The organism is Bradyrhizobium sp. R2.2-H (assembly GCF_004346455.1).
GTDB lineage: Bacteria > Pseudomonadota > Alphaproteobacteria > Rhizobiales > Xanthobacteraceae > Bradyrhizobium > Bradyrhizobium diversitatis.
Genome location: NZ_SMBR01000024.1, coordinates 1 through 57,017, shown reverse-complemented (window position 1 = coordinate 57,017; position 57,017 = coordinate 1). Strand labels below are relative to the sequence as shown.

Genomic DNA, 57,017 nt, shown 5'->3' with positions numbered 1-57,017 from the left:
TCGCCGCGACGTTGTCATAAGGCGAGTAGGACAGGATGGTGCGAAAATCCGTCTCGCTCTCGATCGGGTTGCCCCATTCCGGCCATTCCGGCGGCGTCAGCGGCAGCGTGTCGTCGAGCATGGTGTTGAGCACGTCCACGAACGGCACCTCGGCGACGATGCCGGCGAACAAGTCGCCGGCGCGGTTGGCGACCGCGCCCATCAGCATGCCGCCGGCCGAGCCGCCATGGCCAATGATGCGCCTGGCGCTGGTGTATTTCGCATCGATCAGCGCCCGGGCGCTGGCGGCGAAATCGTCGAACGAGTTGGTCTTCTTCTCGCGCTTGCCGTCGAGATACCAGCCCCAGCCCTTGTCGGCGCCGCCGCGGATATGGGCGATGGCGTAGACGAAACCGCGATCGACCAGCGACAGGCGGTTGGCGCTGAACGAGGCCGGCATCGCCATGCCGTAGGAGCCGTAGCCGTAGAGCAGGAGCGGCGCCGAACCGTCCAGCTTCAGCCCGCGGCGATGCAGGATCGAGACCGGCACCTCGGCGCCGTCATGCGCCTTCGCCATGATGCGCGTGGTGACGTAGTCGCTCGCATCATGGCCGGATGGAATCTCCTGCCGCTTGCGCAAGACGCGCGTGCGCTTGACCATGTCGTAGTCGTAGACTTCCGACGGCGTCGTCATCGAGGAATAGGCAAAGCGCAGATTCGTCGTCTCGAACTCGTAGGAGCCCATCGTGTCCAGCGAGTAGGCCGCTTCGTCAAACGCGATCGCGTGTTCTTCCTTCGTCGAGAGATCGCGGATCACGATTGAAGGCAGCGCGTTGGCACGCTCGAGCCGCACCAGATGGCCGGCATAGAGATCGAGGTCGATGATGTAGACGCCGGGACGATAAGGGATCAGGTCGCGCCAGTTCTTGCGCTCGGGCTGGCCAAGCGGCGCCGTCACGATCTTGAAGTCGATGGCGTCGTCGGCATTGGTGAGGATGAACAGCTCGTCGCCGCGGTCGGCGAGGGAATATTGCACGCCGTCCTCGCGCGCCGCGACCAGGCGCGGCGGCGCCTCGGGATTGGCGAGATCGATCAGCCGCTGCTCGCTCGTCTCGTGGTCGCCGCCCGCGATCACGCAGAAGCGGCCGCTGGTGCTCTCGTGCAGATGGGTGAACCAGCCGGCATCCTGCTCTTCGTAGACCAGCGAGTCGTCGGCCTGCCTGGTGCCGAGCCTGTGGCGCCAGACCTGCATCGGCCGGTGATTGTCGTCGAGCTTGACGTAGAAGAAGCTCTTGCAGTCCGCGGCCCAGACCACGCCGCCGTCGGTCTCCTCGACGACATCGTCGAGGTCCTTGCCGCTCGCCCAGTCACGCACGCGGATCGCGAAATATTCCGAGCCCTTGGTGTCCGCGCTCCAGGCCTGCAGCCTGTGATCGTGGGAGTGGCGGCTGCCGCCGAACTTGAAATATTTGTGGTCCCTGGCGAGCGCGTCGCCGTCGAGCACGATATGGCCCTCGCCGCCATCGCGCGGCATGCGGCCGAACAGCTCGTGCTGCCCGCCCTCGCGAAACCGGCGGAAATACGCGAAGGGCCCGTCGGGCGAGGGCACGCTCGAATCGTCCTCCTTGATCCGCCCGCGCATCTCGCGCACCAGCGTCTTCTGCAGGCTGGCCGTGTGGCCGAGCAGGCTCTCGGTGTAGGCGTTCTCTTCGTCGAGATATTTGCGGATATCGGGATCGAGCACGCTGGGTTCGCGCAGCACCTCCTGCCACTTGTCGTCCTTCAGCCAGGCATAATCGTCGGTCACGGTGATGCCGTGCCGCGTGAAGGAATGCGGCCGGCGCGGGGCGACGGGAAGCTTCGAAGGCGTCTTGGTTGAAGGTGTCTTGGCTTGTGTCACTCGGTCCTCGTTCAACTACGTGTCGCGACGTCGCCTTCTTCACCTCTCCCCGCTTGCGGGGAGAGGTCGGAATTTGCGCGAGCAAATTCCGGGTGAGGGGGTACAGGTCTCTCGACAGATCTCGTCCGTCGAGAGAGGCCCCTCACCCCTTCTCCCTCTCCCCGTAAGAATCGGGAGAGGGAGAAGGGGGGCCGCCGCTTGTTCGCGCGTTCCCTTATATCGTCCCGATTCCGTGAATTGCCAGCGCAGCGAGCGAAGGACTGCGCCGGGCCGCCGGGTTGTTGACCGGCTCCTTGTATGCTTTAGGGACGATATTCCGCCGCCGGTCCAGCCAGATGCTGTTTAATTCCTATTCGTTCATCCTGCTGTTCCTGCCGGTTGTGCTGGCCGGCTACTTCCGGCTCGGCCAGCACAGCAATCTCGCCCCGGTGATCTGGCTGGCGCTGGCTTCGATCACCTTCTACGCCATCGGCAGCTGGCAGTTCGTCGCCCTGCTGCTGCTCTCGATCGCCTTCAACTACGGCGTCGGCCATCTTCTCATCGTGGCGGAGCTCACGCGCCCACAACGAAAGGCCGCGCTCGCTCTCGGCGTCGCCGGCGATCTCCTCGTGCTCGGCATCTTCAAATATGCCGGCTTCGTCGCCGAGAACATCAACGCGCTGCTCGGCACGCATGTTGCGGTCCACATCCTGCTGCCGGTCGGCATCTCCTTCTATACGTTCACCCAGATCGCGTTCCTGGTCGATGCCTATCGCGGCCAGGTCGCGGCCTATGCGCTGCCGCATTACACGCTTTTCGTGACCTATTTCCCGCATCTGATCGCGGGACCGATCCTCCACCACAAGGACATGATCCCGCAATTCGAGCAGGAGGAATCAAAGCATCCGGACGCGCATCTGATTCTGTGCGGAATTATCATCTTCGCCATCGGCCTGTTCAAGAAGACCTGCCTTGCCGACGGCATCCAGCCGCTGGTCGCGCTTGCCTTCGAGGCGCGCTCGCCGAGCTTCGACCAGGCCTGGCTTGGCGCGCTCGCCTACACCTTCCAGCTCTATTTCGACTTCTCCGGCTATTCCGACATGGCGATCGGCATTTCGCTGATGTTCGGCATCTTCCTGCCGGTCAATTTCAACTCGCCCTACAAGGCGACCAGCATCGTCGAGTTCTGGCGGCGCTGGCACATGACGCTGTCGCAATTCCTGCGCGACTATCTTTACATCCCGCTCGGCGGCAACCGCAGAGGTCGCGTGCTGCGCTATGCGAATCTGATGATCACGATGCTGCTCGGCGGGCTCTGGCACGGCGCGGCCTGGACGTTCGTAGCGTGGGGCACGCTGCACGGCGCCTATCTTTGTCTCAATCATGCCTTCAACGCGCTGCCGAATCTCCCGTCGTCGCTGGCGCGACCGGCCCGCATCGCCGGAGCGGTTCTAACGTTTCTTGCCGTCGTCGTCGCCTGGGTGTTCTTCCGCGCCGAGAGCGTCGCATGGGCGCTACGCATCCTCCGCGCCATGGCCGATCCCGCCGATATCGTCTTCGGCCGCGAGGAGATTGCGGCGCTGGTGCTGGTGTCGGTCTACGCGGCGCTGGTGTGGCTGACGCCGAACACGCAGGCGATCATGGGCTACGATCACGGCAACCGCAGCGTCGGCGGGGCCTTGCTGGCAGGGCGCATGCGGCCGCTGTTCCTCTATGGCGCGTCGCTGGTGCTCGCGTTCGGCATTTTGGGCATCCAGAGCCACAGCGAGTTCATTTATTTCCGGTTCTGATGCGCGCACCGTTCACCAATGTGAGACGTCTTCTCCTCGCGAGCATCGTGGGCGCGCTGGCTGCGGCTACGCTGACCTTCGTGGTCGATCCCCTGCAGCTGTTTCGCCCCTCGCGCCTCGCCGCGGCGTTCTACTCCGACGACACGCGCGTGCAGAATGCCGGGCTGATCCGCAGCCAGCCGTTCGACACCGCCTTCATGGGCACATCGCTCGCGATCCATTTCCGCCAGAGCGAGATCAATCGCGTGCTCGGCGTCCATTCGCTCAAGCTGGCGATGACCGGCTCCAATTCGCGCCAGCAGGCCTTCGTGCTGGCGCAGGCGATCGACCGCGGCGCGCGGCGCGTGATCTGGGAGATGGATGATTTCATCTTCGTCGATGCCGCCGACATCGAGGCCGATCCCTATCTCTCCGTCGACCTCTATCGCGGAACGGCCAAGAGCATCGCGTCCTATCTGTTCAGCGCGGCGATGGCGAAGGAATCCCTGTTCGCATTGCTGCGTTCGATCCCGCCGCTGCGGGAGCCGCTGACCCGGGCGGCGCCGTTTCTGCCGATCAAGTTCGCGCTGTCCGACGTCGATGACATCTACGCGCTGCCGCGGGATTTCGATGTCGCGCGCGGCTACAACGCGACGAGGACGCTCGCGGCCTTCGCCCACATTACCGATCCCGTTCGCCGCCGCTTCCTCGGCGAGGGCTATGGTTACGACGCGATGGCCGGGCATTTCGAGCGCGACGCCGTCGGCCTCATCACGCGTCACCCCGGCGTAACCTTCGACATCTACTTCCCGCCCTATTCGATCCTGCAATTCGTCGCCATGCGCGATGCCTCACCGGAGACGCTGAAGATCGTCACCGATCTGACGGCGCATGTCGCGCGGCGCCTGACGCAGCTTCCCAACGTGCGCCTGCACGATTTCCGCGCGATCAAGCCGGTGACGCACGATCTCGACAATTACAGCGACGTCATCCACCATTCGCCGGTGGTGGACGCCATGGTGCTGAAGTGGCTGGCGAGTGGGGAATATCGCGTGGATCCGAAGGCCCCGCTTGCGTCGTTGGACGAGCTGAGGGCGCAGGTGGAAGCGTATCGCATGCGGCAGCTGTAGCCAAACGCTCCGCTGTCGTCCCGGACAAGCGCGCCTCAAGCGCGCGCAGATCCGGGACCCATAACCCCAGGGACAGGTTGTCGCGCGAGCTGGTAACTCCGAGGCTTCGTCAAGCCACGTCCTGTGGCTGTGGGTCCCGGATCAGCGCTCCGCCCTGACAACGCTACGCGTTGAGCTGCGCTTGTCCGGGACGACAGCGGAGTTTGTGGCGGCGTCTACGCCGCCACCTCTTCCCCCAGATATGAAACCGCCGCCTCCAGCCCGCCCTTGCCGTGCGGGATCTTCAGCGCGTTCAGGCCGATCTCGATCACCCCGAGCGTGCCGAGCAGCATCGGCGCATTTACATGGCCCATATGGGCGATGCGGAAGGCTTGTCCCGAGAGGTCGCCGATGCCGGTGCCGAGCACGACGCCGCACTTCTCCTTGCAATAGCGTTGCAGCACGGCCGGGTCGTGGCCGTTGCTCATGGTCACCGTGGTCACGGTGTTGGAGCGCTCGCCGGCTTCCGCCACGTTGAAGCCGAGCACCTGGCCTTCCGACCATACGGCGACCGCGCGGCGCGCGGCTTCGGCGAGCAGGCTATGGCGGCGGAAGGCGTTCTCCAGGCCTTCCTCGTGCAACAGGTCGATCGCCCGGCGCAGCGCGAACAACAGATGCACCGGCGCGGTGCCGGCATACTTACGATAATTCTCGGTGCCTTCGCGCTCGGTCCAGCTCCAATAGGGCGTCGACATGTTGGCCTTCTTGTGCACCTCGAGCGCGCGCGCATTGGCGGCGACGAAGCCAAGGCCGGGCGGCGTCATCAGGCCCTTCTGCGAGCCGGACATCGCGACGTCGATGCCCCATTTGTCCATCTCGAACGGCATGCAGCCGAGCGAGGCGACGGTGTCGACCATGTACAGCGCGGGATGACCGCTCGCCTTGATCGCCTTGCCGATCGCCTCGATGTCGTTCTGCACGCCCGAGGCGGTGTCGACCTGGACCACGACGACCGCCTTGATCGTGTGCTCCTTGTCGCGGCGCAGGCGCTCCTCGACCTCGTGCGGCCGCACCGCGCGGCGCCAGTCGCCCTTGAGCACCTCGACCTCGGCGCCCATCAGCGCCGCCGCATTGCCCCAGCCGATCGCAAAGCGCCCGCTCTCCAGCACCAGCACCTTGTCGCCGCGCGACAGCACGTTGCTCAGCGCCGCTTCCCAGGCGCCGTGACCGTTGGCGATATAGATGTAGGACTTGCCCTTGGTCGCAAACAGCTTCGAGATGTCGCCGAGCAGGCTCTCGGTCAGATCGAGCATCTCCTTGGAGTAGATGTCGATCGCCGGACGATGCATCGCCCGCAGCACCTCGTCGGGCATCGTGGTGGGCCCGGGGATGGCCAGAAACTCCCGGCCCGCGCGAACGGTCATTGCTGTTGGTCCTTGTTGCTCGAGAACAGGCTGATAGGTCGCTGGTTCATGCTTTTACGCGCGGCCGGGTCTCGAGAAAAGCACGCAAAATGCAGGGCTGGGTTATCGCTTCGTCTCCCGGCACCCGGCCGCTTCGGCTTCCTCCACCGAGCAGAACCAGCGAGTGCCCTTGCTGATCTTCATCTTGATCTGGGTGTACCAGCGGCTGGTTGGCTGGTGAAAGATGCACTCGCCGGCGCTGTTCACGTTGCCCTTGATGGTGCAGTCCGGCGAGGGCGCGACCGGCCCCGAGGCCGAGGCGAGCAGCACCGCATGCGCGCCATCGGGCGGCTTGGTGGCGCCCAGGATGGTCGTCTTCTTGTTGCGCACGCGCCAGTCCCAGGGCGCGATGAAGGCGCCCTGCCACATCCCGGCCTTGGCCTCGCGCGCGGCCTTCTCATCCGCCTCATAGTCGTGGGACATGCGGGTGTAGGCCAGTGCCCAGCCGTTGCGCACCAGCCATCTCTGGATGTCCTCGCCGCCGACCTCGCAGCGCGCCACGGTGCGGCCGCGCCGGTCGATCGACCTCGTGCGGCAGGCCCACCTCTTGCCCTCGGCGTATTTGGCAAGCTCGTCGCGGGCGGCGACGCCGCAGGTCCAGCGCTCGGTCCTGGTGTTGAGGCAGAGCTGGTCGACCGCAGGCGCGTCGATGCCGCCAAGCCGGATCCGCGTGTTCCCGATCACGACGGCATCGCCGGCGCGCACTTTTGCGATGCCGGTGATGTCGGCGGCGTGCGCGAGCGACGGGGCGAGGAAAGCAAGCGCAATCAGGAATCTTCGCAACATGCCGGTCCGGGTGTGATGAACGTCTCGATAGAGCGCGTGATTGTGGTCGGCTTTTGGCCACCGGGCCAGCTTATGCCGAACAGATAGGCTTTCAACTTCCCGTCATCTTCCGACGGCCCTTCACTAGCCCTCCAGGGGAGGGTAAGAGACCTACCCCCGCGCCATCGCCCGCTTCGCTATTGCAAGGCCCATCAGCACGAAGGCTGACGTCACCTCCGGCCCGCCCACCAATATTCGCGTCGGCGTCTTCATCTTGTTCCATTCATAGGCACGGAACGGGCCGCGGCGGCCGCCTTCGCCGAGGCTCGCGATGATGACGTTCAAGGCCGGCGCAAAGGCGCGCGGGTCGGCGCCGAGATGGCCGAGCGCGATCAGCGCGAGCGCGGCGTCGAACACGTTCATCTCGGCCGCCATCAGCTCGCCCTTGACGTAGGACAGCACGCGGTGGCGGATGAAATCGAAATCGCCTTCGGGATCGATCGCGGCCTGGGCCGCCAGCGGCAGTGCGAGGAAGGCGGCATAGCAGCGGCCGAAATAGGCGCTGTAGAGCTCCGGCAGGTAATAGATGTGCGAGCGCGGATTGGCGAAGGCACCGCTGGCCGCCAGCCGCTTCTGGAAGCCGATGATCCGATGCACGGTGGCGAGCCGCGCCGGCGTCTCCAGAATCTTCCAGCGCACCAGATTGCGGAAGCTGACCTCGAGAATGTCGAGATTGAGCGTCGGATCGAGATCGTTGCCGTAAGGGCGCTCGCCGTCGAGATTGTCGATCCAGGTCGCAACCCCACCCTCATAGTCGATATTGTCGTTGAGCGGCACGGTCACGCGCGGCGCGTTGACGCCGGCGCGCACCTGATAGCCCGCGTAGAAATCCAGCAATGGCTGGTCGATGATGGGATCGGTGCAGCCGGCTTGCGTTGCCGCGGAGATCGAGCACGCCGTGGTGTCGCAATCCGGCACGTAGATGCCGAAGCCGAGATCCTGCTTGATCTGCGCGAAGAAGCGGGAAAAGCGTGGATGCGGCGCCGGCGCGAGTGCGGTGACGACGTTGAAGCGCGCGCCGTCGATGCCCTCGACCTTCTCGCGGCTGATGTTGACGCAGAAATCGACCATGTCGGCGATCGCGCGCTCCGCCGCGACCTTGTCGGCGACCGAGGCGAGCCCGGTCTCGACGTAGCTCAGCAGCGCCTCGATGAAGAACGCATCGTAATAGGCCGAGCGGTGACGGATCTGCACCGGCTCCCACATCGGTTCGGCAATGCCTTTCCAGGGCGGATTGACGACGGCGCGCGCCGGCGATCGCGCGATGAAGACGCGGGCGAGATTGAACAGCAGCGAGGAGTTCTTGTAGCCGCGCGCGTTGAGGCCCGTCAGGGCCATGATCAGCTCGCGTCCGCGGAAATCGGGATCGCCGATCAGGTTGAAGGCGGCATAGGTCGGCAGGAAGCCGTTGCGGCGGTACGAGCCGAGCAGATGCTGCGCGCAGTCGCGGATCGCGCCGTCGATCTGTGCGCCCTGCGGCATGGCGGCGATGAACGGCGCCGGCGGCGGCCTTGGGTGGTCGAGCGCGATGCTGTCGACGAGATCGGCGATCGGCCGCCCGACCGCCGCCCAGTCGGGCTCGACCTCGTCGCGGGCGTGGACGAGTGCCTCGCGCAGCCGGGTCAGCCTGGCTTCGTCGCGCAGCTCGGGCAGGCCGGCGCGGCGGAGCAGGATGCGGAGCGCGGGATTGCCGAGTGCGGTCTTGTAGAATTTGGCCAGATGCAGATCGCCGCCGGTCGTGTCAGACAATACGGGATCGCAGACGTCGTAAAGCGAGGGGCCGTCCTTCCGCGCCGTCAGCGCCCGGCAGGCTGCGCCGGCAAAATAATGAAAGCTCATGAAATACCTGGTCGCGGGGGGCTCGTCCGGGGCCGGCGAGCGCGCACCTGTCCGCACACCAACCCCCTGCAAGTCTTTGAAAAAGCTACCCGGATTCGCAGGAAAAACAAATGTGATTGACGTCACAGAAAAAGCCGGCACGAGGCCTGCATTAGCGGCCTCCGGAATGCTACGGGGGCGTCAAGAATGGAGCTATCCAGCTCGGGGAATTAACCAACATATTCAGAGGTTTATCTCAAATTTCGAGCAATCTATTGCCCGAGGGCCTATATGCCGTTAAGGGTTTGTTTGGTGCGGCGCCGCAAATTGCGCGCAATTCGGGGGCACTCCCCCGGCCAATCCCTCAAACCTAAAGACGCTATCGCGCTACTCAAACAGTGTGCGCGCGCGTGGCTGGTCTTTGGCACAGGAAACGAACCGAGATGAATGTAAAGCAGCTCGACCTTTCCAGACGCACGATCGCCTTCGCCGCAGCCCTCATCGGCACGGTGTCGCTGGCGATCGGCGCCCATGCTGCTCTCAACATGCGTGCGATCGACGCCGCCAAGGCCGTCTCGACCGACCAGATCACCGGTTCGATCGGCCAGACCTCGCGCCTGGCTCTGGTCATCGGCAACGGACACTATCCCGACGCCAGCGCGCCGCTGACGCAGTCGATCAACGACGCCCGTGCGCTGTCCACGTCGCTGCGCAAGAACGGCTTTGACGTCGACATGGTTGAAGACGCGACCAAGGACGACATGGTCCGCGCCGTGGGCCGCCTGAAGTCCCGGATCAAGCACGACAGCGTCGTCATGCTGTTCTTCGGCGGCTTCGGCGTGCAGGCCGGCCGCGAGAGCTACATGCTGCCGGTCGATGCCGTGATCTGGAAGGAAAGCGACGTCCGCCGCCATGGCGTCTCCATCGAGGGCGTGCTCGAGATGATGAAGGAGCAGGGCGCCAAGGCCAAGCTCGTCGTGGTCGATGCCTCCCGCCGCAATCCTTACGAGCGCCGCTTCCGCTCCTATAGCCACGGCCTCGCGCCGATCAGTGCGTCGGACAATGCGCTGATCCTCACCTCCACCTCGCCCGGCAAGGTCGTCGACGACGGCAAGGGTGAGCACAGCGTGCTGGTCAGCGAGTTCCTCAACAACCTCAGCAAGCAGAACAGCGCCGAGAGCGTCTTCAACAAGACCCGCCTCGCCATCTCCCGCGCCAGCGAAGGCGACCAGGTCCCGACCGTTTCCTCCTCGCTGCTCGAAGACGTCCAGTTCGGCGAAGCCGGCGGCTAGTTTTTCATAGGTCTAGCGACGTCTCGTGCCCCGGACGCGGCGCATCATGCAATGATGCGACGCTGAGCCGGGGCCCAGGTCTCTCAGGGCTGTCACTTCGTCAGGGCCGTCACTTCGCGATGAGATGGGTCCCGGCTCTGCGCAGCAGCGTTACCGGACGATGCAACGCATCGCCTAGGCTGCGGCGCGCCCGGGACACGGGCCAAATTTTCGAGGTCTACTTCGCAGCTTCCGCGCTCGCCATCACCGGGCGCACCGGATCGCCTTCGCGCAGCAATGCGCCGGCGCGGGCGACGACGACATCGCCTTCGTTGAGGCCGTCGCGGACCTCGATGTTGCCGCCCGACATCAAGCCGACCTCGACACGCTTGGTCTCGACGCGGTTGCGGCGGATCACCTGCACCACGGTGCCGGCGGATGAATACTGCACGGCGGTCAGCGGCACCGCGACGTTGCAGCTCTGTCCGGTCTTGATCAGCGCGCGCCCGCTCGCGTTCAGGAGCAGACGCTTCTGCGATGAGATGCCGATATAGACCATCCCCTGCTGGATGTTCGGCTCGACGGTCGCGCCGATGCGGCGCACCTTGCCGCCGATGTCGTCGGCGCCTGCGATCCACACGCTCGCCTGCTGATTGACCGCGAGCTTGCGCACATCGGTGGTGGCCACGAGGCCGACGAGATCGTATTCGCTGCGCGCAACGATCGTGAACAGCGCCTCGCCCTTGGGCGAGGCGAAGTTGCCGATCTGCGCAGTCGAGGTCGCGATCACGCCCGCCACCGGTGCGGTGACCTGAAGCGAGCCGCCTTCGGGCAGCGCCAGCCGGGCCAGCACCTGGCCGGCGGTGGTGGTGTCGCCCGCTTCCGCCAGCACCTCCGTGACCTTCAGGCCGGGACGCTCGGGCCGCACCGAGGTTTGCTCGCGCGCGACGATCGTGCCGGTCGCCTCGACGATATCGGAAAAGCAGGATTTCGCGACCTTCAGCACCGTGACCGCAGGCCCCTTGGGCGCCTCGTCATCGGCGGCTCCGGCCGGATGGGGGCTGAGGACGAGCAGGCCGGCGACGGCTGCGGGACACAGGCTTCGACCAACGGCACGGGGCAAATGACGCATCGGAAATTCCACAGGGGCTATGTCTCCAATCGATAGCAGATGGCCGCCGCCCGCACTATGGCCGCGTCGTCGAAAAGCAGGATGCCGCGCCGCAGGCGGTCGCGGCAAGTCTTTGATTAGTCGCGGGATTGGAGAACAGGTTCGCGCTTCTGGGGTGCCCTCTGCCGTGGCCGTCCGGGCCTCGGGTGCGGCTGATCACGGTCTTCTCATCTGCCGCCGCCACCTGTATGGGATTAGCATCAGAAACGATGCGGCGTTGCTGCCGTACAACTCGTGGTCGAGACGGATGCAGCAGTTCGTATGCGAGCAGAATATCGTCCATTTCGAGCGGCTGCTCAATGAGACGAGCGACCCGACGGTCCAGAGTACCGTGCGCGCGCTGCTGGCATCGGCGAAGCGCCAGTTGGCGTTGCTGAACTCGGCCGCGTCCGGCGCCGATTCGACGCCGCTCGACCAGCGCCGGCGGCAGCATATCGACGGCGCAACGATCCGGCGGCAATTCCAGCCGGAGTTCGATAGCTCGCCGCACCCCTACATGTTGCTGGATCCCGGCCCGGGGCTGTCCATTGTCGACATCAACGACGCCTATGCGGCGGCGACCTTCATCAGCCGGGCCGACGTGGTCGGCCGGTCCCTGTTCGAGATATTTCCCGACAATCCCGACGATCCGCTCGCCGATGGCGTCAGCAATCTCTACGGCAGCTTGCGGATCGTCGGCGAGACAGGGCAGGCCCATGCCATGGCGGTCCAGCGCTACGACATCCGGGATCCCGACGGCTCCTTCGTGGAGCGTCATTGGCAGCCGATCAACTCGCCGATCCACGACACGGCCGGCCATCTGGTCTTCCTGCTGCACCACGTCGAGGATGTCACGCCACAGGTCGCGGCGCCGCGTTAACCGTCAGCCGCGCCGATCGCCCAGCAGCTTGCCGGTCGAACGCTCGATCAGATGCAGCCTCGTGCAGGCCGGGCACGACACGGATACGTGCGTGCGATCGGCCGGCTCATCGGTAAGCCGATGCTGCACGTTCAAGCCAGTCTGAGGGCATTTGAAGACAATCTGTCGGTCCATGGCCGGAGATATGCCGCCAAGCCGGGCCTTGCGAAATTACGGATGTTTACGTAGGTCGGCGGCCTCTCACGACAGGTCCAATGCTGTAGTGAACCAATGCCGTGCGTACGCATTGAACCGGCATGCCCCGTGAAAACGATCTCGAAGGCAAGCCCGACATGGGCGGCAAGCATGGCGGTCAAGCCGGCCAGCCCAAGCTTCCGCCACGTCCGCGCGAGGGCGAGCGCGACGAGGACGTCGTGGCAAAGCGCCACACCGGCCAAACCGATCGCGCGTCGTCACCGACCAAACCAAAATAGCACCTCGTCCGCCCGCATGATGTTGGACGGTCGTCGCGCCGGGGAACGGCGGCATCGCCACGCCGTTAGTCTCGCGCGTCGGGCGTGAGAGATGGAAACGGAGGCTGGCTCGTGTTTTGGATCTATTGGAACACCGCCTGGTCGCTGATCATCAGCGGCATCATGGTCGCCACCATCGTCAGCCATCCCGACGCCGAATTCGCCGAAGTGCGGGCGGCCCGGCGATCGATGTGAGCTTCCCGCGGTCGCGGGTTTGCCCTTGTTCTGACGAGTCCTAAGCAGCAGCCCGTCGGGCCTTGCCGCCGTGATCCCTGTTGTCGTCAGCCGGCAGCCCGCCGCGGCCTGACCGACGTGCCGGAGGCCGCGGGCCGCGATCCCGTCACGTAGTCGGGAAGCTGAAACTTGCGCCGGTAATCCTTCGGTGACACGCCGGCCTGCTTTCGAAACAAGCGGCGGAACGACGCCACGTCCTCGTAGCCGACCTCGCGGCAGATGTCCTCGATGCCTGTTTCCGTCGTCTCGAGCAGTTGCTTGGCTTCCTCGATGCGCAGCGTCTGCACATAGGCGAGCGGCGAATAGCCGGTCGCTGCCCGGAAGCGGCGGTCGAAAGAGCGCTTCGGCAATCCGGAGTGGTGCACCAGCGCCGCAATGAGGTCCTGCCGCTGGTAGTTCTGCGCGATGTAGTCCTGGCACTTGCTGATCACGCCGTCGCCGTGATCCACGTTCTGCACCATCGAGGCGAACGGCAATTGTCCTTCGCGATGCCACTGGTAGAGAAAGAGTTTCGAGATGCGAATCGCCTCTTCCGTACCGCCGTATTTCGCGACGATCAGCAGCGCGAGATCCTGCCAGGATGATGCGCCGCCCCCGCAGACGAGATTGTGACCGGGCCCGTTCTGCACCAGGACGCGGTCCATGCGGAGCTTGACCTCCGGGAAATGCTTTCGAAACACCGGCTCGTAGATCCAGTGCGTGGTCGCCTCGTATCCGTCGAGCAGGCCGGCTTCGGCGAGCACGAGAGACCCGCCGCAGGATCCGTACATCTGCGCGCCTGCCTCGTGCATCTGCCTGATCCATGCGATGAGCCGGCGATCGAGCACGGCGGTGCCCGTCTCCGTGGTGACGATCACATTCGGCACGAACACGATGTCGGTCGATACGACGTGATCGGCGATGTCCTGCGGCATGATGCTGACGCCGGTGACCAACGTGATCAGGCCGGGCTCGGCGCCGACCAGCCGCGGCTCGAACAAGCCGTCCGGCGTGCCGCCTTTGACGCCGTCCCATATGCGCCCTGCGCCCCACAATGTGTCGAATACGCCGTAGATGATCGACGGATCGCATTCGGCGAACACGGGAATACTCACGCGTACACGTCCACGTGACATTCTGCAGCCTCTGGCTCGATTGGCTCGAACCTGACTATTCTGCCTCTCCATCCGCGAGTCCAGACACCCTATGTCGCACCTCAGCGGCGCATCTCCGCGCCCTGAGGAGCCAGACATGAACTTGGATGAGAGAAAGCTCGAGCAGCTGCTTGGACTCGTCGTCAACGAACTCGGCGCCGCCTCAAATGCGGCGCTTGTCGTCCTCGGCGATCGACTGGGATTATTCCGCGCGCTGGCCGACGGCCCGATGACGTCAGCCGACCTGGCCAGGCGAACGGGGACTCACGAACGCTACGTTCGCGAATGGCTGTCCTCACAGGCGGCTTCCGGATTCGTGAGCTTTGATGCGACGAAAGACACGTTCAGCATGACACCGGAGCAGAAGGCCGTATTCGCCGATGAGAACAGTCCGGTCGCGATGGTCGGCGGCTTCAGCCTGCTGCCGGCGGTCTATCATGACGAGCCGCGACTTGCCGAAGCGTTCAAAACCGGCAAGGGCCTGCGCTGGAGCGATCACTGCAATTGCATGTCGTGCGGCGTCGACCGCTTCTTCCGGCCCGGCTATCGCGCGCACCTGATCGCCGAATGGCTGCCTGCGCTGGGCGGCGTCGTCGAGAAGCTGGAGCGAGGTGCCAAGGTCGCAGACGTCGGTTGCGGCCATGGCTATTCGACAAGGCTCATGGCCGAAGCATTCCCCAACTCGGACTTCATCGGCATCGACTACGACGAGGCCTCGATCGACTGCGCACGGGCCGAGATCTCCGGCGTGCGCAATCTGCGATTCGAGGTCGCCAAGGCGCAGGATTTCACGGGATCCGGCTTCGATCTCGTGACGATGTTCGATGCGCTGCACGACATGGGCGATCCCGTCGGCGCCGCCCGTCACATTCGTGCTGCGCTGAAGCAGGACGGCACCCTGATGCTGGTCGAGCCGGCGGCGGGAGACAGCCTGGCCGACAATCTCAATCCGGTCGGGCGGGTCTACTACGCCGGCTCCACCCACATCTGCCTTCCGACGTCGCTGAGCCAGGACGTCGGTCTGGGCCTGGGAGCGCAGGCCGGCGAGAAGCGCATCGCGCAGGTGTTGCGGCAAGGCGGCTTCTCGCAGATCGGCAAGGCTGCCGCCTCGCCCTTCAACATGATCCTGGAGGCGCGGCCATGACGGCTGCGCACATCCTTGCGCGCATCGGCGCGATCGCGGTCGAACCGCACGCGAGGCGGCCGTGATTGACGTCGTCGTCCACCTCCTCCTCGCCCGCGCTTCGCTGGTGGCCGGCCTGTCCCGCCTGTCCTGGAGACGGCTGGCTGCGCTCGGCCGCCGCGGATGGCGCGCGTTCTGGACGGTAGCGGCGGGGGCGTGAATGACGCCGATGCCAGGCCGCCACCGCCTGCGCCGGGAGGCAAACCCGGGCATGGCGGCCTCGCGTCAACGATGAAGCCTCACCGCCTGATCTCCCATCGCAGCGCCTCCGCATTTGGTGGCGCGGTCGGGCGAGGTGAAGGCGAGATCGGTGTTGTCGGACAGGGTGAAGCCGGGCGGCGGGCGGGAGGCAGCGAGTGCGGGTGAAGCGGCCATCGTCAGGACCAGCGCCAGCCAACGGGCGGGGCGGCGAAATACGGCCACGGGAAAATTTCTGAAGAAATGCCGCGCTGCGGCCTCGCCGATTGGACGCCGGCGGGATCACGCCGGTTCATCCCGGGCGCTGGGATAGAGGCTTATCATCCCATCGACCGTCTTGCTGCCGCAGCCAAATCGGCGCACTTTGCCGCCTTCGGCTGATTTGCCATCCAAGGTCCTTTTCAGATGATTACCGCATCCAAGGCCCTCATTGCCGTCTGTCTGATCGCGCTGGCCGGCACCGCATTGGTGATCGGCCCGACCGGGCTGCGCCGCCTGTTGCCGTCCGGGACGGAGACCGCCGTCGCCGCCAAGCCGGAGGCCAAGCCCGAACCCAGAGCTTTGGCCAAGGTCGAACCCAAAGCGGAGGCCAAGGCCGAGCTCAAGCCGGAACAGCCAAAGCTCGCCGGCGGCTCGCCGCCGGTCCCGGCCGCCGGGCCGAAGGCGGGCGCGCTGGCCGAGACGCAGAACCAGGTCACGGCCGCGCTCGCCGATCTCGCGCCGGTCAAGCCGCCGCCGGCGGTTGCGGAGAGCGGCCCTCGTTTCGACGTCGCCCGCGTCGACGATCACGGCGAGGCGGCGGTGATCGCGGGCCGCGCCGCGCCGGGTGCAAGAGTCGAGCTGCTGCGCGACGGCAAGCCGCTCGATAGCGTCGTCGCGGACGCCTCGGGCCAGTTCGTCATGACCCCGCCGCAGCTTCCCTCCGGTTCCTATGAATTGACGCTCCGGGCCAAGGCGCCGGACGGCACGGTGACGGAGTCCGGCCGGACCATGCCGGTGACCATCGCCGCGGCGGCGCCGCCGCCCGCGCGGCCGGCACCGGCCGCGAAGCAAGATGCGGGACAGGAGCCGAAGCAGGCCGAGAAGCCCGACGACAAGCCGGACGTCGTGGCTACTCTGCCATCGGCCTCGCCGCGCCTGGCTTCGGCGCCTGACAGGCAGGCGGCCCGGCCGAGATTGACAGGCGCGCCGAAACCCAAGGTCCTCGCGCGTGCGTCGGCGGACACCACGGTCGCATCGGCCTCGCCGGCAGACGTGCTCACCACCGCACCGGCGCCGGCGGGCGGCAGCCGGGTCATTGCCCGTGGCGACAGTCTGTGGGCTCTGAGCCGGCTCGCCTATGGTGACGGCGCCCGTTACGCGGTGATCTTCAAGGCCAACCGCGACAAGATCAACAACCCCAATCTGATCTATCCCGGCCAGACTTTCGTGATGCCGCAAAAGGCGGAGTAAGGGCGCGGTCCGTCCTCTCCCCGCCCAGGCAGGCGTCTTGAAAGTCGCCGGTCCGCGGGAAGAGTGCGCGGTCGCCCGCGACGCTTTGCCCTGTGTCTCTCCGGAACAATCGGTTCCCACGCGCGTCATTGTGCTGCGACGCATTGCGCTTGGTGCTGGGAGGAGGCCGAGGTGGCCAGTTCGGCGATCATGTCGGGACGCATGGGACTGGCTCTGGCCGGCGCGACCCTCGTGATTGCGGCAGTGCTGCTGCCCAACAAGGCGGAGGCGCAGTTCGGATTGCGCGGCGGTCCGCTCGGCGTTGCACGCTTCGCGGTCGGCCACATGCTCGGCCTGTCGCGCCTGCGCCACTCCCGCATGGCCGTGCGCGGCAGCCGATACCGCTCCGCTGCGCTGCGGTCGCAAGATCTGCGCGAGCGCGGCCAGCTGTCCAATCCCTACGTCCTGCGTGCGGCCCTCACCGCGCAGGCGGCGCTATCGGGCTGGCATGGCGGCCGGCGCCCGCAGGGCTGGTGGCGCCATCCCGACGGCAGCTACGGCTGGGTCGGCCCGGTGTTCTGGCCGTTCGCGCATGACGATCTCACCACCGCGATCATGTTCGGCGACACCACCAGCCTCTCGTTCTACGGCTATGGCGACATCTATGCCGCGATCTTCTCGCCCTATGCGGCGACGGAGCTCGCCGCATACACCGCGCCGCAAAGCCGGCGTGGACGAAGGGTCCCGACGGCGGAGACGCTGTGCGAGGCCAGCGACACCGGCGGCCTGCCGGTCGACCGCATCGCCGCGGCCGTGACACCGAACGAGCTGCAGCGCACCGCGCTCGACGAGCTCGCATCCGCCTGGAATGCGTCGCGCGACGCCATTCACACCGCCTGCCCGGAGCAGGCGCCCGCGACTGCGTCGGAACGCCTCGGCCTGATGCGCGAGCGCCTCGAGGCCATGATCAAGGCGATTGACGCCATCGAAGCGCCGCTGGCGAAATTCACCGGTCTCCTCAATGACGACCAGAAGGCCAGGCTCAATGCCCTCGCCAGCGACCGTCGCGCGGCACTGGCGTCACATCAGCCAAAGGATTCGCAGAAGGATGCGGCCAGGGATGCGCAGGCCGCCGCCTGCCGGCCCGACTACGATCCGCGTTATGACGAAAAGGCGCAGCGCCAATACGAGCAGCTGGTCCAGCAGCAATGGCCCGCAAACGACATTGCCTCCACGCTCCACCTCGACGAGGTGGCCCGCGCCCGCCTCGAGGTGCTCCAGGACACCACCCTGCGCACCATGCAGACGCTCAGCGCCTGCCCGACCGAGCCCGCCGCGACACCGCAAGCCCGCCTCCCGGCCGTGAAGGCGCGGCTGCAGGCCATGCTGCAAGCCGTCGGCGACGTCACCGACGCGCTCGACGATTTCCAGGCGGATCTGAGCGACGAGCAGAAGGTGGGGTTCGAAGCGATCGGGCCGAAGCGGGGGGCGTGAGGCCGAAGTCGCAACGCCTCCCGTGAAGGTCGCTAAAGCATGATCCGGAAAAGTGCGCAGCGGTTTTCCGAAAAGGTCATGCTGAAACAACAACCTAAAGCGCGATGACGATTCATCCTCGCGCTTTAGCCGACCTCCCGCCGCACCTTCGCCGCTGCGTCGCACATGGCCTTCAGCTTCCCGAACGCAGTCGCGCGCGGCATGTATTTCATGCCGCAATCCGGCGCCGGGACGAGACGATCCGGCGAGACATATTTCAGCCCGTTGCGGATGCGCTCGGCGACGGTATCGACGCTCTCGATCGCGGGATCCGCGAGGTCGAGCACGCCGAGCATGATTTTCTTCGACGACAGGTCCTTGAGCACGCCGAGGTCGAGCTTCGGCTGCGCCGCCTCGATCGAAATCTGGTCGGCGGTGGTGTCGTCGAGCTCGGCCAGGAAGGAATAGCCGGCCGGCTTGTTCGAGCCCGGCACGACCGCGGCATAGCCAAAGCAGAGATGCACCACGGTGGGCACCGTGATCCCTTGCAGCGCGCGATTGATCGCCTTGACGGCATAGCGCTTGGCGAGCTCCGGATTGTTGCGCACCCAGGGCTCGTCGAGCTGGATCACGTCGGCGCCAGCCTTTTGCAGATCGAGCGCCTCGGCATTGACGGCCTCGGCGAGCGCCATCGCGAGCTCTTCCTCGTCCTTATAGTACTCGTTCTTGGCCTGCTGGCTCATCGTGAATGGGCCGGGAAGGGTGATCTTCGCCGCACGCTCCGTATTCTTGCGCAGGAACTGCATGTCGTGCAGCTCGACCGGGCCCTTGCGCCGCACGGGACCGACGACGCGCGGCACCGGCGTCTGCGTGTTGCCGGTGCGCGCCACGATCATCGCGGGATTGTCCCCGTCGATGCCGTCGAGCGCGGTAGCAAAGCGATTGGAGTAACTCTCGCGGCGGATTTCGCCGTCGGTCACGATATCGATGCCGGCGCGCTCCATGTCGCGGATCGCGACGATGGTGGCATCGTCCTGGGCTTCTTCCAGGTGTTCGGGCGGCAACCGCCACATGTCGTGCAGGCGCGTGCGCGGCACCACCTTCGACAGCATGGCGCGATTCACCAGCCATTCCGGCTGCGGATAGCTGCCGACCACGGTGGTCGGCAGGATGTGTGCTGGCATGGGCATGGGGCTCTCCTTCTTGTCGTTGTGGCATGTCGTTGTTGAGCGCGGCTGTTCAGGCCGCGCGCGTTGCCGCGACTGAACCTTCGTCCTTGACGGGATTGCTCAGGATGCCGATGCCGGAGATCTCGATCTCGACGACGTCGCCGCCCTTCATCCACAGCGGCGGCGTGCGATAGGCGCCGACGCCGCCGGTCGTGCCTGTCACGATCACGTCGCCCGGCACGAGCTCCGTGAAGGTCGAGCAATAGGCGAGCAGGGCCGGCACGTCGAAGACGAGATCGGAGATCGGAGCCTTCTGCACTTCGACGCCGTTGAGCCGGGTAATCAGCGTCTGCTTTGCGATATCGGTCAGCTCGTCGGTCGTGACCATCCAGGGCCCGAAGCCGCCGGTGCCGGTAAAATTCTTGCCCGGCGCGAATTGCGAGGTGTGGCGCTGCCAGTCGCGGATGCTGCCGTCATTGTAGCAAGCGTAGCCGGCGACATGGCTGAGCGCAGCTTCACGCGAGATGCGGCGGCCGGCCTTGCCGATGATGACGGCCATCTCACCTTCATAGTCAAAGCGTTCCGATTCCAGCGGACGGATCATCGGCTGGCCATGGCCGACCTGGCTGTTGGCGAAGCGGGTGAAGATCATCGGATGCGCCGGCGTCGGATGGCCGCTCTCCGCCAGATGGGTGGCATAGTTGACGCCGATGCAGAAGATCTTGTCGGGATCGGGAATGGTCGGCAGCAGCGCGACGTCCTGCAACGCGTAGTCGGGCTTCTCGCCGGCGAGTTGCTTCAATTCGTCGAGCGACCCCTTCGCGAGCAGCGCCTTCAAGGTCGGATATGCCTTCAGGCGCTTGCCGGCATCGATGACACCTTTGTCGGTGACGATGCCATAGCTCGCAGTACCTGATATCGTGAAGCTTGCAACTTTCATCGGTCAAACACTCTCTTCAATGCAGGAGACATAGTCGTTGATCGGAAGGACGATCTCGCCACAGCGGATCGGAACGCATTGCGGCGGGAAATCCTGGCGGAAGCGCGCGCCGGCGGCACCGGCGCGGTCGAGGAACAGCTCCAGATGATCCATCGCGCCGGTCGGAAGATCGTGCAGCACCATCAGCGTCCAGGGCTGTCCGTTGCACTGGTCGAGCGCGCGCTCGGTCCAGCCGTCGGGGTCGTCCCAGTCGCGCGGAATGGAATTCCAGAGCACGCAGCTGTGTTTTTTGCGCGCGAGATAGTCGACGATGGAGGGCTTCAGCAGCCGCTTGTCGAGATTGCCGCCGCCGCCGAACGGCCGGAACCAGCGCTGCGGATGTGCGAGATCGCCAATCGCGTCCTGCGTGCGTCCGATCTCGTTCTCTGCGGTATCTCGCCCCGATTGCTCACCGAGCGGAATGCTATGCGTAAAGGTGTGATTGCCGACCCAGTGCCCCTCGCGGTGCGCGCGCTCTGCAAGGCCGCGCCGCTCGGGATCGGCAAGCTTCTCGCCGATGACGAAGAAGGTGGTCTTGATCCCGCGCTCGCCGAGAATGTCGAGCACGCGCGGCGTCACCTCAGGGTCGGGACCGTTGTCGAATGTCAGGGTCAAGTCGTACACGCGCGTACCTCAGGTCGCCGGCTGCATCGCGCTGGAAGCGATGTCGTCGTTGGCCTGACCGGCGCGGGTGCCGGTCTGCCAGATCGCCGCCTTGCGCTCGATCCACCGGATCACGGCGTTGAAGCCGATCGCAAGAAACAGCACGAGCAGCACGCCCGCGAATACGTGCGGGCTGTCGAGGATCGTCCGGTAGCGCGAGATCAGGTAGCCGATGCCTGCCGAGGAGATCAGCATCTCCGAGACCACGACGCCGACGATGACCAGCGCACCACCGACGCGCAGACCCGACAGCACCGTCGGGATTGCCGCCGGGATGATGACGCGGACCAGCCGCTGGCTCAGCGTCGCGCCCATGCTGCGGGCGGCGAGCAAGAGTTGCGGATCGATGGTCTGGATGCCGGCGGCGGTGGCCAGCATCGTCGGCAGGAACCCGTAAATCGAGGCGAACGCGATCTTGGATTCGGAGCCGATGCCGAGCCAGACCGTGAAAACGGGATAGAGGATCACAAGCGGCACCGCATAGAGGCTCGACACCATCGGCATGATCAGCACGCGCGGGCGCGGCAGGCTGCCGACGATGGCGCCGAGCAGGATGCCGCCTCCGCAGGCGAACGCCATGGAGACCACGACCTCGTAGAGGGTGACGGCAAGCGCATGACCGTATTCGCCGGCGTCGGTCCATCCCGCCATCAACGTGGACGACAGCGACGGCAGGAACAGTTCCGGGATGAGCCCGGCGCGCGGCAACAGCTCCCACAGCGCGATCAGGCCGATCACGATCAGATGTCGCAGCGTCTTCGCACTGATCCTGGCACTCATCTCCGCCTCACGCCGATTTGCGGATGTGCCGCCAGATGCGGTCGCGCAGGCTCCCGAAGGCATCGCCGCTCAGCATCTCGTAGGTGCGCGGCCGTGGCAGCTGGACCTGGAGATGGTCGACGATGCGGCCGGGCCGGGCCGACATGACGATCACCTCGTCGGCGAGATAGACCGCTTCGGTCAGGCTGTGCGTGACGAACACGACGGTCTTGCCGGTGGCGGCCCAGATGCGCAGCAGCTCGTCGCCCATGGTCATGCGCGTCTGCTCGTCGAGCGCCGCGAACGGCTCGTCCATCAGCAGCACCGGCGGATCCTGCACCAGCCCGCGCGCGATCGAGACGCGCTGCTTCATGCCGCCCGAGAGCTCGTGCGGATGGCGCCTGCCGAAGCCGTCGAGCCCGACCAGCTTGAGCGCATCCTGCGCCTTGGCGCGCCGTTCAGCCTTGGGGACACCCCTTAACGCCAGCGGAAACTCGACATTGTCCTCCGCCGTCAGCCACGGAAACAGGCTCGCCTCTTGGAACACAACGCCGACCCTGTCGGGGTCGGGCTGCAGGATCGGCGCGCCGCTGATCGTGATGGTGCCCGCGGTCTGCTGACGCAGCCCCGCCATCATCATCAAAAGGGTCGACTTGCCGCAGCCGCTCGGGCCGACCAGCACGACGAAGCGGCCGGGCTTGATCTCAAGCGAGACGTCCTCCAGCGCGATGACGTCCTGCGACCGGGTCTTGAACACCTGGCCGACATTCTTCACCTCGATCGCGCCGGCGCGCGCGGCCGGTTTCAACGGGGTCACGTTCGCCAATGGCTGCATCGCGTTTCCACCCATCTGACAAGTTCGTTGAACGTCATGGCGATCGCGGCGACCATCACGACGCCGGCAAGGAGCTGCTTCATCTGGAAATTCTCGCCCCAGGTCGCGATCTGGTGGCCGATGCCGTCGCGTGAGGCGTACATCTCGGCGAGGATCACGCCGGTCAGGTTGAAGATCATGGAGATCCTGAGCGCCTCCAGCAGAACCGGCAGCATGCTCGGCAGGTAGACGCGGAACGCCGTCTGCATCGGCGTGGCGCCATAGGAGCGCGCCACCGTCAGATGCTCGATCTTGACGGACTCGACCGCCGTCGTGGTCGACATGATCACGATGAAGATGGTGGAGAAGAAGCCGAAGCCGACCTTCTGGGCAAAGCCGACGCCGAACACCAGGATGAACATCGGCAGGAAGATCGATTTCGGGATGCTGAAGGCGAAGAACAGCAGCGGCTTGGCGACATCGGCGAAGTAGCGGTTCTCCGCCACCAGGATGCCGATCACCGCGCCAAAGGGGACGGCCAGCGCGAACGCGGCCAGCACCTCGGTCGCGGTCACCATCAGGTCCTTCTGCACGGCCGCGCGTTGCAGGAGATCGCCGAGCGTCACGAACGTGTCGGACGCCGACGGCAGCAGGCGCGGATTGACGATGCCGGTGCGCGACAACACCTCCCACAGCGCAAGGATCGCGACGATGATCGCGATCCGCGCAAGGTTGATGGCAAGCGTGCTCTGCATCGCCAACTACTTGGTCGGGACGGGCTTGAACCTGGTCGAGATCACGTCCTCGACCGGCACGATGTCCTTGAGCCCGCCGAGCTTCGCAAGGTCGAGCGAGAGCTGCACCGCCGCGCTCACGTTGGCTGCGCCCATGTCGCCGCTGGTCTCGAGCTTCATGATCGTGTTGTCGTATTCGAGGCCGGCGATCTCCGGCGGCATCTCGTAGAGCTCGGCGATCAGCTTGATGGTGACGTCGCGATTGGCGCGCATGAACGCGACCGCGCCGTAGAGAGCGTTCACGGCCTTCTGCACCAGCTGAGGCTTGGCCTCGGCGAACTTGTCGAGCACGATCCAGCCCGCGGTGAGGTTCGGCGGAACCGCGGTCGCGTAGTCGAGGATGGACTTGGCTTCGCCGGACTTCGAGATCTGGAAGCTCAGCGGCGAATAGACCACGGCGGCTTCGACATTGCCGGCCAAAAGGTTCGGCACCAGGCCGCCGCCGCCGACGGGGACGCGCGTGAAGTCGATCTTCTTGTCCTGGATGGTCCACAGCGCAAGAAGGTCCGAGCCCGAGCCGGCCGCGGTGATCGCCACCTTCTTGCCGTTGAGGTCCTTGACGTCGAGCGTCGATTTGGCCGGCACCATCAGCTGCCAGCCGAAATTGCCCATCGCGGCGTTGGCGACGATGCGCGACATCACGCCCTTCTTGCGCCCGGCGGAGACAAGCGAGGGCGGATCGAGGATGATGTCGGCCGCGCCCGCAGCCATGCCTTCGAACGTCTCCGCACCGCTGCGATAGATGGTCAGCTCGGCCTTGATGCCTTCCTTCTCGAACAACTTTTGCCGCACGGCGGTCTCGGCGATCGTGGTCGGCCAGTATGTTTTCGTGGGCAGGCCGACGCGAATGGTGTCGGCGGCGCTCGCGGGGCCGGCGAAAATTGCGGCGGCAACGAGCGTCATGAACGCGTGACGGCGATTGATCTTCATTGTTTCCTCCCGGTCTCTCTTTTTTTGTGTCGAATTTCTAGGGATCGTCAGGTCGTGCGGCTCACCTCCGCAATGCGCGAGGCGGCGAGCTCGACGAACTCCTTGGTGATGCCGAAATGCTTTGACAAGGCGCGAACTGCCGCATCCGCATCGCGCTTCAGCACGGCAGCGACGATCGCCTCGTGTTCGCCCTCGACGTCGCGCGGCTTGCCACCGAGCTCGCGTCGGATCGAGAGACGGCGATATCTCTCACTCTGCTCGTGCAGTACGTCGCGGAAGCCGAGCAGCCATGGCGAGCCGCAGGCGTTGACGAGCGCACGGTGGAAAATGCGGTGACGGATCACCCATTCCTCGTAGTGCACGGTCGGATCATCGGGGTAGTGATAGGGGACGCCTTTCAGGTCCGCCCAGGTCGACTTCACCGACGCGAGCCAGACGTCATCGCCCCGCTCGATCGAACGGCGCAGCGCGAGGCCCTCGATGTCGATCCGGGTCTGGGTCACGTCGGCGAGATCGGCGAGCGACACCGGGCTCACGCGGAAGCCGCGCTGGTCCGACGCCTGCACGAGCCCGTCGGCGACGAGACGCGACAGAGCCTCGCGGACGGCGGCAAGGCCGACCGAAAACTGCTTGGCAAGGCCGGCGATGTGCAGCTTCTGGGCCGGCAGCAGCCGCGCCGCCAGGATATCGGCTCGCAGCCGCTCATGCAGCGCCGACGTCAGGCTGCGCGGACCATCGCCGGGGTTTCCGGACATGTCGAACTGAAGCGGACCCATTGCGGAATGATCGCAAGGCGCCATCACGCGGTCAACAGAAAATCGAAAATCGATTTTATCGACGCCACTGGCTATCCTGCTACTATTATGTCGGCGGCGTGCCCGGCCGCGATAATTTCCGCCTGCATGACTGCAGCAAGGATCCACGCCCACAACCATCTCGGCGGCACGACGCGGCCCTGCCAAGCCGTGCCCGAGATGAGCCCGCCTCTTGAAGGGAAAAGATATCCGAACTATGATATACAATGGATCCGTATATCATAGAGGGCTCCCATGCTTGTTTCCAAATGGGGGAATAGCTTGGCGGTTCGCCTGCCCAAGGCACTCGTCGACGCCCTGAACCTTTCGCCCGGCGACGAACTCAACGTGGTCGAAGCCTCGAAGGATCGGCTCGCAGTGGAGAAGATCGACAAGCGGGCGGAATTTCTCAGGCAAGCCGAGCAGTTCCACTTTCCCCTGCCTGACGACTACAAGTTCGACCGCGACGAGGCGAACGAGCGGTGAGGCCGTTCTTCGACAGCAATATCCTGATCTACGCCTATTCGACCGACATCCGCCGTCAGCGGGCACTGACCATGATTGCCGGCGGTGGCGTCATCAGTGCGCAGGTGCTGAACGAGTTCACCAATGTGTTGCGCAAGAAGCAGAAGCAGGATTGGCCGGTGATCGAGGCCGCCGTGCAGTCCCTGCGCTTTCGATTTCCCGATATCGTGCCGCTGACGTCGGACACGCACACGGCAGCGCTCGCATTGGCGCGCGATCACACCCTCGCCTTCTATGACGCCTTGATCGTCGCCGCGGCGATCGAGGCTGGCTGTGACACGCTCTACAGCGAAGATCTCCAGCATGGTCGCAGCTTCAGTGGGCTCACCATCGTCAATCCGTTTCCCGGGAGCACGCCGTGAACGCCCAAACACTCGTCGCAAAAGTTTGGAATTTCGCGCACGTGCTGCGTGACCAGGGCGTCTCCTATCAGGCCTATATCTCCTCTTCCTCAAGATGGACGAGGAGCGGGTCACGCAAATTTGGGAAGCCTCAAGGCTGCCCAAAGGTGCGCGCTGGGAGGACATCAAGGACCTCTCTGGTGAGGCGCTGAGTGAGACCTACGCCAAGTCGTTAGAGAAGCTCGTAAAGCAGGGCGGCATCATCTGCGCGATCCTCCTGAAGGCGCAGAGCGATATTCGGGACCCTGCCAAGCTCAAGGGGCTGGTCGGCTGATTGGCACCAGTGACGCGAATGCCAGAGACACCTCTGGGACAGGATGAGCCTTGGCCTAAAACCCGATGATGCCATCCTGCCAGTGTTTTGCCCGACGTGTCAAAATTTCCGTCCAACTCACGCCGTCGTCGCCGGTCGTCTCGGATGCCCGCGTAACCCATTGATCTTGCAGCCCCCGCCTACTGTGCATGGGGTTGTTTTCGCGCTTTTTGTCTCGACTACCCTCGCATCCGCACCGCCGCGGCATCCACGACGTTCTCCACCTCCTCGCGCCAGCTCAAAATCTCCATCGCCAGCACCGGGTGATTGAAGCCCTTGAGCTGGAGGTCGTCGAGGGCGCGGGCCTCGACCCAGGGCTCGACCATGCCGTAGACGCGGCGGCTGACCACGATCTGGTTGGGCTTGGCTTCGCCGCAGAGGCGGGAGGCGAGGTTGGTGACGCTGCCGATCGCGGCATATTCCAGCCGCTGCTCGAAGCCGACCTGGCCGAGCGTGGCATAGCCGAGCGCGATGCCGATGCCGAACCCCAGGCTATGCCCGCGGTTGCGCCAGCGCTCCGTCAGCGGGCCGATGGTGTCGCGCATCTCCACCGCCATCTTCACCGCGCGCCTGGTGTGGTCCTCGAACTGGATCGGCGCGTTGAACAGGATCATCACGCCGTCGCCGGCATATTTGTCGAGCGTGCCCTCGTACTTGAAGATCAGCTTGCCGAGCGCGGCGTGATATTCGCGCAGCACGTTCATCGCCTCTTCCGGCTCGGTCGCCTCCGTGAACGCGGTGAAGCCGCGCAGGTCGCAGAACACCACGGTCACCTCGCGGCGCTGGCTGGTGAGCAACCCCTCGGGGCTGTCGGATGAGGCGATCAGCTGCGCCACCTGCGGCGCCAGGAAGCGCTCGAGCTTGCGGATGCGCTCGATCTCGCCGAGCTGGGTCTTGACGCGCGCCTCCAGCGACTTGTTCCAGTCCTTGAGCTGCTCGGTCTGCTGCTTGAGCTTGTCCGCCTGGGCGCGCACGGTCGTGTTCGCCGCCTCCAGCGCGTGGCTCTTGTGGTCGACCTCGCTGAACAGCCGCGCATTGCGCATCGCCAGCACGGCCTGGTTGGCAAAGGTGCGCATCAGGCCGATGACGCTGCCGGCGAACTCGCCGCCGGCGCGGCGCAGAACCACCAGCGAGCCCAGCGTGCCCTGCTGGTCGATCAGCGGCACCACCAGCACCGAGTTGAAGCCGGCCGCGAGCGCTGCCTCGCGCAGCGGCTGCTCGGCGGCCTCGCCGAGCTCGGCAAGCGCGATCGGCTCGCCGCTGGCGGCGGCATCGCTCAGGATGTTCTCGCCCTGCTCGATGGTGACATGCGCGCCGTCGGCGGATTTGTCGATGCCGTTGGCCTCGACCAGGTTGAAGCGGCCCGCCTCGGCGTCGAAGCCGTAGATCAGCACCGCGTCGGCATGGGTGATCTCGATCGCGCGGGCGGCGATCGTCGCAAGCACGGCGTTGAGATCGAGCGAGGAGGCCACCGCGCGGCCGACCTCCTCCAGCACCTTGAGCTCGTGGATCGACTGCGCGAGGTCGCGGGTGCGCTCCTCGACCTTGGTCTCCAGGTTCGAATAGGTCTCCTGGATCTGGTCGGCCATGCGGTTGAACTGCCCGGCGAGGTCCTCCAGCTCGTCGGAGGTGTGCACGTCGATACGGTGGTTGAAATCGCCTTCGCCGAGCCTGTAGGCGCCGTCGCGCAGCGCCGTGATCGGGATGATCATGCGGCGTGCCAGCAGCGTGCCGGCGAGGATCGCGACCATCAGGCCCATGCCGATCAGCAGCGCGATGCGCACCAGCTGGTCGCGGATCGGCATCAGGGCCTGCGTGGCCGGCTGCTCGAACAGCACGCTCCAGCCGAGCTTCGGCACGATGCTCGCGGCGCTCATCACCGCATGGCCGTTGAAGTCGGTGCCTGACGTGTCCGGCTCGTGGCCGGGCGCGATCGCGGCTGCGACCTGCGGCAGCCTGGAGAGGTCCTTGCCGATCTCGGGCCCCTTCGAGGACGTCGCCAGCACGCGGCCGCGCGGGTCGACGACGTAAGCGAAGGCCGCCTTGCCGACTTGCGCGTCCGACAGGAAGTCGGAGAGGAAGCTGAGATCGATCTCGGCCACGGTGACGCCGGCGTTGAAGCCGGAATGCGCCACCGAGATCGACATCATCGGGGTGCGGTCGGCGAACCAGGCCGGTGCATAGCTGACGCCGCGGGCGACGGCGTCGGTGAAGCGCATGTCGCGGGAGAGGTCGGCATTGCCGCCGGTCGTGGTCGACTGCCGGGAGACGCGCAACACCTCGCGGCCGTCGCCATTGAGCTGGAACAGCTGGTTGACGTCGGAGACCTGGTGCAGCAGCGACGCATAGTCGGCGCGGCGCTTCTCCAGCGTGTCCTGGCTCGCCCGCGTCACCCAGCTGATCTGGCGGTCGAGCTCGGAGATCGACTGCTCGATCCGCCGGGCGGCTGCCTGCGCCTTGTCCTCCAACCCGTCGGTCAGCGACGTCCTTGTGGCGCGGTAGGAGATCCAGGTCTCCATCGCCCCGTTGACGGCGAGGACGAACACGACGAGGCCGACGAGGGAGACGACGTATTTGGCGAACAGGCCCCCGCGCAGAGATCGTGTCTTGTCGTTCGCTCCTGCCATCCCGATCCTCTCGCGCCGCCATCGACGTCGGCGCTGCGGGCCGTTCTACCACAATTTGGGCCATGGGGCCGTGGCCGGGCCGGCGGACCGGCCGGCGTGGTTACCCCCGGTGGAGTTCCGGGCCGGTGGAAGGGGCAAATTCCCGCGGCCTCATCCCGCTCTGAGAAAGCCGCAGGGGTCGAAGCCGATGCAGGGATTTGCCCGTGACATCCAGCACGACGGTCCTTCGGTCAGCGATTGAAGAGCTGTCGCAGCACGTCGTTCATTGGCTGACTGTCCTGCTGCGCCAGCGGCGGGTCCTCCAGCGCGGGGGCCGCAGGCGAGGCCTGCGGCGCCGGGGTGGAGGGCGTTGCCGGCACGCTGCGGTTGCGGACGGAGCCGGTGCCGGTCGCAGCGCCACTGGAAAGCCCCTGCTGGATCAGATTGCCGATCGCCTCCCCCAGCGGGCCGCCGAGCACATTGTTCTGCCCCGGCTGCTGGGCTTGCGGATTGGCATTGCCGCCGCCCGGCGCGTTGGCGCCACCCAGCCCGAGGCTGCCGAGGATGTTGCCGAGCCCGGCGCCGTCGGGGCCGAACAGGCCCTTGCCCATCTCGCGCAGCTTGGCATAGGCGGCGTCCGGATTGTCCAGCATGCCGGCCATATCAGGATAGATCCGCGGCTGCGACCAGCTGCCCTGGATCATCACGGGGATGCCGAAGCCGACCGGCTCGGAGGTGCGGCCCTGGCCTTCGGTCGTCATCACGAGCTTCGGCTCGACGCGAAAGCCCATCATCTTGGTGTCGAGCGCGATGGTGCCGGCGCCGGTGACGCGCACCAGCGGCCCGATCAGATTAAGATCGGTCGTCACCGCCTGGCCCTTGTCGATGCGGAAGGAGGCCGAGAGCTGCGACAGATCCGTGCTCTGTTCCTGACCGGGATCCTGACTGGCCTGCCAGCCGGACAGCGTGCCCGCCGTCAGCGAGCGGATCATCTGCGCGACGTTGATGCCGCGGATGGCGCCGTCCTGGAAATTGACGAAGGCCGTGCCCTGCATGTTCGCCATCAGCGCGCGCTGACTGTTGCCGGCGCTGCGCAGGGCGAGCTTGGCCTGCAGCTTGCCGTCGATGCGGTCGAATTCGGCAAGGCCCTGGAGCAGCGGCAGCGCGCGCACGCCGACGAGATCGGAATGCATGGCAAAGCTCGGCGCGCCGCTGGTCGCATCCAGGATCACCTCGCCCGAGACCTGGCCGCCATAGGCGCCGAGATTGGAGGTGCCGGCCTTCAGCACGCCGCCGGCGAGCTTGGCGTCGAGCGCCAGCGGCGCGATGCGCGCATCGCCGATCAAGGCTTCGTTCGCGGAGATCCGCAACTGCGCGTCGACATAATTGAGCCCGGACACGTTGATCGGCGCATCGCTCCAGGGCTGCCCCGCCGTGCCCTGCGGCGATTTCGCCATCGGCATCGCGAGCCGCTGGAAATCGAGGTCGACCTTGACCAGAGGCTTGCTCGCGATGTCGACCGAAGCCCAGCCGTTGAATGCACCGTCGCCGAGCCTGCCATTCACGCCGTTGATCATCACGACATCGCGGTTGAGCCGCATCTCGGCGTGTCCGGTGAGCTGGGACTTCAGCACGTCGGGCATGTCGATGGCGAAATCCACGGGAACGGTCGGCCGCTCGGCAGGCGATGCCGGCGCGGCCGCCTTGATGTCGAACTTGGTCGGATGATCGCCGACGCGCGCGGTGCCGGTGATATTGACCTTGCGGTCGTGGTCGACGGTCGCGTCGGCGTTGATGGCGCTGATGCGGCCCTCGACGCGATCGCGCAGGCGCGAGAATGCAACTTCGCCGTCGATCACCTTGATGCGGTCGATGGTGGCGCCATTGGTATCGAGCGCGAGCGGCTTCGACGGGGCGCCGGCACTCGGTAGGCGCTCCCGCAGCAGCGGCTGGTAGAGCACGGGATGGGTGACGACGAGCTCGCTGATCTCAGGGCGGCCGGACCATATGCTTGCGAGCGACATGTCGGCCTGCACGCTGTCGACCGTCAGGCGCGTGATGCCGCTGCGATCCCTGGGGTCGGCCAGCGTGAGGTCGTTCAGGGTGACGTTCAGCGTCGGCCACAGGCTGATCTTCGTGGTGCCGTCGATCGACAGGCGATAGCCGGTCGCGCTCTCGACGCGCGAGGCGATCGTGGAGGTCAGGAAGCCCGAGGGGATTCCCACCATCAGCAGGAGTGCGATCACGATGATGACGGCGGCCAAAGCTCCGCCGGCGAATTTCAATGCTCTCATGTCGACTTTCCAACGACGGATGATCGGCGTCGAACCCGGCAGATGACCCGTCCTTTGCGCCTTTAGTTTATCCCCGGACGGGAAGCGGCTCCAAGCGCGTAAAAATAGTCCGGGGGTGCTGCAAAGTTATGTGACTTATGACACACTTCTCCGGCGCGGTTTTACGCGATCCTGAAGTTTGATGGTTTCAAGCGATTTGACAGGAACAGTGACGTTCACAAGGACATTGAAATGAGCAAGCAGGCCGAATTTGCGGTCATCCTGAAGATGAACCCGATGTTCGCCGATCTCGGCGCAGACGAGCTCCAACGGCTGTCCAATCTCTGTCACACCCAGCATCTGGGGAACGGCGAGGTGCTGTTCCAGAAGGGCGATCCCGGGGACGCGCTGTTCGGCGTGCGCCGCGGCCAGGTCCGCATCGAGACCGGCGCCTCCGACGGCAGCCGGCTGACGCTGAATTTCATGGGCCCGGGCGACCTGTTCGGCGAGGTCGCGGTGCTGGACGGCCAGAGCCGTACGGCGGATGCCACCGCGGGCGAGGCGAGCGAATTGTTCGTGCTGCGGCGCGAAGATTTCCTCGGCTTCCTCGAGCGCGAGCCAAAGGTCGCGATCAAGATCATCGCACTGCTGTGCCAGCGCATCCGCTGGCAGAGCGAGCGGATGGAGGAATCCATGCTGCAGCCGCTGCCGGTTCGCCTGGCGCGGCGACTCTGCGCGCTCGCCGCCGATTTCGGCTCCGAGGTCCACATCTCGCAGGAGCAGCTCGGCGTCTTCGTCGGTGCCGCCCGCGAGAGCGTCAATCGCCAGCTTCAGGCCTGGCGCAAGGACGCCATCCTCGATCTGCAGCGCGGACGGATCCTGCTGCGGAACATGACCAAGCTGACCGCGATCGCGCGGAACGAGTAGGGGATGCGGCGGCTCGCGGCGTCCGATCTTCCTGCTCGCCGCGCACTCATCATCGCACCCAACCGGCGTCGTCCTCCGTTTGAGACGCGCGGTCCTACTCCGCCGCCGGGTGCACGAAGTTCTTCGGTGCGCGGGGCGCCTCCGCTGGTGCCGCTCCGTGATGATCGTCCGTCTCGGCATCCTCGCTGTGCACGATCAGCCGCTTGGCGAAGCGCCAGATCAGGGCGCCGAAATCGTCCATCACCATGAACATCGCGGGCACGAACACCAGCGACAGGATGGTCGAGAAGATCAGGCCGCCGATCACCGCGAGCGCCATCGGGGAGCGGAATTCGCCGCCGGCGCCGACCGCGAGCGCGCTCGGCATCATGCCCGCGGCCATCGCGATCGTGGTCATCACGATCGGGCGGGCCCGCTTCATGCCGGCGTCGATCATGGCTTCCTCGCGCGGCTTGCCGGCGCGAATGGCTTCGATCGCGAATTCCACCAGCATGATCGCGTTCTTGGTGACGATGCCCATCAGCATCAGGATGCCGATCCACACCGGCGTGGTGAGCTGCTTGCCGGTGACGAGCAGCGCGGCGATGGCGCCGCCGATCGAGAGCGGCAGCGAGAACAGGATGGTGATCGGCTGCAGGAAGGTGCCGAACAGCAGCACCAGCACGGCGTAGACCATCATCAGTCCCGCCGTGATCGCGGTCGCGAAGCCGTCGGACAGTTCGTTCAGGCTTTCCGCGTCGCCGGAGGGCGAGACCTTCACGCCCTTCGGCAGGGTCTTCATGACCGGCAGGTCGTAGATTTTCTTGGTGGCGTCGCCGAGCGCGGCGGAGCCGACGAGGTCGGCCGCGACGGTTGCCTGCCGCTCACGGTCGTAGCGGTTGATGCTGGTCGGACCCTGGTCGAGCTTGACGTCGGCGATGACCGAGAGCGGTACGCCGCCCTTCTCGCCGCGCTCGCCGAGCGGCACGCGGAGCTGCTCGAGCGTCTTCAGATTGCCGCGGGCGGCATCCTCGAGCTGCACCCGGATCGGCACCAGGCGGTCGCCGACGTCGAACTTGGCGAGCGCAGGGCCGACGTCGCCGATGGTGGCGACACGGATGGTCTGCGACAGGCTTTCGGTGGACACCCCGAGCCGTGCGGCGAGATCGGCGCGCGGTTCGATACGCAGCTCGGGACGCTCCAGCGAGGTCTCCGAGATGACGTTGGCGATGGTGGGAATGCGTTTCATCTGCGTCGCAAGCTCGCTCGCGACGTTGTTGACGATGTTGGGATCGACACCGGTCACCACCAGCGAGATCGCGCGCAGGCCGTTCTCGTCCAGGAACCAGAAGCGGATATCGGGAACGTTCTCCAGCTCCTGGCTGATCGAGAATTCAAGCTCGCGCTGGGTGATGTCGCGGCTGTTCTTGGGCGTGTAGTTGATGATCAGGGCGGCGCGCCGGACTTCCTGGGTTCCCGGCGGGACGCGCCCGCCGTCGACGAAGATGCTCTTGACCTCGGGCCGCTTGCGCAGGCGCGCGACGATGTCCTCGGTGACCTTTTCGGTGTAGGCGAGCTGGGTGCCCGGCGGCAGCTCGAGGGCAAGCAGCGAGCGGGCGCTGTCCTGCGCCGGCAGAAAGCCCTGCGGCAGCAGCGTGATGCTCCAGATCGAGGCGGCGAAGACGCCGAGGCCGATCAGCACCGTGATGAAATAGTGCTTCACCGACCAGGCCACGATCCGATGATAGGACCGCAAGATGCGGCCGGGCGGCGGTTCCACATGCGTATGGTGCTTGAGGAAGTAGGCGGCCAGAACCGGGGTGACGAAGCGGGCCGCGAGCAGCGAGAAGAACACCTGCACCGAGACGGTGATGCCGAACTGCTTGAAGAACTGTCCGGCAATGCCCGACATGAAGCTCGCGGGTGCGAAGATCGCGATGATGGTCAGCGAAATCGCGATGACGGCGAGGCCGATCTCGTCGGCGGCCTCCAACGCCGCACGGTAGGGCGATTTGCCCATGTTCATGTGCCGGACGATGTTCTCGATCTCGACGATGGCATCGTCGACGAGAATGCCGGTCGACAGCGTGATGGCGAGAAAGCTGACGAGGTTCAGCGAGAAGCCGAGCAGGTCCATCGCCCAGAACGCCGGGAAGATCGACAGCGGCAGCGAGATCGCGGCGATGATGGTGGCGCGCAGGTCGCGCAGGAACAGCAGGACGATGACGACGGCGAGGATGGCGCCTTCGAACAGGGTCGAGATCGCCGCGTGGTAATTGCCGTTGGTGTATTCGACCGAGGTGTCGATCACCTTCAGATCGACGTCGGGATAGGCCGCCTTGAGCGCGTCGATGCGCTTCTGCACGGCTTCGGCGACCTTCACGTCGCTGGCGCCCTTGGAACGCTTGATGCCGAGCGCGACCACCGGCTCGCCATTGAAGCGGGCGAAGGTGCGGCGGTCGGCGATGGTGTCGGTGACGGTGCCGAGATCGTCGAGCCGGACCTCGCCGCCGCCGAACAGCGGGATCATGGTGCCGGCGAGATCGCCCAGCGTCTTGGCGCCCGCGAGCGTGCGGATCGCCTGGTCGTTCTTGCCGATCTCGGCGCGGCCGCCGGCGACGTCGACATTGGTGCCGCGCAGGCTCTGGCTGACATTGACGGCCGTCAGGCCCATGGCCTGCAAGCGATCGGGATCGAGCGAGACCAGGATCTCGCGCTCGACACCGCCGATGCGCTCGACCTGCGCGACGCCGCGCACGCCCTGCAGCGCGCGCTTGACCACGTCGTCGACGAAATAGGAGAGCTGCTCCGGCGTCTTGCCGGGCGAAATCGCGGCATAGGTGACGATCGGCAGGCCGATGACGTCGACGCGCTGGATCAGCGGCTCGGTGACGTTCTGCGGCAGGTTGGAGCGCACGCGCGTCACCGCGTCCTTGACGTCGTTGAGCGCGCGGTCGGTGTTGGTCTCGAGCGCGAACTGGATCGTGGTGACCGACAGGCCGTCGGTGATCGAGGAGGTGATGTGCCTGACGCCCTCGACGCCGGAGACCGCGTCTTCAACCGTCTTGGTGACCTGGGATTCGAGCTCGGCTGGCGCCGCGCCGAACTGCGAGACCGCAACCGAGATCACGGGGATGTCGGCCGAGGGCAGCCGCGTCACCGCAAGCCTGGTGAAGGAGGTCCAGCCGAGAACCAGGAGGATGATCGAAAAGACGACAGACGGCAGCGGATGACGTATAGACCATGCCGAGATATTGAGAGCCATCAGCGTACCCGCGTGCGATCGAGTTCATCGGCGAACATGGTCTTGATCTGGTCGCCATCATGGAGCGAGGAGCCGGCGTCGGCCACGACGATTTCGCCGACCTCGAGGCCTTCCAGGATTTCCGTCGAGGTGTCGGACGACAGTCCGACCCGCACCTTGCGCGTCTCGACGACATTGCCTTTGACGACCTGCACCATCAGATGGTCGATCGCGGTCTTGGGGATCGAGACGCCGCAGCTGCGCTTGGCGTCGATCGAGGCGCGGGCGAACACGCCGACCTTGAGGGATGGATTGTTGGTGACGCTGATACGGACGCGCCCGAGCTGGGTCGTGCGGTCGATTTCGGGCGCGACCAGCCGGACGCGTCCGATCAGATCGGGCGCGTCGTCGCGGCTGATGCGCACGGTCGCGCCGGAACTGAGCTTGGACATGTGCACCGCCGGCACCTGGGCGTCGAGCTCGATCTCGTTGTTGACGGCGATGCGGAACATCGGACCCGCCTGCGGCGAGGCCGGCGCGCCAACGATGGTGCGGACCTCGGTGATGAGCCCCGGCGCAGGTGCTCTCAACGAGATCGGGCCTTGTGGGCCGGGTCGCTGCGGCTGCCCCGGAATCTGCGGCGGCGCAGTCAGGCGCGCCAGCTCCTGGTTGTCGGCGACAATGGCGCCTTCGGTGACCAGGAGGTCGGTGACTCTTGAGCCTTCCTGGTCGGCAACGACCACCGCCTCGCGGCGCGGCACGAAGAAGCCGGTCACCCGGACCAGGTCGGAGAAGCAGGCGTTGGTCGACTTCGTCACGATGACGAGCGCCTCGCCCGGCGTCTCCTTCGCTTCGGGGCGATGCCGATGCTCGAACAGATAATAGCCGACGCCGAGCACGGCGACGAACAGCACGGTTCCGGCCGGCTTGAGATATTGAGTCAGATTCATCGCCGGATCATCCTGGCCTGGCTCACGGCCGTCCGTGCGAGGCCCAGACAGAGCGTTTCCCTGAAATAAAGCGTCCCGCAAGGTTGCGGGACGCGCTTTGGAAGCGAGACCTTACACCACATCACGACTGTTCACTGTAAAGGATTACGTCGAGCTCACTTCGTCGATGAGCTCACTTCGACGCGGTAGTCTTGTTTTCCATGTTGACGACCTGCACGCGGCGGTTGACCTCTGCCAGCGGCTGGCTTGGATTCTTGAGCTTGCTCTTGCCATAGCCGACGGTGACGAGATCGGTCGCGGAGATGCTGTATTTCTCGACGAGGTAGCGCTTGATCGAATCGGCGCGACGCTCCGACAGGTCCTGGTTGTAGGCTTCGCCGCCGGCGGCATCGGTGTGGCCGGCGACCACGAAGGTCGAGCCCTTCAGGTCGGGACTGGTCAGCGCCCGGCCGAGCGCCTGCACCGACGGCATCGACTTGGCGCTGATATTGGCGGAGTTGTAGTCGAACGTGATTTCGAGATCGATGTTCGGCTTGTCCTTGACGACTGAAGCAATTTCCTCGCGCTCGGTCGACGACAGCGAGCGCGTCGAGCGGCCGCGCACGGACTGAATCAGCTTGATCTCCGCCGCGTTCGGCGCGGATTCGGTCTGCGGGCCGATCGAGAGGCCGCGGGTCAAGGGCTTCTTGGCTGGCGGCGCGAGCGCGCGAACGATCTCGTCCTCGGTGACATTCTTGCTGTTGCCGCCATCGCCTGCGTACGCGCGCGGCAATGACAGCGCGGCGCCGACGATGATGATGGACAGGATCGCGGTAAGTCCTTTTGCAGCCGATCTCATAGCCAGTCCCTCCTGCTCAGCCAGCTTGCGTGCTTCCAAATTCCGGCAACAAGCCTCGGAAAAGGCCTCTTGCGGCATCCGCCCATTAGTCTTTCTTGGCCCGTTCAAGGTTCGAGGCTTCGACGGCCTCAACTCGAAAAAATATCAACGCACTCCGTAGCTTGCGAATTCCTGAACGATGTTCGGATCCATCGCCTTGGCATTGGCGATGTCCAGCGCCCCTTCCTGGGCGGAGCCGTTGCGTTGCTTGGCAAGGCCCCGTCCGTAGAGCGAAGAGGTCAGGCGCGGGTTGATCTTCAGGGCCGCATCGAAATCGGCGATGGCGTTCTTCACCGCGCCCGACTTGAGGTTGACGAGTCCCCGGCTGTCCAGTGCATCGACGAAGTTCGGCCGAAGCCGCAGTGCCTCGTTGCAATCCTTCAGCGCGCCCTGGAGGTCACCGACCACGGTACGAGTCCAGCAGCGGTTGTTCAGCGCCTCGACGTCCTTCGAATTGATCCGGAGGGTGTCGTCGAAATCCTTGACCGCGAGGTTGTAGGCGCCCTTGCTGGCATAGACTTGGCCGCGCCGGTACAGCGCGTTCACGTCGTCCGGATTGGCGGCGATCTTGGCGGTCAGGCCCTTGATCGTGGGATCGTCAGCCAGCGCGGCGGCGCTGGGTCCGCTGTCGGTGCTCGGCGCGAGGCCGGGATCGATCGGTTTTACCGGCGGTGGCGGCGGAGGCAGGGCAGCCTCGATCTGTGGCTTCGGCGCGGGGGGCGGCGCGGGTGCGGGGGCGGGTGCAGCTGGCGCAGCAGGAGCGGGTGCCGCAGCAGTGTCGGCCGGCTTCGGCGGCGGAGGCGGTGCCGGCGGGGCGGGTGGTGCCGGTGGCGGGTTGTTGGCGACGACGGCCGGCGCAGCGGGAGGCGCAGGCGGCGGCGTCGTTGCGGGACGCGATCCGCCGGCGCCCGGAATGAACGAGAAATCTTCGGCCAATGACGAGGAAATCCACGGCACCTGCTCGCCGCGAGAGGCACGGGTGACGCCCATCTTGGTACGGTTCAGCGTCTCTTCGGCCATCAGGTCGGGAACGCGGATCTCCTTCAACAACTCCTGGACGAACAGGCTGTGGTCGCCACCGGCGTCCGAGACCACCGAGGCCAGCGCCGCCGAGTACATCACCAGCGTGCCGTTGGGCGCGATGACCGGGGTCAGGCCGGCCGAGAAGCTGCGGAACCGGCGCTCGAACGGATTGCGCCTGGACGCATCGATCAGCGCGATCTTGACGCCGGCGCCTCGGCTGTTGAGCTCGCCGAGCACGGTCTCGAGGCTGAAACCATCGCGGCGCACGTCGGACTCCGTCCAGATCTGCGCATCGACCGGCAGCAAGTAGCTCTGGCGCGCCGACTGGATGCCGAAACCGCTGAAGAACACCAGCGCCACCGATCCCGGCTTGATCTTGCCGTAAAGCTTGTCGAAGGCGCGGCGCATTCCGTCGCCGGTCAGGTTCTCGCCGATCTCGACCGAAAAGCCGTCCCGCTTGAGCTCATCGGCCACGTCGCGCGCATCGTTGATCGGTTCCTTCAGCGGAGCATCCGCGTCCGGATATTTGGCGTTGCCGATGACCAGCGCAAAACGGTCGCCGGCCGCAAGCGATGGGGCAGTCGGGACAAGCGAGACGAGCAAGGGCAGAAGGAAAAAGAAGCGAATTTTCATAATCAGCGCGGTCCAGCCAAAAGGGCGCCGTTCCAGCTTGCGCCGCTGCGACCTTAACTTACGCTTACCTCATTATCAAACCGGGGACGGGGGGGCGTCAACCGCTTGGAGATTCGGCATTATCGTAGCGATTGACCGCAACGTATGGGCGTGCCGCGAGGGGGATTAGACGGGCTGTCATGGCGGTACTCGGCGCGGCCTGGTTCGATCCTATCGGCAGCATGTAAGGGCAACCATGGCGATGAAAATGTGATTGGTCTCACATTGCGGGGCCGGCTCCCGACGCAATGCCCCGTTTGACCTTTCCTGCCGACGATGGCTTGGTGTGCTCGATCGTCCCAGAAGATCCAACTCAGAAAAGCAAGACCATGGGAAACGTCTACGAAATCTACGCCCTTCGCTACGCGACGATGTCGCCGCGCACCCCCAGCATGAACTTCCTGGCACCCGATCCACATGACAGTGCGGCGCAGGACCTCGACTATTTCGTCTGGCTGATCCGTGGCGGTGGCCGCGACATTCTGGTCGACACCGGTTTCAATGCCGAGGAGGCGAGCGCGCGGGCGCGCAAGCTGACGCTCAACCCGGTCGATGCGCTGGAGCGCTTCGGGGTTGCCGCATCTGCGATTCGCGAGGTCATCGTGACGCATCTGCACTACGACCATGCCGGCAATCTCGACCGCTTCCCGAATGCGCGCTTCCATCTCCAGGAGCGCGAGATGGCTTACGCGACGGGACGCTGCATGTGCAACGGACTGTTGCGACATCCGTTCTCGGTCGAGCACGTCACGCAGATGGTGCGCCATGTCTATCGCGAGCGCGTCAGCTTCTATTCGGGTGACGGCGAGGTCGCTCCGGGCGTCACCGTGCATCGTGTCGGCGGCCATTCCGACGGCTTGCAGGTGGTCAGAGTCGAAACCGCGCGCGGCCCGGTGGTGCTGGCCTCCGATGCCGCGCATTACTACGCGAATCTGCAGCGCAGGAGCCCGTTCCCGATCGTCTACAATGTCGGCGACATGGCGCAGGGGTGGGAGACGATCGAGCGCCTCGCCGGTCACCCCGATAGATACATTCCCGGTCATGATCCGATCGTGACGGAGATCTATCCGCGTGCCAGCGAGAAGGTCGACGCCTGGGCGCTGCATATGCCGCCGACGCGATCGTTTGCGAGATAGCCGCTGAGGCCTGCCCCACGCTCGTCGTCCCGGACAAGCGCGCCCAAAGCGCGCGTAGATCCGGGACCCATAACCCCCAGGGAGGAGTCGCCGCGCGAGCTGGCAACTCCGAGTCTTCGTCAAGCCCATCATGCCTCGCCACAGGCGGGGGGGGATTGATGGGTTTCGCTGACGATCTACCCATCCTGTGAGCTGACCTTTTCTTCGGACGCGTGCGGTCTCCGAGACGGGCGGCAGATATGGTGTCAACGAGCGCCGGCAGGATCCCCACAAGCAACGATATCGCGAGGAGATTTTCGAGCCGCTAGCTCCGGCGGAGAGAATACCGCCAGGTATCCTCTGTCCCCTGCGAGCCTATATGTGGCGACCTCGCGATAGCCGACGGCAGTCAATTCGCAGCGCAAGAGCGCAATTGGCGTGCCATGTTTCGGCGTCGGAAGCTCAAGATCGACAATTCCGACCCGCGCACCCTGCTTCAAGGAGGCCGCGAGATTGTAGAGGAAGGCATAGGGTTGCGCTATCTCGTGATACATATGCACAAGGATAGCGGCATCCAGCGAAGAAGCGGGCAGACGCGGGTCGTGTGGTTCGCCGAGCGCGAATTGCACGTTTGTCAACTTCAGAAGTTTTGTTCGCCTGGCGAGTTCGACGAGGTAATCCAGCGTGACGTCCTGGGCAACGACAGAGCCGGCGGGTCCGACGAGGTGCGAGAGCCTGACCGTGTGGTAGCCACCGCCTGCCCCAATGTCGCCGACTGTCATGCCTGGTTTCAGTTCAAGCAGACGTGCGATTTGACCGGCCTCATCGAGGGCATCGCGGTGCTCTTCAGCGGAGCGGCGGGGGCTGACGATTCTTGCAACAGGACGCTGTGGCGAGGGAAACTCGTTTGCAGCGACGCCAGGGGGAGCCAGATGACCTATGTCAGCGGCGTATGCGCGAGTTGCGACAAGCGCCACAAGGAGCATCGCTATATAAGCCAGTGCCGTCACGGGCCTACCAAGCTTCCTCAACAGGACCCTCAAACGCCGACGTCCGCGCCTCTATTAGTCCCTAATACGCCTGTTTTGCGTCGGCTTCGTCGCTGGTCTGGATCAGGTCGAGGCTCTGCTCGATCTTGCCGAGCAGGGCCGAGAGTTGCCTGCGCTCCTGCGCGGAGAGGCAGGCGAGGATCTCGTCCTCGCGCCGCAACAATTGCGGGAACAGCTCCTCGTAGAGCGCACGGCCCTTCCTGGTCAGTTGCAGCCGGAATTCGCGGCGGTCGGCCTCGTTCTCGACCCGTTCAATCAGATCGCTGTTGAGCAGCGTGGTCACCGCGCGGCTGATGGTGGATTTGTGCGTGCGGGTGCATTGCGCGATGAATTGTGCGCTGCAGGCGTCGTTGCGGAAGCCGAGGGTGGCGATCACGCGCCAGGCCGGAATGTCGAGGCCATGGCGTTCCTGATATTCGACCGAAAGCGCGGAACTGACCTCCGCTGCGAGCCGGTTGAGGCGGAACGGCACGAACTTGAACAGGTCGAGCCGTGGCTTTGACCGCGCCGAAGCCTCGCCGGCCTCGCGCGCTTTCAGCGCGATGTCGCTGGATGTCCTCGCCAAGGAAGCGCTCCGAATTCCAGTTGACGGCCGGCCGGCTCCGGTCCAAAATAGTTGCACGTGAGACTATCTAGCAGATCAGTCCTCTCCTGACCAGAGCCGAGGTTAGTGTATGGCGCAGGCCAAGTCCCAGTTCGGCTATCGACGCCACCCCGATCAGGATCGTTCCGGCCAGAGCCCGGCCGAGCACGCGGTCGTGGTCGTCGGTGCGGGCCCGGTCGGGCTGTCGCTTGCGATCGATCTTGCTCAACGCGGCCAGCGTGTCGTCCTCCTGGATGATGCCGATCGTATCGGCGAGGGCTCCCGCGCGATCTGCTTCTCGAAGCGCTCGCTGGAATATTGGGACCGGCTCGGCGTCGGCGACCGCATGGTCGACAAGGGGGTGGTGTGGAGCGTCGGCCGCATCTTCCACGGCGAATCCCAACTTTACCAGTTCAATCTCCTGCCGGAGAACGGCCACAAGCGGCCGGCCTTCATCAATCTCCAGCAATATTACGCCGAGGCCTATCTGGTTGATCGCATCGACGATCTGCCCGAGATCGACCTGCGCTGGCGCAACAAGGTGACGGCGCTCGAGCAACGCAACGGTTCCGTCGCGTTGACGATCGAGACGCCCGAGGGCGCCTACCGCGTGCTCGCCCAATATGTCGTCGCCTGCGACGGCGCGCGCTCCTCGCTGCGGCAGATGGTCGGCGCCGAGTTCGCCGGGCAGGTGTTCGAGGATCAGTTCCTCATTGCCGACGTCAAGATGACTGCGGAATTCCCGACCGAGCGCTGGTTCTGGTTCGATCCGCCGTTCCATGCCGGGCGTTCGGCGCTGCTGCACCGGCAGCCCGACGATGTCTGGCGCATCGACCTCCAGCTCAACCGCTACGCTGATCCCGTCGTCGAGAAGAAGCCCGAGAACGTGCGGCCGCGGATCGCGCGCATGCTCGGCCACGACAAATTCGCGTTCGAGTGGATCTCGCTCTACAAATTCCAGTGCCGGCGGATGGACCGCTTCATCCATGGTCGTGTGGTCTTTGCCGGCGATTCCGCGCATCAGGTCTCGCCCTTCGGCGCCCGCGGCGCCAATTCCGGGCTCGAAGACGCGGAGAATCTGTCCTGGAAGCTCGACCGTGTGCTGCGCGGCAGATCGCCCGCGAGCCTGCTGGAGAGCTATCATCTCGAGCGCAGCATGGCGGCCGACGAGAACATTCGCGAATCCACCCGCTCGACCGACTTCATGGCGCCGAACTCGCACCAGGAGGCGCGGCTGCGCAAGGCGGTGCTGTCGCTGGCGAAGGAGACCGAGTTCGGCAAGCGCATGGTCAATGGCGGCCGGCTTTCGGTGCCATGCAGCTATGATTCCCCCTTGTCCTCGCTCGACGCGGATACGTGGCACGGCGGACCGTCGCCCGGCCGTTCCATGCTCGACGCTCCCGTCACGACGCCGGCCGGCGAGCAGATCTATCTGACGGATGCCTTCCGCAAGGGTGGAACGGACTTCACCCTGCTGTCGTTCAGCAATGGTACGGCCATCGATGCGCCCGATGGCGTCAAGGGCATCCGCATCGGCGGTGAGGGCGGGTTCGCCGATCCCTCGGGCTTGGTCGCGAAGCGCTACGGCGCCGAACCGGGCGCCGCCTATCTGCTGAGGCCGGATGGTTATGTCGCGGCGCGTTTCCGCCATCCGGCGCGTGCGGCGATCGCGGCAGCGCTGGTGCGTGCCGAAGGCTTGTATTGAGGTTCGCATGCCGCTTTCCACCAGCTCCAACTTCGCACGCCCCGACGACGCCTTCCGCGCCATCGTCGAGGCGCATCGCGGTCTCACCGATGAGCAGAGCGCCGATTTCGACGCGGCGCTGGTGCTGATCCTCGCCAACCATATCGGCGATATCGACGTGCTGCGCGAGGCGATCGGGCTGGCGAAGCGCCGCATGATCGACGGCCAACAGCAACAACAGCAGCAACAATAACCCGGTGACTTGAAGGACGAATTGATGGCGAAGAACTTCGCATCCACTGGCGATCTCTCCGAGAAGAAGATCACCTTCTCCGAGATCGGTACGGATCTCTATGCCTTCACCGCCGAGGGCGATCCCAACACCGCCGTCATCGTCGGCGACGATGGCTGCCTCGTGTTCGACGCGCAGGCGACACCCGCGATGGCGAACAAGGTGATCGAGCGCGTGCGCGCAGTCACCGACAAGCCGATCAAATATGTCGTGCTGTCGCACTATCACGCCGTGCGCGTGCTTGGCGCCTCCGCCTACAAGGCGCAAGGCATCGTTGCCTCGCAGGAGACCTATCGGCTGATCGCGGAGCGTGGCAAGCAGGATTGGGATTCCGAATACGGCCGCTTCCCGCGGCTGTTCCAGGATGCGCAGAGCATTCCCGGCCTGACCTGGCCGACGCTGACCTTCGAAGGCGAGATGACGATCTATCTCGGCAAGCGCGAGGTGCGCCTGATGCAGCTGGGCGCCGGCCACACCTCCGGCGACATCGTCGCCTGGGTGCCGGATGCCGAGGCGATGTTCTCCGGCGACCTCATCGAATATCACTCGGCCTGCTACTGCGGCGATGCGCATTTGCGCGAATGGCCGATGACGCTGAACGAGATCCGCAACTTCAATCCCAAGGCGATCGCGCCGGGCCGCGGCGATGCGCTGAAGGGCACGGCCACGGTGCGCGAGGCCATCGCGATGACGCGCGACTTCGTCACCTCGCTCTACGGCGCGGCCGAAATCTCCGTTGCCCGGGGTCGCACGCTGAAGGAATCGATGGCGGCGACCCGTGAGGTGATGGATCCGAAATTTTCCAGCTTCGCGATCTACGAGCACTGCCTGCCGTTCAACGTGTCGCGCGCCTATGACGAGGCGTCGGGGATCGACGACCCCGTGATCTGGACCGACAAGCGCGACCAGGAAATGTGGGCTGCCTTGCAAGGAGGAGGATAGTCATGAACATCAATACCTCGCCTGACCAGATCATCCGCAGCTCGGCCCAGGTGACGCCGGGCTACATGTCCGGCTTCGGCAACAGCTTTGAGACCGAGGCACTGCCGGGCACGCTGCCGATCGGCCGCAACTCGCCGCAGCGCTGCGCCTACGGGCTCTATGCCGAGCAGCTCTCCGGCTCGCCCTTCACCGCGCCGCGCGGCAGCAATGAGCGCTCCTGGCTCTATCGCATCCGCCCTTCCGTGAAGCATTCCGGCCGCTTCGAGAAGGTCGACGCCGGCCTGTGGCGTTCGGCGCCGTGCCATGAATCCGGCCTGCCGATCGCGCAGCTGCGCTGGGACCCGACGCCGCTTCCGAAGGATGAGGTAACCTTCGTTCAGGGCGTGCAGACCATGACGACGGCTGGTGACGTGAATACCCAGGCCGGCATGGCCGCACATGTCTACCTCATCACCAAGTCGATGGTGGATCAGCATTTCTACGATGCCGACGGCGAGCTGATGTTCGTGCTCCAGCAGGGCAATCTTCGCGTTGTCACCGAGTTCGGTCGCATCGATGCCGAGCCGGGCGAGATCGTGGTGATCCCGCGCGGCGTCAAGTTCCGCGTCGAGATTCCGAATGGCCCGGCGCGGGGCTATCTCTGCGAAAATTACGGTGGTGCCTTCACCCTGCCGGAGCGCGGCCCGATCGGCGCTAACTGCCTTGCCAACGCGCGCGACTTCCTGACGCCGGTTGCGAACTACGAGGACAAGGACACGCCTACGGAACTGTTCGTGAAGTGGGGCGGTTCGCTGTTCAAGACCACGCTGCCGCATTCGCCGATCGACGTCGTCGCCTGGCACGGCAATTACGCGCCGTACAAATATAATCTGCGCGCCTTCTCTCCCGTCGGCGCGATCGGCTTCGACCATCCCGATCCATCGATCTTCACGGTGCTGACCTCACCGTCGGAGACCGCGGGCACCGCGAACATCGACTTCGTGATCTTCCCCGAGCGCTGGATGGTCGCGGAGAACACCTTCCGTCCGCCCTGGTACCACATGAACATCATGAGCGAGTTCATGGGCCTGATCTACGGCGTCTACGATGCCAAGCCGCAGGGCTTCGTCCCCGGGGGCATGAGCCTGCACAATTGCATGCTGCCGCATGGCCCGGACCGCGACGCCTTCGAGCACGCCAGCAATGGCGAGCTGAAGCCGGTGAAGCTGACGGGCACCATGGCCTTCATGTTCGAGACCCGCTATCCGCAGCGCGTCACCGCGCATGCGGCGAAGGCGTCCACGCTGCAGGACGATTACGCGGATTGCTGGAAGGGCCTGGAGAAGAAGTTCGATCCTAACCGGCCGTGACGGTCGCGCCCTCTCCCCTTGTGGGAGAGGGTGGCTCGCCGCGTAGCGGCGAGACGGGTGAGGGGGTCTCTCCGCGAGTGGACCTCTCTCATTCTGGATTCGCGGATAGAACCCCTCATCCGGCGCTTCGCGCCACCTTCTCCCACAAGAGGAGAAGGAAGAAAGGACCGGGCCAGACGTGACGACACACCCCAACGACCCCAGCCTCCGCTCCTTCATCGACGTCGATCCGGCCTCGGACTTCCCGATCCAGAACCTGCCCTATGGCGTGTTCTCGGCGAATGGATTGGCGCCGCGCGTTGGTGTCGCCATCGGCGCCTACATTCTTGATCTGTGGGAGCTCGAGCAGGATGGCCGCCTCGATGTCGGGCAGCCGGGGACCTTTGCGGCAGGCAGCCTGAATCCGTTCATGTCGTTGGGCCCGAAGGTGTGGTCGACGACCCGCGCGCGGATCAGCGAGCTCTTGCGGCACGACAATCCCGAATTGCGCGACAATGACGAGTTGCGCAAGCTGGCCCTGGTTCCGATGTCGGCTGCCAAACTGCATCTGCCCTTCACCGTCTCCGGCTACACCGACTTCTACTCCTCGAAAGAGCACGCCACCAATGTCGGCGTGATGTTCCGCGGCAAGGACAATGCGCTGCAGCCGAACTGGCTGCACATGCCGATCGCCTATAACGGCCGTGCCTCCACGGTCGTGGTCTCCGGTACTCAAGTGAAGCGGCCTCGCGGGCAACTGAAACCACCGAATGTGGACGTGCCGAGCTTCGGGCCGTGCAAGCGGCTCGATTTCGAGCTGGAGATGGGCGTCGTCATCGGCCAGCCCTCGCCGATGGGCGGCATGCTCACGGAGCAACAGGCCGAGGAGATGATCTTCGGTTTCGTGCTGCTCAACGACTGGAGTGCGCGCGACATCCAGCAATGGGAATATGTGCCGCTCGGGCCGTTTCTCGCCAAGGCGTTCGCGACTTCGATCAGCCCCTGGGTGGTGACGCGCGAGGCGCTGGAGCCGTTCCGGCTGAAGGGGCCGGAGCAGGAGCCGGTGCCGCTCGACTATCTCAAGCAGACCAAGCCGCAGAACTACGACATCTCGCTCGACGTGTCCCTGCGCGCTGCGGGTGCCAATGCACCTGCCGGCATCAGCCGCACCAATTTCAAGCACATGTACTGGTCCTCGGTGCAGCAGCTCATGCACCACGCTTCCAGCGGCTGCGCCATGAATGTCGGCGATCTCCTCGGCAGCGGCACCATCTCCGGTCCTGAGAAGGACCAGCGTGGCAGCTTGCTCGAGATCAGCTGGAACGGCACCGAGCCGGTCGAGCTGCCCGGCGGCGCCAAGCGCTCATTCCTGGAAGACGGCGACAGCCTCGTGATGCGCGGCTGGTGCCAGGGCAACGGCTATCGTGTCGGCTTCGGCGAGGTCGAGGGGACGATTCTGCCGGCGGAATGACGGGCTCTGCGATTAGCGATCTTCGGGTCGAACGTCCTTGATCCGCGCGCAATGCGCCGCGACATCCTCTACGCTGTACTTCAGATGCACCCGCTTGTCGGACGGCGCCTGCTTCGCTGTGCACACGCCCGGCCGCCATTCCTGCGCCGGCCTGATCGGGCGTGGGGCAAAGCCGCCGCCGCAATTCGGGCAGACGTTGAACAGCTTGGTCTCGACGCAATCCGCGCAGAACGTGCATTCATAGGAGCAGATCCGCGCGTCAGTTGCGCTCGGCGGCAGGTCGCGGTCGCAAAATTCGCAGTTCGGCCGAAGCTGGAGGGCCATGTCGAATCTCCGCACGTGGAGCCGGATCATCGCAGATCGCGTAGCCAGCGCGAATGCCATAGTTCCCTCGATTTCAGCCGGCCCTGATCTCCTTGAGCGGGAGTCGTGAGCTTTCCTTGAGCCTGTCGAGCACGATCGAGGAGCGTACATGTGCCACGCTCTGGTGCGGCATCAAGACGTCGTTGACGAGATTTGAGAGGCCCTTGAGGTCGCGCAGCACGGCTTTCAACACATAGTCGGCATCGCCCGTGAGCGAATACGCCTCCTGGATCTCGTCGATCCGGTTCACCAGCGCGCGAAAACGCTTGGAATTGTCCGGGGAGTGGGTCGCGAGCCCCACCTGGATGAAGGCGATCACGCCGAAGCCGAGTGCCTCGCTGGAGAGGTCGGCATGATAGCCCGCGATCACCTTCTCCTCCTCCAGCCGCATCCGCCGCCGCGAGCATTGCGAGGCGGAGAGGCCCGCGAGATCGGCGAGCTCCTGGTTGGTGAGGCGGCCGTCGTCCTGGAGTGCGCCCAGGATCTTGAGGTCAAAGGCGTCCACAGGAATCATGCGTCAATTGTCCATTTCTTGCACAAAGTGTGCATAGAGTAGCGAATTTACGCCCCGTTTGCACGCCTCTTGCGCGCCCTATGAAGGATAGTTCCTCCCGGCAGCAAATTGGGAGAGCAGCATGGGTCCGTTTCCGCACGATGCACCGCCGGCCACGATCAGCGCCGACAATCCGATGGGCACCGACGGATTCGAGTTCGTCGAATATGCGCATCCCGATCCGGAACAGTTGCACGCGCTGTTCAAGCTGATGGGCTATGCGCCCGTCGCGCGCCACAGGACCAAGAAGATCACGGTCTATCGCCAGGGCGACATCAACTATCTCGTCAACGAGCAGCCCGGCACCCACGGCTACGAGTTCGTCGCCGCGCATGGCCCCTGTGCGCCGTCGATGGCCTTTCGCGTCGTCGACGCGAAGGCGGCCTATGACCGCGCGATTTCGCTCGGCGCCGAACCTGCCGATGTGCCATCGGCCCAGAAGACTCTCGACGTCCCCGCCATCAAGGGGATCGGCGGCAGCCTGCTTTATCTCGTCGACCGCTACGGCGCCAATGGCTCGGCCTATGATGCCGAGTTCGAATGGCTCGGCGCACGCGATTCCAAGCCGGTCGGCGCCGGCCTGTTCTATCTCGACCATCTCACCCACAACGTCCATCGCGGCCGCATGGACGTCTGGGCCGGCTTCTATGAGAAGCTGTTCAACTTCCGCCAGATTCGCTTCTTCGACATCGAGGGCCGCGCCTCCGGCCTGTTCTCGCGCGCGCTGACGAGCCCGGACGGCAAGATCAGGATTCCGATCAACGAGGACGCCGGTGAGTCCGGTCAGATCGAGGAATATCTCAAGACCTATCGCGGCGAGGGCATCCAGCACATCGCCTGCGGCTGCCGCGACATCTACCGCACCATCGAAGACCTGCGCGAAGCCGGCCTGCCGTTCATGCCGTCGCCGCCCGACACCTATTTCGAGAAGATCGACACGCGCCTGCCCAAGCATGGCGAGGACGTCGCACGGCTCAAGAAGAACGGCATCCTGATCGACGGCGAGGGCGTGGTCGAGGGCGGCCAGACCAAGGTGCTGCTGCAGATCTTCTCGGCCAACGCGATCGGCCCGATCTTCTTCGAGTTCATCCAGCGCAAGGGCGACGACGGTTTCGGCGAGGGCAATTTCAAGGCCCTGTTCGAATCGATCGAAGAGGACCAGATCCGGCGCGGCGTGTTGAAGGTGGACGCGGCGTAGGCGCGGCTCGAGTTAGGCGCAAGCCGTCCCCACATCATCGGTGTCGTCCCGGACAAGCGTAAGCGCCGATCCGGGACCCATACCCCTAGGACCGCGTCGTAGAGCGAGCCGGTAACCCCGAGTCTTCGCCAAACCACTCCCTGGGGCTATGGGTCCCGGATCGGCGCGCGCTTATGGCGCGCTTGTCCGGGACGACAGCGGAGAGTGGGGCGACAGCAGAGAGCCTAACGTCCCGCCCACGCCTGCATCACCGCGGCGATCTCCGCCGGCTCCGGCTCGCGCACCGTCGAGGGCGTGCGCGAGAAGCGCGGTGCCGGTGCAGGCTGCTTCACGCCGTGGCGTTCGATGAACACGTTGCGCGCGACCATGTGCGGATGCTCCGTAGCCTCCGACATGGTCAGCACCGGCGCGAAGCAGATGTCGGTGCCTTCCATGATCTTGCACCAGTCCTCGCGCGTCTTGCTCTTGAACACCGTCTTGAGCTTTTCCTTCAGCGCGGGCCAGGCCTTGGGATCCATCTGCGCGTCGAAATCGGCGTCGGTGAGCCCGGCATGCTCGCGCAGCAGCGCGTAGAATTGCGGCTCGATCGAGCCGATCGAGACGAAATGGCCACAGGCGCATTCATAGACGCCATAGAAATGCGCACCGCCATCGAGGAAGTTCTGGTTGCGTCCCTCGGACCAGCGTCCCATTGCGGTCATGTCGAAGAAGAACGACATCAGCGATGCCGCGCCGTCGCACATGGCGGCATCGACGACCTGGCCTTTGCCGGATTTCTGCGCCTCCAGGAGCGCTGCGAGCACCCCAACCACGAGATAGAGCGCGCCGCCCCCGAAATCGCCGACCAGGTTGAGCGGTGGCACCGGTGCTTCCGCGGTACCGATCGCGGCGAGTGCGCCGGTGATGGAGATGTAGTTGATGTCGTGGCCGGCGGCATTCGCGAGCGGGCCTTCCTGGCCCCAGCCGGTCATGCGGCCATAGACCAGCTTTGGATTGCGCGCGAGCACCACGTCGGGCCCGAGGCCGAGCCGCTCCATCACGCCGGGACGGAAGCCCTCGACCAGGGCATCGGCGCTGGCAAGCAGGTCGAGCACCTGTGCAATCGCGGCCTTGTCCTTGAGGTCGAGCTCGATCACCTTGCGGCCGCGGCCGGCGACCGACTTCGTGCTTTTCTTCGCGCCGATCCGGTCGAGCGTGACGACGTCGGCGCCCATGTCGGCCAGCATCATGCAGGCGAACGGACCAGGTCCGATGCCGGCGAATTCGACGATGCGGAAGCCCGAGAGCGGGCCGGAGGTGCGGACGGATGAGGTGGGGGCTGATTTATCGAGCACGTTGTTGTTTCCTCGGGGTCGCGAGCAAATGCCGGTGGTCCGGCATCGCTTCCGACGTTCCTCTGTGGGCGAGTTAATTGACTGATTAACTTTTCTCGCCTTCACGTCAGCGAGGCAAGCGGTTTTCATGCCGCACGGCCAAATAAAAACGGCGCGCACCGAAGTGCGCGCCGCGGAAAATTTGCGTGGAGGCGCTATCAGCGAGCGGCGGCGACCGCGCGCTGCGCCATCACCTTGACGAGATTGGCGCGGTACTCGGCCGTGCCGTGGATATCGGCCAGCAATCCGCTCGCCGAAATCGTCACGTTGTCGATCGCCGAGGGCGACCAGTTCGCCTTCAGCGCGGCCTCGATCGAAGGCACCCGCATCACGCCACTCTGTGAGGCGCCGGTCGCGGCAACCCGAACCTCACCCGATTTGGTCTGCGCCACGAACACGCCGGTCAGCGCAAAGCGCGAGGCCGGGTGCCGCATCTTTTCGTAGCCTGCCTTCGCCGGCACCGGGAATGACGCGGCGGTGATGATCTCGCCGTCTTCGAGCGCCGTGGTAAACAGGCCCTTGAAGAAGTCATCCGCCGAGATCGACCGCTTGTTGGTCTTCACGGTGGCGCTGAGCGCGAGCAGCGCGGCCGGGAAATCCGCGGCAGGATCGTTGTTGGCGATCGAGCCGCCGATCGTGCCGCGGTAGCGCACGGCGGGGTCGCCCAGCACCGAGGTGAGATAGGCGATCGCGGGTATTGCCTTCTTCACGTCGGCATTCGTCATGATGTCGTAGTAGGTGGTGGCGGCCTTGATGGTCAGCACGTCGCCCGACAGCTCGACACCCTGCAGCTCCTTGATCCTGCCGAGGTCGATGACGTCCGACGGTGCGGCAAGGCGCTGCTTCATCACCGGCAGCAGGGTCTGGCCGCCGGCGAGGAATTTCGCCTCGCTTCCTTTGGCGAACAGGCTGGCGGCTTCGTCGACCGAGGAGGCGCGATGATAGGTGGTCTGGTACATCTTGGTTGCTCCTGAAATCTCTTCTCTGTCATTCCGGGATGCGCCATAGGCGCAGACCCGGAATCTCGAGGTTGAATTCGTGGCTCCAGATTCCGGGTTCGACGCTGCGCGTCGCCCCGGAATGACGACGATGGTCGGCTAGGCCGCGTGGATCGTGCGCCACACCCGGTCCGGGGTTGCGGGCATTTCCAGAGTGTTCTTGCCGATCGCGTCCGTGATCGCGTTGATCACGGCCGCTGACGCGCCGATCGCGCCGGCCTCGCCGCACCCCTTAATGCCGAGCGGATTGCCCGGACAGAGCGTCGTGGTGTGGGAGAGGTTGAACGACGGAACATCGTCGGCGCGCGGCATGGCGTAATCCATGAACGAGGCCGTGACCGGCTGGCCGTTGGAATCGTAGATGGCGTGCTCGAGCAGTGCCTGCCCGATGCCCTGCACAAGGCCGCCATGGACCTGGCCCTCGACGATCATCGGGTTGATCAGCCGGCCGAAATCGTCAGCCGCGACGAAGTTGACGAAGGAGGTCTTGCCGGTGCCGGGATCGACCTCGAGCTCGCAGATATAGGCGCCGGCCGGGAAGGTGAAGTTGGTCGGGTCGTAGAAGGCGCTCTCCTTCAGGCCCGGCTCCATCCCATCAGGCAGATTGTGTGCGGTGTAGGCCGCGAGCGCGACCATCGGGAAGGCGATCGCCTTGTCGGTGCCTGCCACCTTGAACTCGCCGTTCTCGATCACGATGTCGCCCTCGGACGCCTCCAGCGCATGCGCGGCGATCTTCTTGGCTTTGGACTCCATCTTCTCCATCGCCTTCAGGATGGCAGTGAGGCCGACGGCCGCGGAGCGCGAGCCGTAGGTGCCCATGCCGAACTGCACCTTGTCGGTGTCGCCATGGACGATCGAGACCTGGCTGATGGGAACGCCGAGGCGCTCCGCGACGAGCTGGCAGAAGGTGGTCTCGTGACCCTGGCCGTGGCTGTGCGATCCCGTGAGGATCTCGATGGTGCCGACCGGGTTGACGCGCACCTCGGCCGATTCCCACAGGCCGACGCCGGCGCCCAGGCTGCCGACCGCCTTCGACGGCGCGATGCCGCACGCCTCGATGTAGCAGGACACGCCGATACCGCGCAGCTTGCCGTCGGCTTTCGCCTTGGCCTTGCGGGCGGGGAAGCCGGCATAGTCGATCGCTTTCATCGCGGCATCGAGCGAAGCGTTGAAGTCGCCGGTGTCGTAGGCCATGATGACAGGCGTCTGGTGCGGAAATTGGGTGATGAAGTTGCTCCGGCGCAGCTCCGCCGGGTCCACCTTCAACTGCCGCGCCGCCGTTTCCATCAGCCGCTCGATCAGATAGCTCGCCTCAGGGCGGCCCGCGCCGCGATAGGCGTCGACCGGCGTGGTGTTGGTGTAGACGCCGATCACCTCGGCATGGATCGCCGGGATGTTGTACTGGCCCGACAGCAGCGTCGCGTAGAGGTAGGTCGGCACCGAGGACGAGAACAGCGACATGTAGGCGCCGAAATTGGCGTAGGTCTTCACCTTCAAGCCGATGATCTTGTTGTTGGCGTCGAAGGCCATCTCGGCATGGGTGATGTGGTCGCGGCCATGCGCGTCGGTGAGGAAGGCTTCGGTGCGATCACCCGTCCATTTCACGGGACGCTCGACCTTCTTGGATGCCCACAGCGCCACCATCTCCTCGGGATAGATGAAGATCTTGGAGCCGAAGCCGCCGCCGACATCGGGGGCGATCACGCGCAGCTTGTGCTCGGGCGCGATGTTGTAGAACGCCGACAGCACTAGGCGGGCGACGTGCGGGTTCTGCGAGGTCGTATATAGAGTGAAGTGCTCCTCCGCCGCGTCGTAACCGGCGATCGCCGCGCGCGGCTCCATCGCGTTCGGGGCGAGACGGTTGTTGGTGACGTCGAGCTTCACCACATTGGCAGCCTTGGCAAAGGCGGCATCGGTGGCACCCTCGTCGCCGATCACCCAGTCATAGACCTGGTTGCCGGGCGCTTCGGGGTGAAGCTGGGGCGCGCCGGCCTTGATGGCGGCTTGCATGTCGGCGACAGCGGGGAGCTCCTCGTAATCGACGACGACGGCTTCCGCCGCGTCGCGCGCGAGATTCTTGCTCTCGGCGATGACGACGGCAACGGCCTGGCCGACGAAGCGCACCGTCTCGGGCGCCATTGCCGGCCATGCGCCCATCTTCATCGGGCTGCCGTCCTTGGAGGTGATGGCCCAGCCGCAGATGAGGTTGCCGACCTTGTCGTCGACGAGCTGCTTGCCGGTGAGCACCGCGACCACGCCCGGCATCTTCAGCGCGGCGGAGGAGTCGATCCCCTTCACCTTGGCGTGCGCGTGCGGGCTGCGGACGAAATAGGCATGGGTCATGCCCGTCAGCTTGATGTCGTCGACGTAGCGGCCCTTGCCGGTAATGAAACGCTTGTCTTCCTTGCGCACGACGCGTGCGCCGATGCCTTCAACACCCATGTCTGGTCCTCCCGACCGGAATTTTTGTTGACCCGCGCTTTCCCTCGAAAGCGGGAGTGGTGATTTCTTGCTTCGCGACGGCCGCTCTACTCGGCCGCCTGCGCGACCTTCATGCGTCCGGCCGCATCCAGCACGGCTTTCACGATGTTGTGGTAGCCGGTGCAGCGGCAGATATTGCCCTCGAGCTCGTGGCGGACGGTCGCCTCGTCGAGCTGGCCACCATGGCGTTGCACGATGTCGATCGCGGACATGATCATACCCGGCGTGCAATAGCCGCATTGGAGGCCGTGATTGTCGCGGAAGGCAGCCTGCATCGGGTGCAGCTCGTCGCCCTTGGCGATGCCCTCGATCGTGGTGATACTGGCGCCATCGGCCTGCCCTGCCAGCATCGTGCAGGATTTCACAGCACGGCCATCCATGTGCACGACGCAAGCGCCGCACTGGCTGGTATCGCAGCCGACATGGGTCCCGGTGAGGTTGAGGTGATCGCGCAGGAGCTGGACCAGCAGCGTGCGGTCCTCGACATCGACAGCAACGGCCTTGCCGTTCACTGTCAGGTTGACTTTAGACACGGCATAGTCCTCCCGGGATTGATTTTGATTGCTTCTAATTAGAGACAGCGGCCCGGAACTTTGCAACTAGGATTTTGGTCGCCGGCGTCATTGAAAAGTCATTGATCCGGTTCGGCGCGCGAGGATTTGGGAGGCGAAGCAGCCGGGCTGGCGTGGGATGCCAGCAATCATCTCGATCCAGATCGGCCTTTGGCCGATGCGGCGATTATCGTGCAGGCCTGCCAAATTTACCGCCCCTTATCGATTCTGCCTTAGTTTTGCGCATCCAGGTCGGGGGGCGGGGCGCCTCCGGATCGCGGCTGAATTACAAATGGGGGTGGGAATGTCCGGGCGTATCGCGTCGCCGTCTAAGCGTACACTGTTTCCGGCTCTCAGGTTCCGCGCAAAGATCATTCTCGGCTTCGCCGCCGTGCTCGTGATTTCCGCCGGCAGCATGGCTTTCTCCTATTTCGGCTTCGAGCGGGTCGCCTCCGGGGTCGGGTCGTACCGCAGCAGCGTTTCCGAGGCCGATCTCGCCCGCAACATCGATCGCGAGCTGCTCGCCTATCGTTCGGCCGCCCGCTATTTCGTGGTGACCGGCAAGGAAGACGACGCCAAGGCGGCGCTGGATGCTGAAGGCAGCCTGAAGAACGCCATCGACCAGGCCGTGAAGGGCGCCAAGACGCCGGCGCGGCAGGAGAGCCTCGACAAGCTCGCCAAGGAGTTCTCCAACTTCTCCGCGACCTTCGCAAAGGTACTCAAGGCCAAGCGCGACAGTGCGCTGCTAGTGCAGAACCAGCTCAGCCGCAACGCCAACCTCTTGAAATACAAGCTTGACGATATCGGCAACAACGCCTCCGACTCCGAAGCGCAGGCGATCGAGTTCGGCACGAAGCAGGTCAACGCCCAGTTCCAGACTGCGAGTGCGGCGGCGACCAATTTCGTGCTGACCTCCGACCAGTCGATCGCCACCAGCGCGCTGGCGCGGCTGAAATTCGTCGAGAACTCGCTCGGTGCGATCTATTCCATGGACGACAAGGTCGTCGCGGGCCTGAAGGATGCCAAGGCTCTGCTCGGCGCCTATCGCGAAGCGCTGGAGAAGCTGATCGCCAACGCCAAGCTGGTCGATGATCTCGTCACCGAGATGAACGGCTCGGCCGGTGCGATCCTGCAAGGAGCGACCACCATGAAGGCCGACCTCCTCGCCGAGCAGCAGCGGCTGGATTCGGAGTCGGAGGCGACCATCGGGCGGACCGAGCAGCTGGTGCTGATGCTGGCCGTTGGCGGCACGCTGCTCGGCGCGGTCCTTGCTTTTCTGCTCGGCACCGGCATCTCGCGTCCGATGATCGCGATGTGCAAGGCGATGCGCGAGCTCGCATCGGGCAATTTCGACGTCGTGCTGCCGGGTCTCGGCCGCAAGGACGAGATCGGCGAGATGGCCGGTGCGGTCGAGGAGTTTAAGGTTCAGGCGGTCGCCAAGGCCGAGCGCGACGCCGCCGCCAGCGAGGTCCAGAACCGGGAGCAGGCCGCAAGCCGCCGCGCCGAGCTGATCCGCTTCGCCGACGATTTCGAGAGCGCGGTCGGCGCCATCGTCTCCAACGTCTCGGCCTCGGCCGTGCAGCTGGAATCGGCGGCCTCGACGCTGACCCGCACCGCCGAGACCACGCAGAGCCTGTCGAGCCAGGTCGCCGGCGTCTCCGAGCAGGCCTCCAGCAACATGCAGTCGGTCGCGACCGCGACGGAAGAGCTCTCGGCCTCGGTCGAGGAGATCGGCCGCCAGGTCCGCGATTCCAGCCGCATCGCGGAGGCTGCCGTGGTGCAGGCTAGGGAGACCGACGGCCGCATCGGCAAGCTGTCGCATGCCGCCCAGCAGATCGGCGAGGTGGTCAAGCTGATCACGGCGATCGCCGAGCAGACCAACCTTCTCGCGCTCAACGCCACCATCGAGGCCGCGCGTGCCGGCGAGGCCGGCCGCGGCTTCGCGGTGGTTGCGAGCGAAGTGAAGTCACTGGCGAGCCAGACCGCGAAGGCGACGGACGAGATCTCCTCGCACATCGCCGGCATGCAGGGGGCCAC

Annotated in this window: 50 protein-coding genes (1 of these 50 running past the window's edge); 21 read left to right on the top strand and 29 right to left on the bottom strand. The window is 65.1% G+C overall.

Annotated elements, in window-relative coordinates; genetic code table 11:
• Nucleotides 1–1,879, bottom strand: the 5' portion of a protein-coding gene (locus EDE08_RS36665) for a S9 family peptidase (RefSeq protein ID WP_131874501.1). 242 nt of this gene lie to the left of the window's left edge; only the first 1,879 of its 2,121 coding nucleotides appear in the window; its start codon is at nt 1,877–1,879; the stop codon falls past the left edge of the window.
• Nucleotides 1,880–2,214: 335 nt separating this feature from the next.
• On the opposite strand from EDE08_RS36665, the gene EDE08_RS36660 reads away from it, so the two are divergent.
• The gene (locus tag EDE08_RS36660; protein WP_131874500.1) at nt 2,215–3,648 is read left to right on the top strand and encodes an MBOAT family O-acyltransferase; all 1,434 of its coding nucleotides are present in this window, start codon (nt 2,215–2,217) and stop codon (nt 3,646–3,648) included.
• A complete protein-coding gene (locus tag EDE08_RS36655) occupies nt 3,648–4,757 on the top strand; it encodes a hypothetical protein (RefSeq protein WP_131874499.1) in 1,110 nt (369 codons plus the stop codon). Before EDE08_RS36660 ends, EDE08_RS36655 begins: the two co-directional genes overlap by 1 nt.
• Nucleotides 4,758–4,972: 215 nt before the next feature.
• Here EDE08_RS36655 and EDE08_RS36650 read toward each other — a convergent pair whose 3' ends face one another.
• The 3 genes from EDE08_RS36650 to EDE08_RS36640 form a co-directional block, all read right to left on the bottom strand.
• The gene (locus EDE08_RS36650) at nt 4,973–6,160 is read right to left on the bottom strand and encodes a pyridoxal-phosphate-dependent aminotransferase family protein (protein ID WP_131874498.1); all 1,188 of its coding nucleotides are present in this window, start codon (nt 6,158–6,160) and stop codon (nt 4,973–4,975) included.
• Between the two features lie 102 nt (nt 6,161–6,262).
• Nucleotides 6,263–6,985 carry a thermonuclease family protein gene (locus EDE08_RS36645; protein ID WP_131874497.1) on the bottom strand — a complete coding sequence of 241 codons (723 nt, stop codon included), beginning with the start codon at nt 6,983–6,985 and terminating at the stop codon, nt 6,263–6,265.
• Nucleotides 6,986–7,135: 150 nt separating this feature from the next.
• Complete coding sequence (locus EDE08_RS36640) at nt 7,136–8,863, bottom strand: hypothetical protein (protein ID WP_165936393.1); 1,728 nt, start codon at nt 8,861–8,863, stop codon at nt 7,136–7,138.
• Between the two features lie 422 nt (nt 8,864–9,285).
• Between EDE08_RS36640 and EDE08_RS36635 the strand changes: the two genes are divergently transcribed.
• Nucleotides 9,286–10,134: a caspase family protein gene (locus EDE08_RS36635; protein ID WP_131874495.1), complete on the top strand. Its 849-nt coding sequence runs from the start codon at nt 9,286–9,288 to the stop codon at nt 10,132–10,134.
• A gap of 217 nt (nt 10,135–10,351) precedes the next feature.
• Here the strand turns inward: EDE08_RS36635 and EDE08_RS36630 are convergent, their stop codons facing one another.
• Nucleotides 10,352–11,245 (bottom strand): efflux RND transporter periplasmic adaptor subunit, encoded by an 894-nt coding sequence (locus EDE08_RS36630; RefSeq protein WP_165936392.1) that lies wholly within the window; start codon nt 11,243–11,245, stop codon nt 10,352–10,354.
• Nucleotides 11,246–11,531: 286 nt separating this feature from the next.
• On the opposite strand from EDE08_RS36630, the gene EDE08_RS36625 reads away from it, so the two are divergent.
• The 3 genes from EDE08_RS36625 (at nt 11,532) to EDE08_RS39455 (ending at nt 12,850) form a co-directional block, all read left to right on the top strand.
• Nucleotides 11,532–12,143: a PAS domain-containing protein gene (locus EDE08_RS36625; RefSeq protein ID WP_131874493.1), complete on the top strand. Its 612-nt coding sequence runs from the start codon at nt 11,532–11,534 to the stop codon at nt 12,141–12,143.
• A gap of 296 nt (nt 12,144–12,439) precedes the next feature.
• Entirely contained in the window at nt 12,440–12,616 is a 177-nt protein-coding gene (locus EDE08_RS38770; protein WP_156505135.1) for a hypothetical protein, read from the top strand.
• 111 nt (nt 12,617–12,727) lie between these two features.
• Nucleotides 12,728–12,850 carry a hypothetical protein gene (locus EDE08_RS39455; RefSeq protein WP_256439331.1) on the top strand — a complete coding sequence of 41 codons (123 nt, stop codon included), beginning with the start codon at nt 12,728–12,730 and terminating at the stop codon, nt 12,848–12,850.
• An 86-nt stretch (nt 12,851–12,936) separates the two neighbouring features.
• Here EDE08_RS39455 and EDE08_RS36620 read toward each other — a convergent pair whose 3' ends face one another.
• On the bottom strand, nt 12,937–13,983 hold the full coding sequence (locus EDE08_RS36620; RefSeq protein WP_245524993.1) for a GlxA family transcriptional regulator: 1,047 nt from the start codon (nt 13,981–13,983) through the stop codon (nt 12,937–12,939).
• 136 nt (nt 13,984–14,119) lie between these two features.
• Here EDE08_RS36620 and EDE08_RS36615 point away from each other — a divergent pair, with 136 nt between their 5' ends.
• Nucleotides 14,120–15,166, top strand: coding sequence for a class I SAM-dependent methyltransferase (locus EDE08_RS36615; protein ID WP_131874491.1), 1,047 nt, complete (start codon nt 14,120–14,122; stop codon nt 15,164–15,166).
• Nucleotides 15,167–15,430: 264 nt separating this feature from the next.
• On the opposite strand, the gene EDE08_RS36610 is transcribed toward EDE08_RS36615, so the two are convergent.
• Nucleotides 15,431–15,628, bottom strand: coding sequence for a hypothetical protein (locus EDE08_RS36610; RefSeq protein WP_131874490.1), 198 nt, complete (start codon nt 15,626–15,628; stop codon nt 15,431–15,433).
• 180 nt (nt 15,629–15,808) lie between these two features.
• Here EDE08_RS36610 and EDE08_RS36605 point away from each other — a divergent pair, with 180 nt between their 5' ends.
• Together EDE08_RS36605 and EDE08_RS36600 are read left to right on the top strand one after the other, a co-directional pair.
• Nucleotides 15,809–16,855, top strand: coding sequence for a LysM peptidoglycan-binding domain-containing protein (locus EDE08_RS36605; protein WP_131874489.1), 1,047 nt, complete (start codon nt 15,809–15,811; stop codon nt 16,853–16,855).
• 189 nt (nt 16,856–17,044) lie between these two features.
• Nucleotides 17,045–18,328 (top strand): Spy/CpxP family protein refolding chaperone, encoded by a 1,284-nt coding sequence (locus EDE08_RS36600; protein WP_131874512.1) that lies wholly within the window; start codon nt 17,045–17,047, stop codon nt 18,326–18,328.
• A 125-nt stretch (nt 18,329–18,453) separates the two neighbouring features.
• On the opposite strand, the gene EDE08_RS36595 is transcribed toward EDE08_RS36600, so the two are convergent.
• The 8 genes from EDE08_RS36595 to EDE08_RS36560 are packed head-to-tail and all read right to left on the bottom strand — an operon-like array spanning nt 18,454 to nt 25,191.
• Nucleotides 18,454–19,497: a uroporphyrinogen decarboxylase family protein gene (locus tag EDE08_RS36595; protein WP_207913202.1), complete on the bottom strand. Its 1,044-nt coding sequence runs from the start codon at nt 19,495–19,497 to the stop codon at nt 18,454–18,456.
• Nucleotides 19,498–19,546: 49 nt separating this feature from the next.
• Complete coding sequence (locus EDE08_RS36590) at nt 19,547–20,416, bottom strand: fumarylacetoacetate hydrolase family protein (RefSeq protein WP_131874488.1); 870 nt, start codon at nt 20,414–20,416, stop codon at nt 19,547–19,549.
• A gap of 3 nt (nt 20,417–20,419) precedes the next feature.
• On the bottom strand, nt 20,420–21,079 hold the full coding sequence (locus EDE08_RS36585) for a polysaccharide deacetylase family protein (protein ID WP_131874487.1): 660 nt from the start codon (nt 21,077–21,079) through the stop codon (nt 20,420–20,422).
• Between the two features lie 9 nt (nt 21,080–21,088).
• Nucleotides 21,089–21,898, bottom strand: coding sequence for an ABC transporter permease (locus tag EDE08_RS36580; protein ID WP_131874486.1), 810 nt, complete (start codon nt 21,896–21,898; stop codon nt 21,089–21,091).
• 7 nt (nt 21,899–21,905) lie between these two features.
• Nucleotides 21,906–22,712 (bottom strand): ABC transporter ATP-binding protein, encoded by an 807-nt coding sequence (locus EDE08_RS36575; protein ID WP_061880315.1) that lies wholly within the window; start codon nt 22,710–22,712, stop codon nt 21,906–21,908.
• The gene (locus tag EDE08_RS36570; RefSeq protein WP_131874485.1) at nt 22,691–23,446 is read right to left on the bottom strand and encodes an ABC transporter permease; all 756 of its coding nucleotides are present in this window, start codon (nt 23,444–23,446) and stop codon (nt 22,691–22,693) included. The genes EDE08_RS36575 and EDE08_RS36570 overlap by 22 nt, the downstream gene beginning before the upstream one ends.
• 6 nt (nt 23,447–23,452) lie before the next feature.
• Complete coding sequence (locus tag EDE08_RS36565) at nt 23,453–24,415, bottom strand: ABC transporter substrate-binding protein (protein WP_131874484.1); 963 nt, start codon at nt 24,413–24,415, stop codon at nt 23,453–23,455.
• Nucleotides 24,416–24,462: 47 nt separating this feature from the next.
• Nucleotides 24,463–25,191, bottom strand: coding sequence for a GntR family transcriptional regulator (locus EDE08_RS36560; RefSeq protein WP_131874483.1), 729 nt, complete (start codon nt 25,189–25,191; stop codon nt 24,463–24,465).
• Nucleotides 25,192–25,464: 273 nt separating this feature from the next.
• On the opposite strand from EDE08_RS36560, the gene EDE08_RS36550 reads away from it, so the two are divergent.
• From EDE08_RS36550 to EDE08_RS36540, 3 genes are all read left to right on the top strand, one after another.
• Entirely contained in the window at nt 25,465–25,695 is a 231-nt protein-coding gene (locus EDE08_RS36550) for an AbrB/MazE/SpoVT family DNA-binding domain-containing protein (protein WP_061880347.1), read from the top strand.
• Nucleotides 25,692–26,096 carry a PIN domain-containing protein gene (locus EDE08_RS36545; RefSeq protein WP_131874482.1) on the top strand — a complete coding sequence of 135 codons (405 nt, stop codon included), beginning with the start codon at nt 25,692–25,694 and terminating at the stop codon, nt 26,094–26,096. Before EDE08_RS36550 ends, EDE08_RS36545 begins: the two co-directional genes overlap by 4 nt.
• Before the next feature lie 94 nt (nt 26,097–26,190).
• Entirely contained in the window at nt 26,191–26,409 is a 219-nt protein-coding gene (locus EDE08_RS36540; protein ID WP_245524992.1) for a hypothetical protein, read from the top strand.
• A 218-nt stretch (nt 26,410–26,627) separates the two neighbouring features.
• Here the strand turns inward: EDE08_RS36540 and EDE08_RS36535 are convergent, their stop codons facing one another.
• Entirely contained in the window at nt 26,628–29,075 is a 2,448-nt protein-coding gene (locus EDE08_RS36535; RefSeq protein ID WP_131874481.1) for an adenylate/guanylate cyclase domain-containing protein, read from the bottom strand.
• Nucleotides 29,076–29,305: 230 nt separating this feature from the next.
• The gene (locus tag EDE08_RS36530; RefSeq protein ID WP_131874480.1) at nt 29,306–31,348 is read right to left on the bottom strand and encodes an AsmA family protein; all 2,043 of its coding nucleotides are present in this window, start codon (nt 31,346–31,348) and stop codon (nt 29,306–29,308) included.
• Between the two features lie 231 nt (nt 31,349–31,579).
• On the opposite strand from EDE08_RS36530, the gene EDE08_RS36525 reads away from it, so the two are divergent.
• On the top strand, nt 31,580–32,254 hold the full coding sequence (locus tag EDE08_RS36525) for a Crp/Fnr family transcriptional regulator (RefSeq protein WP_131874479.1): 675 nt from the start codon (nt 31,580–31,582) through the stop codon (nt 32,252–32,254).
• Nucleotides 32,255–32,348: 94 nt separating this feature from the next.
• Here the strand turns inward: EDE08_RS36525 and EDE08_RS36520 are convergent, their stop codons facing one another.
• The 4 genes from EDE08_RS36520 to EDE08_RS36505 form a co-directional block, all read right to left on the bottom strand.
• Nucleotides 32,349–35,498 carry an efflux RND transporter permease subunit gene (locus EDE08_RS36520; RefSeq protein WP_131874478.1) on the bottom strand — a complete coding sequence of 1,050 codons (3,150 nt, stop codon included), beginning with the start codon at nt 35,496–35,498 and terminating at the stop codon, nt 32,349–32,351.
• Complete coding sequence (locus tag EDE08_RS36515) at nt 35,498–36,427, bottom strand: RND family efflux transporter (RefSeq protein ID WP_035670616.1); 930 nt, start codon at nt 36,425–36,427, stop codon at nt 35,498–35,500. Before EDE08_RS36515 ends, EDE08_RS36520 begins: the two co-directional genes overlap by 1 nt.
• Nucleotides 36,428–36,599: 172 nt before the next feature.
• Nucleotides 36,600–37,265, bottom strand: a complete 666-nt coding sequence (locus EDE08_RS36510) for an OmpA family protein (protein ID WP_131874477.1) — start codon at nt 37,263–37,265, stop codon at nt 36,600–36,602.
• Nucleotides 37,266–37,409: 144 nt separating this feature from the next.
• Complete coding sequence (locus EDE08_RS36505; RefSeq protein ID WP_131874476.1) at nt 37,410–38,960, bottom strand: caspase family protein; 1,551 nt, start codon at nt 38,958–38,960, stop codon at nt 37,410–37,412.
• 368 nt (nt 38,961–39,328) lie between these two features.
• Between EDE08_RS36505 and EDE08_RS36500 the strand changes: the two genes are divergently transcribed.
• Nucleotides 39,329–40,135, top strand: coding sequence for an N-acyl homoserine lactonase family protein (locus EDE08_RS36500; RefSeq protein WP_131874475.1), 807 nt, complete (start codon nt 39,329–39,331; stop codon nt 40,133–40,135).
• Nucleotides 40,136–40,380: 245 nt separating this feature from the next.
• Here EDE08_RS36500 and EDE08_RS36495 read toward each other — a convergent pair whose 3' ends face one another.
• Together EDE08_RS36495 and EDE08_RS36490 are read right to left on the bottom strand one after the other, a co-directional pair.
• Nucleotides 40,381–41,100 (bottom strand): methyltransferase domain-containing protein, encoded by a 720-nt coding sequence (locus tag EDE08_RS36495; RefSeq protein WP_131874510.1) that lies wholly within the window; start codon nt 41,098–41,100, stop codon nt 40,381–40,383.
• 85 nt (nt 41,101–41,185) lie between these two features.
• Nucleotides 41,186–41,728, bottom strand: a complete 543-nt coding sequence (locus EDE08_RS36490; RefSeq protein WP_131874474.1) for a MarR family winged helix-turn-helix transcriptional regulator — start codon at nt 41,726–41,728, stop codon at nt 41,186–41,188.
• Between the two features lie 109 nt (nt 41,729–41,837).
• On the opposite strand from EDE08_RS36490, the gene EDE08_RS36485 reads away from it, so the two are divergent.
• The 5 genes from EDE08_RS36485 to fahA all read left to right on the top strand — a co-directional run bounded on the left by EDE08_RS36485 (nt 41,838) and on the right by fahA (nt 47,463).
• Nucleotides 41,838–43,451, top strand: coding sequence for an FAD-dependent oxidoreductase (locus tag EDE08_RS36485; protein ID WP_131874473.1), 1,614 nt, complete (start codon nt 41,838–41,840; stop codon nt 43,449–43,451).
• Between the two features lie 7 nt (nt 43,452–43,458).
• Nucleotides 43,459–43,683, top strand: a complete 225-nt coding sequence (locus tag EDE08_RS36480) for a DUF2783 domain-containing protein (protein ID WP_131874472.1) — start codon at nt 43,459–43,461, stop codon at nt 43,681–43,683.
• A gap of 24 nt (nt 43,684–43,707) precedes the next feature.
• Entirely contained in the window at nt 43,708–44,664 is a 957-nt protein-coding gene (locus EDE08_RS36475) for an MBL fold metallo-hydrolase (protein WP_131874471.1), read from the top strand.
• Nucleotides 44,665–44,666: 2 nt separating this feature from the next.
• Nucleotides 44,667–46,013: a homogentisate 1,2-dioxygenase gene (gene hmgA / locus EDE08_RS36470; protein ID WP_165936391.1), complete on the top strand. Its 1,347-nt coding sequence runs from the start codon at nt 44,667–44,669 to the stop codon at nt 46,011–46,013.
• 178 nt (nt 46,014–46,191) lie between these two features.
• Complete coding sequence (gene fahA, locus EDE08_RS36465; RefSeq protein WP_131874469.1) at nt 46,192–47,463, top strand: fumarylacetoacetase; 1,272 nt, start codon at nt 46,192–46,194, stop codon at nt 47,461–47,463.
• A gap of 12 nt (nt 47,464–47,475) precedes the next feature.
• Here fahA and EDE08_RS36460 read toward each other — a convergent pair whose 3' ends face one another.
• On the bottom strand, nt 47,476–47,787 hold the full coding sequence (locus EDE08_RS36460) for a DUF1272 domain-containing protein (RefSeq protein ID WP_131874468.1): 312 nt from the start codon (nt 47,785–47,787) through the stop codon (nt 47,476–47,478).
• Between the two features lie 73 nt (nt 47,788–47,860).
• Complete coding sequence (locus EDE08_RS36455; RefSeq protein WP_028178776.1) at nt 47,861–48,340, bottom strand: Lrp/AsnC family transcriptional regulator; 480 nt, start codon at nt 48,338–48,340, stop codon at nt 47,861–47,863.
• A gap of 121 nt (nt 48,341–48,461) precedes the next feature.
• Between EDE08_RS36455 and hppD the strand changes: the two genes are divergently transcribed.
• Nucleotides 48,462–49,577, top strand: coding sequence for a 4-hydroxyphenylpyruvate dioxygenase (hppD, locus tag EDE08_RS36450; protein WP_131874467.1), 1,116 nt, complete (start codon nt 48,462–48,464; stop codon nt 49,575–49,577).
• A gap of 224 nt (nt 49,578–49,801) precedes the next feature.
• On the opposite strand, the gene EDE08_RS36445 is transcribed toward hppD, so the two are convergent.
• The 4 genes from EDE08_RS36445 to EDE08_RS36430 form a co-directional block, all read right to left on the bottom strand.
• Nucleotides 49,802–50,911, bottom strand: coding sequence for a CaiB/BaiF CoA transferase family protein (locus EDE08_RS36445; RefSeq protein WP_131874466.1), 1,110 nt, complete (start codon nt 50,909–50,911; stop codon nt 49,802–49,804).
• Nucleotides 50,912–51,108: 197 nt separating this feature from the next.
• Nucleotides 51,109–51,909, bottom strand: coding sequence for an FAD binding domain-containing protein (locus EDE08_RS36440; RefSeq protein ID WP_131874465.1), 801 nt, complete (start codon nt 51,907–51,909; stop codon nt 51,109–51,111).
• Nucleotides 51,910–52,047: 138 nt separating this feature from the next.
• Nucleotides 52,048–54,390, bottom strand: coding sequence for a xanthine dehydrogenase family protein molybdopterin-binding subunit (locus EDE08_RS36435; RefSeq protein ID WP_131874464.1), 2,343 nt, complete (start codon nt 54,388–54,390; stop codon nt 52,048–52,050).
• A gap of 86 nt (nt 54,391–54,476) precedes the next feature.
• Entirely contained in the window at nt 54,477–54,962 is a 486-nt protein-coding gene (locus EDE08_RS36430; protein ID WP_131874463.1) for a (2Fe-2S)-binding protein, read from the bottom strand.
• 322 nt (nt 54,963–55,284) lie between these two features.
• Here EDE08_RS36430 and EDE08_RS36425 point away from each other — a divergent pair.
• On the top strand, nt 55,285–57,017 hold a 1,733-nt coding region (locus tag EDE08_RS36425; RefSeq protein WP_131874462.1), incomplete at its 3' end, for a methyl-accepting chemotaxis protein.

Excerpts from the sequence above, each read along its gene's own strand:
- EDE08_RS36660 (WP_131874500.1), top strand. The coding sequence starts at position 2,215 with ATGCTGTTTAATTCCTATTCGTTCATCCTGCTGTTCCTGCCGGTTGTG.
- EDE08_RS36655 (WP_131874499.1), top strand. The coding sequence starts at position 3,648 with ATGCGCGCACCGTTCACCAATGTGAGACGTCTTCTCCTCGCGAGCATC.
- EDE08_RS36650 (WP_131874498.1), bottom strand. The coding sequence starts at position 6,160 with ATGACCGTTCGCGCGGGCCGGGAGTTTCTGGCCATCCCCGGGCCCACC.
- EDE08_RS36645 (WP_131874497.1), bottom strand. The coding sequence starts at position 6,985 with ATGTTGCGAAGATTCCTGATTGCGCTTGCTTTCCTCGCCCCGTCGCTC.
- EDE08_RS36640 (WP_165936393.1), bottom strand. The coding sequence starts at position 8,863 with ATGAGCTTTCATTATTTTGCCGGCGCAGCCTGCCGGGCGCTGACGGCG.
- EDE08_RS36635 (WP_131874495.1), top strand. The coding sequence starts at position 9,286 with ATGAATGTAAAGCAGCTCGACCTTTCCAGACGCACGATCGCCTTCGCC.
- EDE08_RS36630 (WP_165936392.1), bottom strand. The coding sequence starts at position 11,245 with ATGCGTCATTTGCCCCGTGCCGTTGGTCGAAGCCTGTGTCCCGCAGCC.
- EDE08_RS36625 (WP_131874493.1), top strand. The coding sequence starts at position 11,532 with ATGCAGCAGTTCGTATGCGAGCAGAATATCGTCCATTTCGAGCGGCTG.
- EDE08_RS38770 (WP_156505135.1), top strand. The coding sequence starts at position 12,440 with ATGCCCCGTGAAAACGATCTCGAAGGCAAGCCCGACATGGGCGGCAAG.
- EDE08_RS36615 (WP_131874491.1), top strand. The coding sequence starts at position 14,120 with ATGAACTTGGATGAGAGAAAGCTCGAGCAGCTGCTTGGACTCGTCGTC.
- EDE08_RS36605 (WP_131874489.1), top strand. The coding sequence starts at position 15,809 with ATGATTACCGCATCCAAGGCCCTCATTGCCGTCTGTCTGATCGCGCTG.
- EDE08_RS36600 (WP_131874512.1), top strand. The coding sequence starts at position 17,045 with ATGTCGGGACGCATGGGACTGGCTCTGGCCGGCGCGACCCTCGTGATT.
- EDE08_RS36595 (WP_207913202.1), bottom strand. The coding sequence starts at position 19,497 with ATGCCCATGCCAGCACACATCCTGCCGACCACCGTGGTCGGCAGCTAT.
- EDE08_RS36590 (WP_131874488.1), bottom strand. The coding sequence starts at position 20,416 with ATGAAAGTTGCAAGCTTCACGATATCAGGTACTGCGAGCTATGGCATC.
- EDE08_RS36580 (WP_131874486.1), bottom strand. The coding sequence starts at position 21,898 with ATGAGTGCCAGGATCAGTGCGAAGACGCTGCGACATCTGATCGTGATC.
- EDE08_RS36575 (WP_061880315.1), bottom strand. The coding sequence starts at position 22,712 with ATGCAGCCATTGGCGAACGTGACCCCGTTGAAACCGGCCGCGCGCGCC.
- EDE08_RS36570 (WP_131874485.1), bottom strand. The coding sequence starts at position 23,446 with ATGCAGAGCACGCTTGCCATCAACCTTGCGCGGATCGCGATCATCGTC.
- EDE08_RS36565 (WP_131874484.1), bottom strand. The coding sequence starts at position 24,415 with ATGAAGATCAATCGCCGTCACGCGTTCATGACGCTCGTTGCCGCCGCA.
- EDE08_RS36560 (WP_131874483.1), bottom strand. The coding sequence starts at position 25,191 with ATGGGTCCGCTTCAGTTCGACATGTCCGGAAACCCCGGCGATGGTCCG.
- EDE08_RS36550 (WP_061880347.1), top strand. The coding sequence starts at position 25,465 with ATGCTTGTTTCCAAATGGGGGAATAGCTTGGCGGTTCGCCTGCCCAAG.
- EDE08_RS36540 (WP_245524992.1), top strand. The coding sequence starts at position 26,191 with ATGGACGAGGAGCGGGTCACGCAAATTTGGGAAGCCTCAAGGCTGCCC.
- EDE08_RS36535 (WP_131874481.1), bottom strand. The coding sequence starts at position 29,075 with ATGGCAGGAGCGAACGACAAGACACGATCTCTGCGCGGGGGCCTGTTC.
- EDE08_RS36530 (WP_131874480.1), bottom strand. The coding sequence starts at position 31,348 with ATGAGAGCATTGAAATTCGCCGGCGGAGCTTTGGCCGCCGTCATCATC.
- EDE08_RS36525 (WP_131874479.1), top strand. The coding sequence starts at position 31,580 with ATGAGCAAGCAGGCCGAATTTGCGGTCATCCTGAAGATGAACCCGATG.
- EDE08_RS36520 (WP_131874478.1), bottom strand. The coding sequence starts at position 35,498 with ATGGCTCTCAATATCTCGGCATGGTCTATACGTCATCCGCTGCCGTCT.
- EDE08_RS36515 (WP_035670616.1), bottom strand. The coding sequence starts at position 36,427 with ATGAATCTGACTCAATATCTCAAGCCGGCCGGAACCGTGCTGTTCGTC.
- EDE08_RS36510 (WP_131874477.1), bottom strand. The coding sequence starts at position 37,265 with ATGAGATCGGCTGCAAAAGGACTTACCGCGATCCTGTCCATCATCATC.
- EDE08_RS36505 (WP_131874476.1), bottom strand. The coding sequence starts at position 38,960 with ATGAAAATTCGCTTCTTTTTCCTTCTGCCCTTGCTCGTCTCGCTTGTC.
- EDE08_RS36500 (WP_131874475.1), top strand. The coding sequence starts at position 39,329 with ATGGGAAACGTCTACGAAATCTACGCCCTTCGCTACGCGACGATGTCG.
- EDE08_RS36495 (WP_131874510.1), bottom strand. The coding sequence starts at position 41,100 with ATGCTCCTTGTGGCGCTTGTCGCAACTCGCGCATACGCCGCTGACATA.
- EDE08_RS36485 (WP_131874473.1), top strand. The coding sequence starts at position 41,838 with ATGGCGCAGGCCAAGTCCCAGTTCGGCTATCGACGCCACCCCGATCAG.
- EDE08_RS36480 (WP_131874472.1), top strand. The coding sequence starts at position 43,459 with ATGCCGCTTTCCACCAGCTCCAACTTCGCACGCCCCGACGACGCCTTC.
- EDE08_RS36475 (WP_131874471.1), top strand. The coding sequence starts at position 43,708 with ATGGCGAAGAACTTCGCATCCACTGGCGATCTCTCCGAGAAGAAGATC.
- hmgA (WP_165936391.1), top strand. The coding sequence starts at position 44,667 with ATGAACATCAATACCTCGCCTGACCAGATCATCCGCAGCTCGGCCCAG.
- EDE08_RS36460 (WP_131874468.1), bottom strand. The coding sequence starts at position 47,787 with ATGGCCCTCCAGCTTCGGCCGAACTGCGAATTTTGCGACCGCGACCTG.
- EDE08_RS36455 (WP_028178776.1), bottom strand. The coding sequence starts at position 48,340 with ATGATTCCTGTGGACGCCTTTGACCTCAAGATCCTGGGCGCACTCCAG.
- hppD (WP_131874467.1), top strand. The coding sequence starts at position 48,462 with ATGGGTCCGTTTCCGCACGATGCACCGCCGGCCACGATCAGCGCCGAC.
- EDE08_RS36440 (WP_131874465.1), bottom strand. The coding sequence starts at position 51,909 with ATGTACCAGACCACCTATCATCGCGCCTCCTCGGTCGACGAAGCCGCC.
- EDE08_RS36435 (WP_131874464.1), bottom strand. The coding sequence starts at position 54,390 with ATGGGTGTTGAAGGCATCGGCGCACGCGTCGTGCGCAAGGAAGACAAG.